We start from the raw sequence: 57,671 nt of genomic DNA on the forward strand, positions 1-57,671 counted from the left end.
TAAAGACAGCGTACCGAGCGTAGCGCGTTATACTCAGTCTCTGACTGTTGGATCGTCTGTTATTGCTCCAGCTAAAGCTACCGCTACCCTTTCAGTGATTGGAGATAGCCGGAAGGGAACCATCCTAGCCAGTACAACAGTAGCTCTAAAAGAGGGCGAAACGGCTTATAGCTTACTAGTCAGTCAATTAGGCACTAAGGTAGTATCATCCGGCAACGCTGGAAGCATCTACGTGAAGTCTATTGACGGGTTGGCTGAATTTGATGAAGGCCCAAGCAGCGGATGGAAGTATAAAACGAACCGGGATGCTGATCCAAGCATAAGTGCAGACAGCTATATTTTGCAGAACGGTGATACTTTATATTGGTACTATACCTCTGGAGAATAAGGAAGAGGATTGATTAGGCGGGTACATGGATTCGGAGTAACTAACGGATCGGGTGCCCGCCCTTTTTATATTTGGAGGAAAGTCGTTTTATGACAATATATACTTTTATTCGACACAATATTCAAAAAATCATCAAACTCTTAGCCCTTCCGACCGATAAAAATAGATAGATCATAAGATAATGCGAAGGCGGAGTGTAGATGAAAAATTTGAAAGTGAAATACAAAATAGGGCTGCTTTTGGTATTCGCTGTAATCATGGTGAATGTTGTAGGGGGCATAGGCATCATCACGATGACCCGAATGGCCGAAAAGACAAATGAGACATATAATGAAAATTTATTGCCTGTTTCTTACGTGGGGCAGATGCGTACGAATAATCGGGCTATTGAATCCTATCTTTTGGAGCGTTTGATTAGCGTTGATGCCAGCAAAAACAAAGAACTTTCTGAGAGTATCCAAGTGAAGGTTCAGGATAACAATGAACTTATGAACAAGGTGAAAGCGATTCAGTATAATGATCCTGCTATTGTAAGTAAAATCAAAGAGTATGAGTCCTTTTTGCCAGATTATCGCGCACAGCGGGACAACATTATAAAGATTGCTGATAGTAATCATAATCAAGAGGCCTATCGAGTATTTTCAGGCGAGTTTAACGATTCCCGTGAAAAAATGATCAACCTACTTAAAGGAATTAGTGATTCGTTGCTTAAAGATGCTGATGAACACAATTCAGATTCCATGGCAACCGCTAAAAGCATGCGGGTAAACAATACCATAATGATTACGTTCGCCTGTGTGATTTGTATCGTGATTAGTATTGCAATCATTCGACTGATAACAAAACCCCTTAAAGAACTGCAAGGAATAATGAAGCGGGCAGAAAATGGAGATTTGACCGTAATAGCAACGTACACTGCCAAGGATGAGATCGGCCAAATTAACAGTTCATTTAACAATATGCTGCAGGGCTTGCGGAAGATGATGCAAGGGATTGCAGAGAGTGCGGAGCTGCTGTCAGCTTCATCGGAAGAGATGAGTGCAAGCGCTGAGCAGACCTCATTGGCTTCACAAATGATCGCTGTATCTTCTGGAGAGATTGCCGCGGGTTTTGATGAACAGACAGAGAGCATTAACAATACAACACGTTCCATAAAAGCAATGACCAATGATATTGCAGCCGTAGAGGGCAGCAGCTATGAAATGTCGGATCTAATGGGCGTAGTTTCCGGTTCATCGGATCGTGGAGTAGAGGCTGTAGACCAAATCATTGTGCAGATGAAGGAAATTGACCTCAGTGTAACTCAGAGTCAGGAGATTGTTTCTAATCTGGGGACATTGTCACAAGAGATTAATACAATTATTACAACGATTAACGGTATTGCTACACAGACGAATCTGCTTGCGCTCAACGCTTCTATAGAAGCAGCACGGGCCGGTGAGCATGGACGGGGATTTGCTGTAGTTGCTGGAGAAATTCGTAATCTGGCGGAAGCAACTAGAAATAGTTCTTTGCGGGTTACAGATATTATTACACATATCCAAAAGCAAACCGAAAGCGCAGTAGAATCCATGGCTTTGGGTACTGAGCTAGTCACCAATGGCGTAGTTCAAAGTCATCTGGTATCTCAAGCTTTTCATGAGATTCAGACTTCCATTAAAGAAGCTACCTTACAGACAGCCGAAATTAGAGAAGCGGTTGCTCATGTAGCCATGGAATCACAAGGTGTGGCAGCAGCTATGGAACAGGTCAACGTTATATCTAGTAAAGGGGCGGAGGGTGTTCAGGACACAAGTGCAGCGAGTCAGGAGCAACTATCCGCAATGGAGGAAATGTCGGCTTCAGCTCAGTATTTAGCGGTGCTGGCAGAAGATCTGCAAAAAATATTGTCCAGCTTCAAACTATAGAGCTTCATAATAATGTTAAAAAAACAGCAGAGCAGCGGTTCTCCAGTAACGGAGATCGCTGCTCTGCTGTTTGTGGTTTTAGCAGATTGGGAGCAAGCGCGAGCCAGCTGATCTCAGTTGGTCAAGGTGGGAGAGATGTAAGTTGGTCTCAGCAGCTCAGGAGCGGATAGATGTAAGCTTGTTTCAGTAGGTTGCGGGCAAACATATGCTATGTGACCTCCAGCGACACTATTGGCAGGCAAGACAGAGGGATGGAAACAATAAAAACTTCGGCGATGATCGGTATACTCGTACCCCATAACCTGTAAACCGTACCCCGTACCCCGTACCCCGTACCCCGTACCCCGTACCCCGTACCCCGTACCCCGTACCCCGTACCCCGTACCCCGTACCCCGTACCCCGTACCCCGTACCCCGTACCCCGTACCCGTACCCCGTACCCCGTACCCCGTACCCCGTACCCCGTACCCCGTACCCCGTACCCCGTACCCCGTACCCCGTACCCCGTACCCCGTACCCCGTACCCCGTACCCCGTACCCCGTACCCTGTAGCCTGTACCCTGTACCCCGTAACCCTAGTGTCCCCGGCTGTTCTCTAGTTTTTTAAACACACTATCTACTTGATATTCCCCAGTTTAATGTCATCTGGGTCCGATAATGTGGGCTTATGCTTACCCCCACAGGCTATCGGACACAGCCGCCGCTATTTGCCCATTTATCACCATTGGAGCGAAGTTTCGGACTCCAGTGCAGCTATTGGTGTGGAAAACGCTGGAAACTGGTTTATTTCGCATCAATAGCGGCTATGAGGTCCGATAGCGTCCGAAATATAGCTAAATCCAGCAATTAAGGTCATCTGGGTCCGATAACGTGGGCTTATACTCATCCCCACTGGTTTGCGGCTTGGAAGCGGAGTATCGGACACAGCCGCCGCTATTTGCCCATTTATCGCCTTTGTAGCGAAGTTTCGGACACCAGCGCAGCTATTGTTGTGGAAAACGCTGGAAACTAGTGTTTTTCGCACCAATAGCGGCTATGGGGTCCGATAGCACCCGAAACAGTGGCAAATCCAGCAATTAAGGTCATCTGGGTCCGATAGAAAAACTCGGGAGCATGAATGTGGTTGGATTAAACAAAAATTAGTGTTTAGTTCAAGACTTGAAAAAAGAGGGGATCCCAACAGCTAGTTCACAGCTGTTGGGATCCCCTCTTGATTTTTAATAAAAACTCAGCGTGTATCCTTCCAGAAATTTAGAGGTTTCAGATCTGAGCTAATGACGTGGAATGTATATCCTTCTTTTTTCAATGACTCTAAAATACGAGGAAGCACTTTAAGTGTAGCCTTTTGATCATGCATCAGAATAACTGGATTGGTCTGCGATTTCTGCAGCTTATGAACCTGATTCATAACCGAATTATAGATCGTCGTACTAGCATCCTTGTATTTCCAATCCTCAGAGTCCACGTTCCAATCCCACAGATGATAACCTTGAGCCAACACTTTATCTCTAAAGGTCTTTGTGAAATAAGGTTTGCTTCCATAAGGAGGACGAATCAGTGTGGTGCTTTGACCTGTAATCTTTTTCAAAATGGCGTTATCGTTATCCATCTCACCCAGTGCAGCGGCAGGTGAAGCATAAAACTTCTCTTTCCGGTGCGTCATTCCATGCAATGCGAGACCATGTCCTTCATTCGCAATCCGTTTCACTTGCGCAGTATGCTGGTTCATATTCGGTCCGATCATGAAAAAAGTTGCCTTCGCATCATATTTTGCCAAAATATCAAGCAATGTAGAAGTAGTGGCCGTTGGTCCATCATCAAAGGTGAGGTATACGGTCTTACCTTGCTTCCCAACAGTTGGCGTAGAAGTTCCAGGAGTTGCGGTTGGCTTCATTTCCTTTTTAAATTTACTCACAAATGTTGCATCATCTAATGTAGCTGAGCCATCTTTTACACGCAATAAATTTTGATCTGCTTTAAAGGAAATTCCGAAACCAAGATAAGAAGTCAATTTCAGTGGAACCATGGTTTTTCCGTTTTTCAAAAATGTATTCATGGATATGGTCTTTCCATCGCTTAGAGTAGCTGTTGCATGATCATTCAGCAGTTTGATTGATCTGTTCTGACCTGTAACTTTTATCCCATCACTCACTCCAGTTAGCGTTAACTTAAGTTCCTGTGACAGATCACGTAGAGGAACGTAATAGGTATCTTTTACCGAAACTGCTTCAATAGTTGTTAACTTATCGTTCACACCTAACCTAAGGGAGCCTGCACCTGCTGCATTCACTGAATCTATCGCTCGTATTGATCCAGAACCTATGAATAATACGATTAATAATAGCCATACTTTCTTTAAAGACATCGTCAAAAATCTCCTATCTATGTATATTTGTCTATTACCTTATCATACATTGATAGAATGAAATTTGAGAGATTGTAACCCCCAGCAGAATAATTTGTTACCTTTTAGTAGTTAACTGTGATTTCAACCACAATCATAAAAAGCACGTAACTCTGGCTAAATACTGACGCATCAACAAAAATGGTTAAAATAACCCCGTTTTGCGCAAAATAGATGTGTCCAAATTAGCAACTTTAGTAAACTATTGAACAAAGTTTGAACGGAATTTTTCAACCCATAAACAGCGCCGTTACAGTGATCTTTATCATACTATTAGAAACTTGTAACAAATTGATCACACATATTTAACTTGTTCGCCATTATTAAGGTCTTTTTTAGGCTAAATGGAAAAATAAGTCTTTTGCTTTCTTCCCCATAAATTCTTACTATATATAAAGGTTAATGTTGAGGGTTAATAAAAGAAGTATTGAAGGAAGGAGCTTAAGCATGAACAAAAAGGGACCGTTATACGCTTTATTTCTCAGCCTAATTTTACTCTTGCCAGGATGCAGTTCAATCGCTGTTCTGAATCCGAAGGGGCCGGCTGCAAGAACTTTATCTGACACGATCATTCTCTCCATTGTTATGATGCTCGGTGTTCTGGCAGTTGTCTACATCTTATATGTCTTCGTTCTTTTGAAATACCGTGCTAAAAAAAGCAACGAAGATTATATTCCTCCTCACGAGGAAGGAAACAAATGGCTGGAGGCTATCTGGATTACCATTCCGATTATTATCGTGGCATTCCTCTCCGTAGTCACCGTCAAAACAACAGTAGATGTAGAAAATGTTGCAGCGGATTATAAAGATCAGAAACCGCTTGTAATCTATGCTTCCTCCTCTAACTGGAAATGGCATTTCAGCTATCCAGAGGAAGGGATCGAAACAGTAAACTACGTTAATATTCCAGTTCACCGCGCTGTAGAGTTCAGATTGTATTCTTTCGGTACAATCTCAAGTCTTTGGATCCCACAATTGGGAGGACAAAAATACGCGATGAGCGACATGATCACAACCTTGCATCTTTCAGCTGATACTGTAGGTTCTTATGTCGGAAGAAATGCGAACTTTAATGGTAAGGGCTTTGCCCACATGGAGTTTGAAACACTTGCGATGACAGATAAGGATTATCAGGAATGGGTGAAAGACGTTAAAGAAACGGCGGGTCCACTGACGGAAGATGAATTTAAAGGTCTTTTGGAAATGGAACATGTCGGACGTAAAACGTATACGAATACTCACTTATCCTTTAGCCCGCCTCCGGGAAGCCATGGTGACCATATGAGTAATGGTGGCACTGAAATGGATACGGATAACGGAAGCATGGAGCATCAGGATAATAAAGAAATTCACCCGACTCCAGCACCATCCAGTGAGACGGAATTCAACACCGAGCCTAATCCAGAACTGGATGAGCCGACACCTAGTTCTCCGTTAGAAGAGAGCACAACACATGACGGACACTAGTCAATGTTAATTGAACAACTTGAAAGGAGCGATTCCTAATGGATTGGGATAAATTTAAGGTCCACGGCGAACCCTTGATATACGGAGCTATGGCAAGTATTGTTCTGGCTACGATCGGGATTATTGTCGGCCTGACCTATTTTAAAAAATGGGGATATTTATGGCGCGAATGGTTGACTACTGTTGACCACAAACGTATTGGGATTATGTATATCCTCGCAGCATTGCTTATGCTTTTCCGCGGCGGCGTTGACGCTATTATGATGAAGCTGCAAACAGCAGCCCCGGACATGAAATTTCTTGACGCACAGCATTATAACGAGGTATTTACAACACACGGCTTGATTATGATCCTTTTTATGGCCATGCCGTTTATTATCGGTCTGATGAATGTTATCGTTCCGCTGCAAATCGGCGCTAGAGACGTTGCCTTCCCGCGTCTGAACGCTGTCAGCTTCTGGCTCTTCTTCTTTGGAGCTATGCTGCTTAACATTTCGTTTGTTATCGGGGGATCGCCAGATGCTGGTTGGTCCGCATATTTCCCGCTAGCAAGTCTAGAGTTCAGTCCAACGGTGGGTAATAACTATTACTCGCTCGCACTACAAATTTCAGGTATTGGTACGCTCATCACAGGCGTTAACTTTATTGTAACGATTCTGAAAATGCGTGCACCAGGCATGAAGTTGATGAAAATGCCGATGTTTACTTGGTCCGTATTGATCACCAACGTAATTATCGTATTCGCATTCCCTGTGCTTACGGTAGCACTTGCGTTGATGATGTTCGACCGGCTGTTCGGCTCTCAATTCTTTACGATGGCCAATGGCGGTATGGATATGTTATGGGCCAACCTTTTCTGGGTATGGGGTCACCCTGAAGTATATATCGTTGTCTTACCGGCATTCGGTATTTATAGTGAAATTATCGCCACCTTCTCTAAAAAGAACCTGTATGGATATACATCCATGGTATTCAGTATGTTGATCATTTCTCTCTTGTCCTTCTTAGTATGGGCTCACCATTTCTATACAATGGGTCAAGGTGCTATGGTTAACAGCTTCTTCTCGATTACAACCATGGCCATTGCCGTACCAACAGGTGTGAAAATATTTAACTGGCTATTCACCTTACGAAAAGGGCGAATAACCTTTACGACACCTATGCTATACACCCTGGCCTTTATTCCGATCTTTACGATTGGTGGGGTAACAGGTGTCATGCTGGCTATGGCCAGTGCCGATTACCAGTACCATAATACGATGTTCCTGGTTGCCCATTTCCACTACGTTCTTATTCCAGGTGCGGTCTTCGCCGTTATCGCAGGGTTCCATTACTGGTTCCCTAAAGTATTCGGTTTCCGTCTGAATGAACGTCTTGGCAAGCATGCCTTCTGGTGGATTATTATTTCCTTTAACGTATCGTTCTTCCCGCTGTTTATTCTCGGACTTAAGGGTATGACCCGTCGACAATACACATATTCTGCGGACACTGGATTTGGCCCGCTGAGTATGGTTTCATTTGTAGGTGCGATCGGTCTCGCGATTGGATTTGTAATCCTGGTTTATAACATTTACTGGAGTACTCGTTACGAACCAAGAGATACTGATGGCGACCCATGGGATGCACGTACTTTGGAGTGGGCAACGAAAAGCCCGATTCCAGCTTACAACTTCGCAGTGGTTCCAAATGTAAAAACACGCGATGCATACTGGTCTGCTAAACAAGATAAAGTACCACTTTTTGAAGATAAGATTACTAAGATTCATATGCCTAGCAACACAGGAAAACCATTTATTCTGGGTGTTATCTTCTTCATCGCAGGGTTCTCTCTGGTCTTCAGTCTTTGGATTCCAGCGATCCTCTCTGGAGTAGGTATCCTCATTGTTCTAGCTGCTATGTCCTTTGATCGGGATCACGGATTCTACATCCCAGCAGAAGAAGTTATTGCTACTGAAAAGAAATTGCGGGGTGAGACAGTATGAAAATAGATGCGTCTAAGCCGCTTGAATACTCAACAGAAGAGAATAGTAATAAAATCTTTGGCTTCTGGGTTTTTCTAGGAGCGGAGATTGCACTGTTCGCTACGTTGTTCACTGTTTACTTTGTAATGGTAGACCGTTTTGCCAGCGGCCCTAGCGGGCCGGAGCTTTTCGAAATTGGTCCGGTGATGATCGAAACATTGCTGCTGCTGACAAGTTCGTTTACGATTGGTCTTGCGGTTCATGCCATGCGGCATGGTTACCAAAAAGCCATGATGGTCTTTTTCGGACTAACCCTTCTAATGGGTCTCGGCTTCCTTGGGATCGAAATCATGGAGTTTGTCACTTATGTTCACGAAGGGGCTACACTTCAAACCAGTGGTTTCCTATCCAGTCTCTTTGTACTGCTGGGAACACACGGAGCTCACGTATCGTTCGGGTTCCTGTGGGGTGCGGCTATTCTAATCCAGTTGAAGCGTCAAGGTATTAATCCGGCTACGGCCAATAAATCCTTTATCTTCTCGCTGTACTGGCATTTCTTGGACGTTGTCTGGATCTTTATTTTCAGCTTCGTCTATCTGAAAGGACTGATGTAGCATGATGAAGCAATTGTTTCCAATTCGCCATGTGATGGGTTTCTTAGCCTCTCTTGTCCTTTCTGTGGCTGCACTTGCTGTAATCTACCTTGATCTATCCAACACTGCGAACATGGCAATCCTGCTTGTTACAGCCCTCATTCAGGCTTCCTTGCAGCTCTTCCTGTTCATGCATATTGGTGAATCAGCAGATACCAAGAAAGAACTTTACATCAATATCGCCTATGCCTTATTCGTTGGTTTAGTTACGATATTCGGTACGCTCTTCATCTTCGTATGGGGCTGGTATGCTTAATTACAGTAACTAATACTCAAAGGGACGTCTTCTATGCCTAAATGGCTTAGGGACGTCTCTTTTTTTTGGTTTACTTAGGAGGTTTGTTGTAGCGTATGCCCGGAAATGAGCATCTTCCCAGGCAATAGCTGCACTGGAGTCCGAAACTTCGCTCAAAAGACGAAAAATGTGCGAATAGGGTCATCTAGGTCGAAAACCACGGGGGTTAAGATGGCTCGGCGCGATCGGACTCAGATGACCTTAAAAGCGGAAATCAGCGGCTTTTGAGTCCGAGAGCCCCGTGAGACAAGGGTGGCTCGGCGCGATCGGACTCAGATGAGCTTAAAAGCAGGAATCAGCGGCTTTTGGAGTTGTAACAGACCCCAAAGCCGCTATTGGTGTGAAAAACGCGCAAAATGAGCGCCTTTCTAGGCAATAGCTGCACAGGAGTCCGAAACTTCGCTCAAAAGACGAAAAATGTGCGAATAGGGTCATCTGGGTCCGAAAGCTAGCGGGGATAAGGAGGCTCGGCGCGATCGGACTCAGATGACCTTAAAAGTGGGAATCAGCGGCTTTTGGAGTTGTAACGGACCCCAAAGTCGCTATTGCCTAGAAAAACGCGCAAAATGAGCGCTTTTCTAGGCAATAGCTGCACATGAGTCCGAAACTTTGCTCAAAAGACGAAAAATGTGCGAATAGCGTCATCTGGGTCCGAAAGCCACGGGAGATAGGGGGGCTTGGCGCTGTCAACCTCAGGTGAACTTAAAAGCAGGAATCAGCGTCATTTGTGTCCGAAAGCCACGGGGATGAGGATGGCTCGGCGCAATCGGACGTAATTTTGATTAATAACAAGGGATAGATAGATCCCCAAAGGATAATCTTGGGGATTTTTTGTTGACATATAAATCAAACTGTATTAATAATAGTAGTACAGTTAATACACATAAAAATGGATTTAATGCAAGATAGTGGAAGGAGGAAGGTTATGTTCGAACTGGACGTTCGTAGTCGGAAGCCGATTTATGAGCAGCTGACCGATAAGGTCAAGGAGATGATTCTGCATGGTATTTTGCAGACGGATGAACAGCTACCTTCTGTAAGGACTTTATCCCAGCAGCTAACCGTGAATCCCAATACGATTCAGAAGGCTTACCGTGAATTGGAACGTGAGGGGTATATCTATTCATTACAGGGGAAAGGAAGTTTTGTAGCCCCGATGAAAAAAGAACAAAATGCGATCAAAAAAGCGGAAGTCCGGAATGAGTTGCTGAGGCTGATGGCGGAGGCGGTATACCTTGGGTTCACCGCAGCTGAGATTAGTTCTTTGTACCAACAAGTGGAGAAGCAAAGAGAAGGAGGGAAGAGTGATGATTGAGATTCGAGGAGTCAGCAAGTTATTTCAAGGCGAGAAGGCAGTCGACGATATCTCTTTAACGGTACATAAAGGAACAATTTATGGGCTGCTCGGCTCTAATGGCGCGGGCAAAACTACGCTGCTCAAAACATTGGCGGGCATCTACTCTCCAGATAAGGGGACCGTGCGGGTGGATGGTGAAGCAGTATTCGAACACCCGACGACTAAGCAACGGGTTATTTTTATGCCGGATGCTCCTTATTTTTTCCCACAATCGACCATGCTGCAAATGGCGGCCTTCTATCGCTCGATTTATCCGAGCTGGAATCAGAAGCGTTTTGAAGATTTGGGAACCGTATTTCAGCTCGATAAAAAGCGCAAACTCAGTCGTTTCTCCAAAGGGATGCAGCGGCAAGCGTCATTCTGGTTGTGTTTAAGCTGTATGCCGGATGTGCTGATTATGGATGAACCGATTGACGGATTAGATCCGGTGATGCGGCGTCAGATCAAAAACCTGCTATTTCAGGAGGTTGCTGAACGCGAGCTGACGGTAATCATATCTTCGCATAACCTTCGTGAGATTGAAGATCTGTGCGATCATGTCGGGATTATGCATGGTGGGAAGATGTTGATTGAGAAGGATCTGGATGATCTTAAGGCGGATACACATAAGATTCAAGTGGCGTTTCGGGATGAACGGCATGAGATTCCGTTAGCTGCCAAGTTACAAGTTCTGCATCAAGAGCGCCGGGGAAGTGTGAACCTATATATTGTAAAAGGGGATCGTGAACGGATCAAAGCGGCTTTTCAGGTGTACGAGCCATACGTATTCGATTTGCTTCCATTGACGTTAGAAGAGATTTTTATTTATGAAATGGGGGATGTCGGATATGACGCGCAGCCATTACTACTTTAATAGCAGTATTTTTCGCCAGAACTTCCGCCAGCATGGCTGGATAGGGATTATATATGCACTCGGCTTATTATTCGCTCTTCCATTGCAGCTCTTCATGAGCAACAATCCGGATGCAAAACCGCAGGAAATTGATCATTTATTTCGCATAGCTGGTAGTGTGCAAGCCTTATTTATCATTACGATCCCAGTTGCCGCAGGACTATTCTTATTCCGATACCTTCAGGCAAAATCACCCGCAGATCTTTGGCATAGCCTGCCTTTACGCAGAGAGCATTTATTTACAGCTCATCTGACGAGTGGACTTACCTTACTGTTGCTGCCTGTTTGGTTAACTGCTGGGGTGGTTGCCGTTATTAAGCCATGGAGTGGGAATTTTTATATTTTTCAAGGCGCAGATATTTGGCAATGGTGTATCACAGTTAGTATTCTGACTTTGTTCCTCTTCTGCTTTAGTGTTTTTGTGGGAATATGTACGGGCCAATCTATTCTTCAGGGAATTATCATTTATATTTTGCTTATTCTTCCTGCTGTACTGATCTCATTAATCCACAGCCATTTAGCCATGTATCTTTATGGTTATGCAAATGCAAATTCTAACTTGCATGATTCCAATTCGCAGATATGGTCTCCTTTTGTTCATATCGTGTATTATTTTACCGGCAAACCCTTCACCAATACAGAATTATGGATTTATGGGGTATTGGCACTTCTATTTATTGGGTTGTCCTACCTGTTATACCGTAAGCGTAATACGGAAAAAGCGGGTCAGGCTATTGCTTTTGGATATTTCAATCCACTGTTTAAAGCAGGGGTAATGTTATGTGCCATGCTTATTGCCGGTAATTATTTTGCGCAAATGAAGCAACAGCAAATGGGCTGGGTGATTAGTGGATATGCCATCGGAGCCATTATTGGTTATGTTGCCGCAGAAATGATTGTTCGGAAAACATGGCAGATTATGACGCGTAAAGTGGTAGCCGAGTTTGCAGTTTATGCAGTAATGTTGGGATTACTTCTGTATATCCCGGTATCAAGTGTTACGGGGTATGAAGCCAGAGTGCCTTCCGGTGATAAGATTAGCGGAGTATATATGGGAGCTAACTACCGGTTGTATACCCCAACGGATGATTTGTACACTACACCCTACATGGGGCAGAATCCTTTTTCCGATGATAAAGATTATATAGAAGCTGTCCGTAAACTTCATCAAACGGTAGTTACGGTACGTCCAGATCATACGTCACGACAATATGTTTATGAATATTTTACTCTGGCTTATCAATTGGAGAACGGCGACAAGCTAGTGAGGGAATACTGGATCCCTAAAAAGGGGTTCGAATCAGAGCTCAAAGCGGTTAAGGATACCGAAGCTTACAAGTATGAAAAGTATAATTTAGCTCTCTTAGACAAAGACCTGGATTTTATGTGGGTTACTAACAGGAATAAAAAAGTAGCCATCTCGGATCCCGGGGAAATTTCAGAGCTAAAGCAGATTATCAAACGCGAAATTTCGAATATGTCCTACGAAGTACAGATAGATAAGGACGGAAAACCTGATGTGGCTAATATCCAAGTAGAGGTAAAGGTAAAAGAGAACAGTAATCAAGTTTCTACAGATTATGGTTATTATTATCCGTGGAAGTCAACTTTTCATGAGTTAGAGAAATGGATGAACGAAAAAGGTTATGCCGATAAAATACGAATAACAGCTGAAGATATCCAATCGGCAGAGATTATAAAAGATGATTATATGGACGAGAAAACACCTAAGAACCCTACTAGTCCTGAACAAAGAGTAGCGCTTGCGCGTGAAAAGAATCGTACGGCTGTTACGAAGGATAAGGTTCTATTAACAGATGTTTTGGCCCATCATTTCAATTATGGTGTTGAGAATGGCAACTACATTGTGAAGTTGATGTACAAAGAGGGTTATAGCGATTTCGTAATGTTAAAAGAATCAGATATGACATCTGAATTGAAAGCATTGCTGAAATAAGCTAAGAATAAGGTAAGTAAAAGATTACAGAAGATAAAAGACTACTGATTGACATAAACTGGATAGTTGGAATATGCTTTTGGAGATAGGTTAAGGATGAAATGGGACTTTCAGGTCAGCCTCAGAGCCAGTATATTCGTTTCCGTTAAAATAACATCGCTGTATTAACTGGTAAGGAGTTCTGTATTTAGGTGAAGCCCGACCATGGACGAAAGAGTCCATGGTCTTTTTTTACATATTTAGAGGTAATACATGGATGTGCGATTGCTGTAATGCCTCTGGAGTCTGCTTCGGCAGATCTTTTACTGTAGAATAATATAAATAGGGAACATTGAGGTGGAAATATAATGTTAAGCAATACAGCGGAAGTATCGTTAAGTAAATTTATGACTAAGCTGCTGCGGCATACCCCAGAGCAATATGGTCTTATTTTGGATCCAGAGGATGGTTCCTGTAGGTTGGATGATTTGCTGTCTGTTATTGTCAGCACTCCTAGATGGTCAGAGGTGACTGTGGGAGATATTCGGCAAGTGGTCGCAGGCTGCGACAAGCAACGATTGGAAATCGTTGATGACCGGATCAAAGCCCGGTACGGGCATAGCCATACAAAAATCACTTATGAGCCGGGGACTCCGCCTGCTGTACTTTTTCACGGAACTCATTCTGGTGTGCTTTCTGTGATTTTGGAGGAGGGACTCCAATCGATGGGACGGCAGTATGTTCATTTGTCTGAAGGGACTCATTTTGCCAGTTTAGCCGGAAGTCGCAGAGGGAAATTGATATTGTTAACCGTTGATACGATTAGAGCGGGTCAAATGGGTGCAACCTTTTATAATGCGGGTAATAAGGTTTGGTTGGCAGGTCATATACCGCCTTCATGTCTTAAAGTGTATACCCCGTAAGTTGAACTAGATCGACGTTTGGTTAGGAGGCATAATAACATGGATGAAATTCCAGATCACTTAGATCACGGATTACAGATTGTATTTATTGGGTTCAACCCTAGTATCCGTTCTGGTGAGGTAGGACATCATTACGCGAATCCGCGGAATAATTTTTGGAGAATATTACATCAGTCTGGACTTACTCCCCGGTTGTATGATGCGTCTGAGGACGGGGACTTGCTAAAGCTGGGCTATGGGTTTACAAATATTGTTGCCCGTCCCACACGGGGAATCGACGATATTACTCGTGAAGAATACCAGGAGGGTCGTGAATTGCTTCGCTCCAAGCTGGAGAAATATCGGCCTCAAGTCGCCTGTTTTGTAGGTAAGGGTGTGTATACAGAGTTTAGTCGCAGAACAAAAGCTAACTGGGGATTTCAAGGGGGCGAGCCTCCAAAGGTAGATGGTGTCCGTGAATTCGTTGCACCCTCTTCTAGTGGATTAGTTAGAATGCCGATGGGAGAGATCATTGGAATTTATCGCAGATTAGCCGAGTTTACGCAAGAGAACGATGGGTGATTGATTTATTTGGAGTTAGGTAGCTAAAGGACACAGGAGTCGCTAAAAGTAACAAATCACTCTAATTTGCGTGCTATCGGACTCCAATGCAGCTATTGGGTAGAAATAGACTGAATATGAGTCCATTTTGGGTAGATAGCGTCTCTGGAGTCCGAAATCACCACTAAATGGCCGCAAATCCACGAATAACGGCGACTGAGTCCGTAAGAGTAAAAGCTGCGGAGTTGGCCATGGATCTACGTAGATTCCGTAGATCCCGCAGATCACCGTAGATCCCGTAGATCCCGTAGATCCCGTAGATCTCGCAAGCTCTGGCAAACTATCGCATCTTAGCTATCTCTCGCTACTCTAGAATACCCTCAAACACAAAAGGAGCAAGATTCCATATCGGAATCTTGCTCCTTTTATAACTTCAAAGGGCAGTCTCAGTATATGAGACATGCCCTTAGTCCCTAAAATACATTAAGTCTCGATCAGCAGCAGAATGATAGAGGATAAGGATAGACAAACACTAATCAGGCATAGCACGGCAACGACCTGCTTCTGGTTCAGGCCCGCCCGAAGCAGGCGGTAATGAGCCTGGGTGGCATCGGCTTGATAAATGGACTTGCCTTGGATGAAACGTTTGACTACGACAAAAATGTTGTCGAAGATCGGTACGCCCAGCGCCAGAATAGGGATGAACAGCGACAGGACGGTGGCTTGCTTGAACGCGCCGTCGAGTGCAATTACCGCAAGGATGAAGCCGAGAAAGGTTGCCCCGGCGTCGCCCATAAAGATTTTGGCGGGCGGCTTATTGTAGCGCAGATAAGCAAGCGTAACGCCAATCAGCGAAATTGCCATAATGGCAGATGAGGATTGACCCTTCGCCAGTGCGACTACGAATAACGTAACCGCCGAAATGGCCGTCAAGGCACCAGCTAGACCGTCCATGCCATCCGAGAAATTAATAACAGTGGTTACGCCGAAGATCCAGATAATCGTCAGCAGAAACGATAGAATGACTGGCAAAATGATATAATCACCTGAAAATGGATTGTAAAATCCGGTAAAGGCGTTGCCAGAAGCATAAACCAGGATCGCTGCGCTAACTTGTACAATTAACTTGGGCAGGGCTGGGAAATCTTTGCCCTTCGTTTTGTACCAATCATCCACCGTGCCTATGGTCAGCAACAGTACTCCACCAACAAATAATGCGACAGTCTCCATGGAGAAATCACGCGCGAACACCAGATAAGTAACAAAAAATCCGAGAAATATTGCGTAGCTGGCCGTTAGCGGAATGGGCTCTCTATGAATTTTACGCTCAACGTCCTGCCGAGGCTTGTCCACAAAATCAAGCCGAAAAGCAAGCTTGCCGAGCGGCGGAATTAGAAAGTAGACGATAAGAAATGACATTAGAAATGATAAAACGTATAAAATGACGCTCACCACCGTTTTCTTTTTAAAATACCACAGATCGATTAAATCTACCTTAAAAAAGTAAAATTTTGTCGTGAGAGGTGTGAAGTTGACTTGCCAGCATCGCTGTAGTACCTTGTTGAGAAAAGCTCTTTGGGGGATATTTATGAAATACGATGTTATTTTATTTGATGCCGACGATACGTTGTTTGATTATGGAATGGCAGAAAGTCACGCGTTGTCTAATGCCTTTCTACACTTTGGGATGCCCACAGGTGCAGCAGATTATGCTGCCAGTTATCAAGAGATTAACCACGCATTGTGGAGGGATTTAGAACAAGGAAGGATTTCATCTGCGGCGCTGCGGGTAGAGCGGTTCAATCGGTTGTTTGCTGCACATGCGCTTGAGCTTGATCCTGAATCATTTAGTGAGGCGTATCTACGTTTCTTAGGCGAAGGAACCTTTCTGATGCAGGGAGCGATCGAGCTATGCGGAGAGCTTGCAGAGTGCCGCCTGGCGATTATCACGAATGGAATCAAGGATGTGCAAACTTCCAGAATCCAAGGCTCGCTGCTGAGTGATACATTTGAGCAGATCATTATCTCAGAGGAGGCAGGATGTCAGAAGCCAGAGACCGGGATTTTTGATTACGCTTTTGCCAAATTGGGGATTGAGGATAAAGAAAAAGTATTGATTGTGGGTGACTCCTTAACCTCTGATATTCAAGGCGGAATTAATTATGGGATTGATACCTGCTGGTTTAACCCGCTCGGTAAGATTAATGAGTCCGGCGTTCAGCCAAAATACGAAATTCGAAACCTCTCGGAGCTACTAGATATTGTAGGGAAAGCTACTAACCTTCAATAAAAAAATAAGGTGTGAGCGCATAAGCGTCTCACACCTTTTATTTAGTAACCTGAAAGAGGTTTATTGCCGAGTATCCAGCGGCTTCAGATACGCCTCGATTTGCTGGCGTTTCGATTCCAGAAATGGCGGCAGCGCAAGCGATTCACCTAAACTTTCCATAGGCTCATCTGTAGCAAAACCTGGTCCGTCTGTAGCTAGCTCGAAAAGGATGCCGTTAGGCTCACGGAAATAGAGGGAACGGAAGTAGAAGCGGTCGACGAAACCGGAATTAGGAAGCTGTGCCTGGCGGATGTGTTCGATCCATTGCTTCAATTCGTCTTCATTATCGACGCGGAAGGCGACGTGATGTACCCCGCCACGTCCCAAATGCTCTTGATCCAGATCATTGCGTTCCTCCAGATGTACCTCAGTGCCTGACCCGCCTTCACCGGTCTCGAATACGATCACATCTGGCTGACAGGCAACTGTTGAAGGGTAGGTTCCTATACGGCGGAAGCCAAGCAACTGCTCCAGCACCACCGCTGTATGTTCTGCACTTTCGACTGTGAGATGTGCGGGACCTAAGCCTACAATGCCATATTGGGCAGGCACTGGGCTTTTAGCCCAAGGAGTACCGCCGGCAACACCGTTATCATTTTCGTCGGATACGAGAATGAAACGTTGACTCTCGTGATCGCGGAAGGATAAAGTCTGGCGTCCACCAAGTACCTGTATCGTCCCATGCTCCACGTTAAGTTCGGTGAAGCGTTGCTCCCAATAGGTAAGTGCGGCATCGCTTGGGACTCGAAGGGAGAGGGCGGAGATGCTGTTATTGCCCTCGCGGTTGCGGCCCGCCATCGGAAGTTCAAAAAAGGTTAATTCGGTTCCGGGATTGCCCTTCTCATCTCCATAGAATAAATGGTACACTGAAATATCATCCTGATTTACTGTTTTTTTAATGAGACGAAGTCCGAGTACCTCTGTATAGAACTTAAAGTTCTCCTGTGCTTTGCCAGTAATAGCTGAGACATGGTGAAGTCCTTTTAACGTTAAGCTCATGGTAGTTACCTCCGTGTAAATGCTTAGGGTTTGTGGATTATTTTTAATATCGATAGAATTATTGGTGAATATTATTAAGTTACTATAATTTTAATAGTAATAACAAACTTTTGCAAGTGGATATTAATGTTTCATGAAATTTAATTCATACATAAGGAGAGAGTATAAGTGCACACAACAACAAGCTTGATGAAACAATTACAGGAGTTGGAGATTGATCCACGGGGGACCATTCTAGTTCATTCCTCGTTAAAAAGTGTTGGCGAAGTAGAAGGAGGTGCGAACACGGTGCTGGATGCACTCAGCGAATATATGAAGGACGGGCTGCTTGTTTTGCCAACGCATACATGGGCTTATATTAATGCGGATAATCCACGCTTCTCTGTTCAAGATTCCCCATCTTGTGTTGGGATATTACCGGAGCTGTTCAGAAAACGTCCGGGCGTTGTTCGCTCTTGGCATCCGACTCATTCTGTAGCGGCTTTGGGTGTTGATGCTGAGGCGTTTACTGCAGGGGATGAACGTTGGGATACGCCATGCGCCCGTGGTTCAGTATGGGGCAAGCTGCTTGATCGTAAGGCGGAAATAGTACTGCTGGGCGTCGATCTGCGGCGGAATACGTTCATTCACGGTATTGAAGAGTGGGTGGATATTCCGGGCAGAATGACGGATAGTCATGAGGAATTATATACTGTGACGCCGGGTGGCGATGAAATCATGGTGCCTTCTCGCAGACATTGTGGTCTCTCTTGGTCGGAGCATTTTTGGAAAGTGGAACGCGAGCTTGAGGAAGGCGGTGCCATGCGTAAGGGGAATTTCGGGGATGCGCTAGTTAGAGTGTGTGGAACAGTAGAAACGACGGATATTTTAAGCCTGATGCTAAAAGAGAATCCTGATCTTTTCTCCGATAATGAACCGCTGCATGGTGAGTCCAAACCAGATCCGCTTCCAAAGACCAGACGTGAACAACCATAGGTGGGAGAGGCTAAACCAATTTTTCAGCCCGCACAATCTGGAAGCCGCTATCAATGTATGGTATATTAATCTCACTAAAACATAGTAAGGAGATTGGAAATGGAAAAAACATTGGTCTTTGGACACAAAAATCCGGATACGGATACTATTTGTTCGGCAATTGCTTATGCAGCACTCAAAAAAGAATTAGGCTGGGATGCTGAGCCAGTTCGTCTGGGAGACGTTAGTGGTGAAACGCAATTTGCGCTTGATCATTTCGGAGTAGAGGCTCCTCGTCTGGTAGAGAACGTAGCTGGAGAAGCTAATCAGGTTATTCTTGTTGACCATAATGAACGCCAACAAAGTGCGAATGACATTGATCGAGTGCGTGTAGTTGAAGTTATCGACCATCACCGGATCGCTAATTTTGAGACTGCACATCCGTTATACTATCGTGCTGAGCCAGTAGGCTGTACTGCTACTATACTTAACAAAATGTATAAAGAAAACGGTGTAGCTATCCCTAAAGACATCGCCGGATTGATGTTGTCTGCAATCATTTCTGATTCCTTGCTGTTTAAATCTCCAACCTGCACCGCTGAAGATGTAGCGGCAGCGCGCGAATTGGCTGAAATTGCTGGTGTAAATGCAGAAAGCTACGGCCTTGATATGCTGAAGGCTGGTGCTGATCTTAGCGACAAGAGTATCGCTCAACTGATCTCCTTGGATGCTAAGGAATTCAAAATGGGTGAATACAAAGTAGAAATCGCCCAAGTGAACGCGGTTGACGTTAATGATGTACTCTCCAAGCAGGCTGAACTGGAAACTGCACTGACTTCCATTATTGCTGAAAAAGAATTGGATCTGTTCCTGTTCGTAGTTACAGATATCCTCAACAACGATTCGGTGGGTCTGGCTCTGGGCCGTGTTGCAGGTGCAGTAGAACAGGCGTACAACGTGAAGCTTGATGACAATAAAGCCCTTCTTAAAGGTGTAGTATCCCGTAAATCACAAATCGTACCGGTACTTACAGAGACGATTGCTAAACTGTAAAGCATTTTGACAGTTGTCTATGAGAGTAGATTGGATAAAAAGAGCTCATGCCCCATCAGTAGTTAAGATGGTGACATGAGTTCTTTTTGTTTTACGGCGTATTCTGCTACAATATTTTGGGAGGGGATCCAACTGATCCTCTTCTAATTGCATGAACTTTGAACCAGCATGAGGAATATGACAAAGGGATAGGGGATATTGGAGATGGAATTGTTTGCAGCATTGGAACGGGACGACTACGAGGAATTATTATTTTGTCAGGATAAGGCATCGGGATTAAAGGCGATCATCGCGATTCATGACACGACACTGGGACCAGCACTGGGTGGAACACGGATGTGGACCTACGCTACGGAAGAGGAAGCTATTGTTGATGCGCTTCGATTAGCAAAAGGGATGACCTATAAAAATGCAGTATCCGGCCTGAATTTGGGTGGTGGGAAAACAGTAATCATTGGAGATCCCAAGAAGGATAAAAATGAAGCCATGTTCCGTGCTTTCGGAAGATACATACAAGGTTTAAATGGACGGTACATAACTGCTGAAGATGTAGGGACTACGGAAGAGGACATGAACATTATTTATCAAGAGACAGATTATGTTACTGGCACCTCACCTACGTACGGTTCTTCGGGCAATCCGTCACCAGCAACGGCTTACGGTGTTTACCAAGGAATGAAGGCAGCCGCTAAAGCCGCCTTTGGCAGTGATTCGCTCGAAGGGAAGACAGTAGCTGTTCAAGGTGTGGGGAACGTGGCCTTTACACTGTGCAAACATCTTCATGAAGAAGGAGCACAGCTTATCGTAACGGACATCCATAAACCAGCCGTTCAACGTGCAGTAGAGGCCTATGGCGCTAAGGCTGTAGATCCAGGCGATATCATCAGTGTAGATTGTGATATTTATGCTCCTTGCGCTCTTGGAGCGACAATTAACGACGAATCCTTACGGGTAATCAAGGCGAAAGTGATTGCAGGAGCTGCTAATAATCAGCTGAAGGATTCCTCGCATGGTGATGCACTTCATGAGATGGGGATTGTATATGCTCCAGATTACGTGATTAATGCAGGTGGCGTCATTAATATTGCGGACGAGCTGAACGGCTATAATAAGGAACGTGCCTTTAAGCAGGTGGCGAAGATTTACGATAATATTACCCGCGTAATGGAAATTTCCCGTTTGAACGGAATACCTACTTATGCCGCTGCGAACCAGCTTGCAGAGGACCGGATAGCGCTATTAAGAAATAGCCGCAGCACCTTCCTGCGTAATGGTCAACATGCACTTACCAGAAGATCGCTGCGGGGATAAGCTGTAAAAAAACTCGGCAAGCTCCATCCGATTACAACTTCGGAGGGACTGCCGAGTTTTTTATGTTCTTTTATTTCTACAAGAAACGTTTATCCTCTTTCGAGGACGGTAACGTCGCTTCTGCTTATTCCTAATTACTGAACCTTTTGGGGTTCTGGGTAAGTGACGCCGAAGGTGTCGACCGTCACCTTTTTCATTACTGGTGGCTCATCTGGACGATCAGAACCGTCACGAGGCAGGCTCACAATTCTTTTTACAGCTTCGATACCTTCGGTTACTTTACCAAAAGCGGCGTAGCTTCCATCTAGACTAGGGTAAGCTGCATCCATAATAAAGAACTGGGAACCGGCAGAGTCAGGAGCCTGTGATCTTGCCATGGATAGAACACCTTCTGTATGCAGAAGGTTATTGGTGAACCCGTTGCCAGAGAATTCTCCGGCGATACTGTAACCCGGGCCTCCCATACCTGTGCCATCAGGGTCGCCGCCTTGAATCATGAAGTCAGGAATTACTCTATGGAATATAGTGTTATCATAAAATCCTTTTTGAATAAGTGAGATGAAATTGTTTACGGTGTTAGGGGCAACCTCAGGGTATAGCTCAGCTTGGATGATATCCCCGTCTTCCATTTCAATGGTTACTAAGGGATGACTTGCCGTAGCTGAAGGAACGCCTTCAGTTGGGGCTGCACCTTCCCCAGGTGCTGATCCGCTGCTTCCATTATTACTGCTTGCATTGTTATTGTTTGGCTTGTTACCGCAACCTGCCGCAATAACCATGACCAGGCATAACATGATCAGAAGAATAGCGGATTTTGTTCGTGTAGACTTCACTAAATAATCTCTCCTTTTTATTGAATAATCTCGTAGGTACTTCCCATAATACCTCCTTTGTCCTATTACATGCAAAGGTCAGTTATGACTTCTGGGATTGGCACATCTTAAAAAGAAGTTTACAATGGTAGGATGTTTCCAAAGAGAACATCGAGAAAGGATGTGCATAGGATGCTCTTTTCGTGGAAGCGGAATTTGATCGTGCTTTGGATAGGGGTTTTCTTTTGTAGTACAGCTTATTCGATCTCGATTCCCTTCCTTTCCATTTTTTTGAGCGACGAACTTGGGGTTTCAAATCATTTGGAGATTTGGTCAGGGGTTAGTTTTGGAATAACCTTTCTTGCCAGCGCTTTAATCTCTCCCTATTGGGGTTCGCTAGCCGACAAGTATGGTCGGAAACCGATGCTTATTCGCTCGGGTTTTAGTCTGGCAGCTTTATACCTTATTAATTATTTTGTACATGATCCTTATGTTTTTTTGATTGTGCGTGTGCTGCAAGGACTGCTTGCCGGTTTTGTTCCAGCAGCTATTGCAATGGTAGCCACCAATACCCCTGAGCATAAGACGGGGTACGCTTTAAGTATTATGTCTACAGCCGGAGCTACAGGTAGTATTATTGGGCCATTAATCGGCGGTGTAGTGAGCTATTATACCAGCAACCGGATTGCTTTTTTATTCTCGGCGGGTATTGTACTTATCTCAGCGCTCATTGCTACTTTTTTTGCAAAAGAGGAGAACTTCGACCGTTCGGCTCCAAGGTCACATGTAAGTGATGATATCAGGGAAGCGAGAAGTAACCGAGCCTTTATTACTTTGCTCTCGCTGGCGGGAATCAGTACCTTCTCCGTTATGATTCTGGAACCGTTAATCCCAATTTATCTACTGGACATGGGGATCTCCAAAAATAGTGCCTCGCTAAGCTCGGGAATAGTGTTCTCTGCTGTGGGGATTGCTACGGTGCTGATGGCTCCGCAGTGGGGCAGAATCGGTAGCCGAAAGGGCTTTGGGATGATCTTATTTATTGGACTGATCGGGGGCGGCATCGGTAATATACTACAGTTTTTTGTTTCGGGCTATGTAGAGTTCGCTATCCTTCGCTTTGCTTACGGCTTGTTCTATGCAGGTGTGCTGCCGTCAGTGAATGCCATGATTGTACAAGTAATTGAGCCGGGATTCCGTGGACGGGCCTTTGGCCTGAATCAGGCGGCATCTCAGCTTGCGACGATGGCTGGACCGATTATCGGCGGCTTATTGGGCGCGGTTATTCCAATTCGCTGGGTGTTTGTAATCAATGGAGTGATGCTGCTGGTAGCAGCGATATTGGTTAAGACCCGCAAGCTGGAAGCGCAAATCGCCGCTGCTCGTCCCGCAGAACAGCCAACAACGATGCAGGGCTAACTGCTAACTCAATGAGCATGTTGTTATTTAGAAACAACATAAAGCCGCCGGGCTCATAGCCCGGCGGCTTTATTCATATTAAGCTGCTATTCTCCCTGCGAACCGTTCAAAACGTCTGTTCCCGGCATAACATCCACTGGCGGGGAGGCAGGGTCAATAATGGAATTTGGATATACATCGTCTGCATCTGGAACATCCTCTAGCGGCTGATCTTCTTCTTCCATCTCCAAGAGTTCCTCATCCTTAGTATAATCCGTATCATCTAGGGTTAATCCTGCGGTTTCAGCGGCTAGATATGCATCGGATTCCACCAACTCATCTCTTTCGATCACATCCTTAGGTGAGTTTAAACCAATATCTGCTGCCAAGTATTTATCGCCAACCAAGACAGGATCTGCGTCATCATCAACAATATCCTCTTCATCCATATCAGCTTGTATATAACGTTCATATTCAAAGTCAGCTTCAGTTTTATTTGGTGAACTATCCATAGCCGTTCACTCCTTTTTTATGATAAAATTTGAACTTCCTATGTTTATCTTTACCCGTTTGACCATGATCGAATCGCTGATCCAATAAATGGGTATGTCTATATTGGATTAGTAAAAAATGGGTGAAAGCAAAAGCCGATGAAAAACGTCCTTTTTCGAGAAAATTTACAAGAATAGGCAGGGATAGTGCGAAGCTTGTCGAAATTAAGAAGCATATATGAACGTTTAAACAACTAATGAATTACTGAGGTGCTACGATGAAGTTGCCAAAGCCCAATATAGCGGCTGCTTTTTTATTAATTCTACTGCTGACCGCTATGGTCCCTTTTGGTACGGCGATAGTGAGTGCTGAATCATCAGACTCTACGCTGCCCAATTGGGAGATTAAATTTGAACGTATAGAAGTAGATCATATTGAAGAAGCTGTGGCAGCTCTTGATGAAGAATGGACTCGTGTTATGCCTCATGGGAAAAGCCCAGAGACTCCAAGTGGGGCAACCTCAGCCTGGCTGCGGTTTACTTTACCACAAATTGGTGATAAATCTGCGTTATTCATAGATAAAGTATATGGAAATAATGTTAAGGCTTATTTAAATAACGAATTAATATATGATTCCGAAAAAGATTTTAATTTCAATGGCAGTAAGGTTTTCATTCCTCTGTCCAAAAGTGTTGGAGGACAACAGCTATATTTATGGACCCATGGTGGCAGCAAAGACTTAGGGATCCACGGCGAAATAAGAGTAGGCCAATACGATGAGCTGTTATCTGTTTATGTAAAGCAGGGCTTAATGGATCTGATCATTGGAACGACGCTTATTTTTATTGCGATTGTACTGCTGATTTGCTCGCTATTCATGAGAAAAGGTTATTTTTCCGGCGGATTTCTATTGGTGCTGATTATTTTATCCATTGGCGTGTTAGTGGTAACGTATTCATCGTTCCTGCCGACAATCCTAGGCGATTATGGAGAGATTGTACTTGTTTTCTTTGATGTAGCATTATATACGCTTCTGCCCTCCTTTACATTTTATTTTGAAAAAATATTTGGTCCAGGAAAAAAGAAAATCGTTACCCGATTCCGCAAGTTTCAAATTGTCTATTCTATATTCTGTTTTTCTCTAATGGTTGTTAATATCCTTTTGTCATATCAGTTGGATGACTTTTATAGATTGATGACTACGAGTGTGCTGGGTATCCTTATGATTGTGCAATTTATATTGTTGATCAGCTTAGCGTTTATTCATGCGAATCGTGGGAATGTAGATGCTGTTGTTTTTACTACAGGGTTCTCAATATTTGCTTTCATGTCTCTTAGCGAACTGGTCATGTTCTATGTATCGGGCCAATCCTATCAATTATATTGGTGGAAATGGGGAGTGGTGATTTTCGTAATTGCCTTAATCGTCATTCTGGGAAGAAGGTTTACTAGAAACCATGAACAGCTTATTGAATATTCCCATCAGCTTGAGAAGTTCAATAATGATTTGCAGCGCTCGGAGAAGATGGAGATTATTAGTGAGCTGGCAGCTTCGGTTGCGCATGAAGTACGGAATCCATTGCAGGTTACCCGAGGGTTTCTGCAGATTCTTGGGGAGCGTTCAGATCAAAAGGAGCGGGAATATCTGCAAATGGCGGTTACAGAACTGGATCGAGCTACGCTCATTATTACAGACTTCCTAACCTTCGCTAAACCAGGACTTGAAACCGTAGAGCAGCTTGATGTGTCCGAAGAGTTGAGGCATGTGACGGGTATTCTTTCTCCGTTAGCGAATCTGCAAGGGGGCGTCATTGAACTTAACCTGCAGCCAGGACTTTACGTTACTGGATCATCTGCCAAGTTCAAGCAAGCGTTTATCAACATTCTCAAAAATAGTATTGAAGCTTTAAAGGACAATGGGCTGATTAAAGTCACAGCCTGGAAGTCTGGAAAACATATAATAATCAGTGTTCATGATAATGGGGAAGGGATGAACCGGAATGAGCTGGCTCGGTTAGGGGAACCTTATTACTCCAATAAGACCAAAGGAACGGGGCTTGGACTGATGGTAACCTTTCGGATTATTGAGGCGATGGAGGGATGCACTGAGTTTCGCAGTGAGAAAGGGGAAGGGACTGAAATTATAGTAAAAATACCAGAACTTAGAAGAATTTAGAAGTAATTTATGATAATTCCGTTTTTTAGAAGGAAAGAGTGAGGGGCTGAGCGAAGTAGTACAGACAGAATATTGTTTCTGATACTTACTTCTGAGGTGCATATATGCGCTTGATGATTAAAGTCCTACATATAGCAATAGCCCTTACTCTCCTTCTGATAGGATATAGTTCAATTGTTGTATCAGCAGCGACCCCATATCCATCCCAAGAAATTACCAGTTGGCAGATGAGATGGGGCGATGGAAGCGAAAACAGCGGCGTAGTGGTTCCTCAGAATAATGACCAGCAGTATTGGATAAATGTGAATGCTACGAAGGAAATCCCACATCTGCCATCAGGCGTATCCACTTCTTGGACTCGTATTTCCATACCTAACTTTAGTTATATCTCCCCTTCAATCTACATTGATACTTTATATGCTCTTCATGTGAAGGTGTATGTGAACGACCGTTTAATCTTCGAGGAAGATCGTAATTATATTAAGGATAACTATTCTTTGTTGTTGCCTTTGAGTCAAAGCGATAGTGGGAAAACATTATACATTTGGACTGAAACGCTGCAGGATAGAATCGGAATTAAAAATGAAGTAGTGATCGGTGAACACAACCTGTTAATCAATGATTATATTAAAAATGGACTCAGCGATGTGATTTTGGGCTGTGCTTTTTTTCTTGTGGCTATCGTTCTATTTATAAGTTCTCTCTACATTAATAGGGACTATTTTTCCAGTGTGGCTTCACTAGCCGTTGTAATAGGTTCAACCGGAATTCTCTCGATAACCTATTCTCCTTTTATTTATACCTTTTACAGCAATTTGGGCGCGATTAGTAATGTGTTTCTTGATTTGGCTTTATTCTCACTTTTACCGGCGCTTACTCTTTTATTTGAAAAAATATTTGGCAGTGGAAAATATGCGATCGTCCGTCGTTTTCGTCAATTTCAAGTCATTTACTCCTCATTTTGTTTGCTATGTCTTTTGATCAATTTTCTATCGAATAATAGCTATATTGAGTTTTATTATTTTGTATCCACCACTATTATCGGGTTCATCCTCATCCTTCAGTTCATCTTGCTTATCGTATGTGTGATTATATTTTCGCTTAAAGGGAATAGGGACGCTATCATTTTTGCCATTGGCTTTGGAACGGCTGCATTTACTGTAGTGTCAGAGTTACTGTGGTATTACATTCATAAGGGGAACTATGATTTATTCTTGTGGAAGTGGGGCATTGTTGCCTTCATAATCTCCTTGATCGTAATTCTGGAGCGAAGACTAGCCTATAGCCATCAACAGGTTGTTAACTATTCTAAAGAATTAGAGCGTTTTAACAACGAATTGCAGCGTTCAGAAAAAATGGAAATTATTAGCGAGCTTGCTGCATCTGTTGCTCATGAAGTGCGGAATCCACTCCAGGTAACTAGGGGTTTCCTTCAGCTGCTTAGCGAGAAATCCGTTGGTGAAGAGGAAATATTTATGTCGATGGCCCTTAGTGAGCTGGATCGTGCTTCCGGGATCATTACGGATTTCTTAACCTTCGCAAAACCGGAATTTGAGACGATTTCCAGTCTGAATTTGTATAATGAATTTAAGCATATTGAGAGTATTATGCAGCCGCTTTGTCATTTAAATGGAGGAAAAATGATTCTTGATGTATCGGGCGAATTATGGGTGAAGGGGAATTCCTCGAAGTTTAAGCAAGCCTTCATCAACATTATCAAAAATAGCATTGAATCTTTCCGTGACGAAGGATTTATCTATATGTCGGTGTATGCGGAAGAGGAGAACGTAATTATTCATATCAAAGACAACGGGGAAGGGATGGACGCGGATGTCCTGCACCGATTGGGAGAGCCTTATTTCACTAAAAAGAATAAAGGCACAGGTCTTGGATTAATGGTCACTTTCCGTATCATCGAAGCTATGCAAGGTAAAGTGAAATTCACAAGCAAAAAAGGAGTGGGAACCGAATCCATCACCATACTGCCATTGGCAGAAGCTCCGGATGATTCTCACTCCTTAGGGGGTTAATCTTGTTGTCTTACCACGAACCGCGTGGTGCTGCGGTTGCCTTCAATACATCGGATGTAGGACTTGGTGGAATTACAAGATAGAATTCGTTGGAGCCTTCTTCAACGGCTTTCAAGGTAACGCTGTCGGGAATGATTACGCCTAGTGCTTCTTGGAGAGCCGCTTTTGGGTCTGAGAGTAGTCTTTTCTTGAAACTTGGATCTTCCCATGCCTTTTGAATGACTTGATTTCTAAGAATTGCTTCTGACATAATAATCACCCTTCCCAAATTGTATATATTTACCTTTAATAATATAACATAGCAAAACTACTAATACTATTCTTTTTATTACAAAATAATAGAATTAATGGACATTTTTTGACAACCAATGATATAATCCTCCGTTTAGCAAGAGCTGCTTGTCCGCTTCGATGGAATCAGAGATCTGTTGTAAGTTACTTACTAGCATGGAATGGAACGCGATAAGATGAGGGACATTAAGGTCGGAAGCTGTAACTTTGTTATGTGTGTCGTGTGCTAATTCCGTATAGGTATGTAGACCATTTGCAGTGAATAGATAAAATTCGACCTCTTGTGAAGTGAGTTTAGCTGCACTGCTGTTTGGCAGATGTTTGCGAGTTAGGGAGAGAAGACAATTATAGTTGCCCGCGGATAAATCTTCTTTCCAGTCCTCATAGTCATCCAGCATTTGCAGTGTAAGCAAAACCGAATGGATAAGTTCTTCAGCTTGCGGCACTAAATCACTCTTTCCAGACATCAGAAGGGCAGCGGTGCTGGATAGCTTGAGCGGACTGGCTTTATAGGAAATTTTGACCCGATCATTAAGGAAATAGTCACTGGTATTTTCGTTGCTAACACTATCTGCCCACTCCATGATATAACGATTAAATAAGATCCAGAAAGCAGATGGCTCCGGAAATAGTATCCGGTAGATATTTAAAAATTCGACATAAAGCAAATTCGCCAAGGGTAATTTTTCGTATGCGGAGGATTCTTGGCTGTCCATCAGGTCATCCTGTATGAAGAAATACAACATAAAAAAGACGTTGCCCATCGACATCTGGCGAGTAACCTCTGCAGAGATTCCGCATCCCTTCTGCAGCCAAAAGGGTAAAAGATAACATATGTAGTTTTTGTGGCTTTCAGCGTTAAATACGTTAAAATGCTCAAGATAGGACATGCCTTGTTGATTTAGAGGTTCTGGAAATTCAGAAATAATCCGTCTGCTTTCTTGGAATACCAAGCGCAGTTCATCTTCGTAGTCATTTAGCCAATCCATAACAACCCTCCTATAAAATTTTTACGAAAATGGTTCTTTTGCCCTGATTATAGCTTTCTCTTTATTCCATTACAACTAAAATTTAGGAGGTATTAGCAGATATGGAATGGTATACTTTCGGCCAGATGCTTATGGCTATTCGAATGGGTCAAAAGGCGGAAACACCGGATGGCCGCATGGTTATGCGTACTTCCACGGGACTTTTTTGGATAAACGGAATCTTGAAGGGAAAAGTGGTAGAAATCAAAGACTATCTGTTCTCTGACCTATGGCGAATCTATGAGGATGAGGAAAGCCAGCAGGAGGGAATTGGCAGGGAACAACACGAGCAACGTGAGCGGGAGATGCTTGAGAATCAATATGAAGAGCTGCGTTGGGCGAACCGAAAGCGTTAGTTCAACGTTCGATTACCCAACAGCAGCTATATAGTGAATATTAATAAGAAGGATTAGGAACTTACGGATGCGGAGAGTTCTGATTTCAATGCTTCATATTGACTACGCAGGCGTTGAAGTTTCGAGATACTTTGCTCCAAGCCGCCGAGCCGGTTGCGTTCCGTCCACAAGAGACGATATTGGTGAAGGAGTACATCAAGGTCATTGATTTGCTTCGTAATCAGCGCAGGATCAAGCGAATCTGGTGCTGATGTCAACTGTAGCTTGATTCTGCCCAGCTGCACAGCATGCTTCACAAAATGGATGCCATTACTCAGTTCTTTCAGCACAAGAGCAGCATCTTCACATTGAAGATCTAACCCCGATAGCCGCGCCTCAATGGAGAGCAGATATTCTTCGAGATGATTGAAGTGTTCCTCAGTAAGCTTCTCTATGATTAGGAAATTGTCCAGATGGGTACGCAGCAGCAGGGACATTTCTGCATCATTTGAACGGTTGATACTGGATTCAAGCTGATAGTAATTGCCGAGATCCAGGAGCAGCTGGCCAATTCCCTCAGAACGATCTGCAAAAATAAATCTATTTAAATACTGTGCAGTATCTGCTTCCAGATTATGATCTACACTCCAGGATAGGGCTGCGCCGTAGGCGAAGCCGGCATAGCTGACCGGCAGATGCTGCCAGTGTCCAAAATCTCCCCAATCCGTAATGAGATAACCAATAGCGCCGTTGTTTTTGCCATGAATAGCTGCACTGCGCAGATTGGCTAACATATTGTCTGTGCGTCCTGTAATGGAGTTCCATGAGCTGGTGCCTGGGCAGACATAAAAAGGAATACCTGCTTCACGGAATTTGAGCGTATCGGACTCGAAGGGATGCTCAGCGCTATAACCCCATTCCATAGCAATAATATCCTTAGGAAGCTGAGGAATCAGTTCGGGATGCTGGATAATAATATCGCCCCAGAATTGCATCGTTTTGCCACGTTTTGTAACCAACTCATAAATCTTTTGTAGGAATGATAAATAGAGTTGACCTTTGCCTTGAGTTTCTGCCAGAGCTTTATTTTTACCAAGACCGAGTTCATAGGTCTCATCGCAGCCTACATTAAACTGATTGGAGCTAAAGTAAGGTAGCAGATCGTCAAACATTTTGTCTAGCAGAGGTAGTACAGCAGGATCTTCGGTATCAAAAGTACCAGGGTGCATAAATAAGCCTTCTGGATAAACGTCCTGCGCATACAAATTCTTCGGAAGCATAAAGCCTTCGGGAATTTCAGCTAAAGCGTTGAATTCTGGACGAGAGAGCCAGCCCTCCATATGCCCAAAGCTGTTCTGATTGGGAACAAGCTCTATATAACGTGCTTTGCAATAGGCATCCAGAAGCAGGATTTCCTCTCCGGTAATTGGGGTTTCAAGCTCCCAGACTTGAGGGAAGGATTCATAAGCGAACGGAGCACCTTCTATATATAGCTGAAGTTCATTCATCTTCAAATCAGCCATAAGGTCAATGATCCGGTACAAGGTTTCTTGCTTCGGGATTTTATTGCGGCTGATATCTATGAGCAGGCCTCTGGCTCCAAAATCAGGTTCATCGCGAATATGCAGCTGAGGTATAGATTTGCCACTTTGTTCTATGATTTGTTTCAGGGTTGCTGCTGCGTAGAAGGCGCCTACAGGAGAGCTATAGGAGACAACGATACCCTTCTGATCGACAACAATCTCATATGCCTGTGCAGACAATAATGGCACATAGTTAAAGTTACAGACAGATACAACGGTTGGACGTAAGCCAATGGATAAAGTCAGCTGCAGATTCAATGCTTGTGCAATCACTTCCTGTAGTTTTCGTGCAGCTGGCATGGCAGATTGTTCTTCCATATTAGGAAGCACGATGCTTCCGCTTGTTGGGAAATGGAAGGAGCCTTGTGACAATGTGATTTCACGCGGATTAGGGAAAAGCAGTAGTGTAGAATGATTAAGCATAGCGTGGACACCTCTTATTCATGTAGAATATGATCATCTTCACAATAACCTTATCACTACTAAACAAGGGGAGGAATGCCTATAATGTCCAAGCACATGGATTATATGATCAGTCCATATCCAATAAGAATTATTGATCCGAAGGTTGAATCCTCCAAGCTGAAGCTCAAGAATATAAGGGTGGGACAGGCAGGTCATCTGCCAGGAAGAACGTTATTCCGTTCAGGTGTAGTTTTTGAGCACTGGGCCATTGTTTACATAGTGTCAGGTAGTGGCTCCTACATGGAGATTGGGGGAAAAGAGCAGCAGGTGCGTGAAGGCAGCTTATACTTTTTTCGCCCAGGTTACAGTTATAACTTTGGTCCACCACCGGGAGGCAGCTGGGATGAGTATTATATTAACTTTAATGGCACGCGTGTATCCGAATGGCTGGAATCGGGCCTCATAGCCGGGGGAAATGTTTTTCAAGCCCAATCTATAGTAGGTCTTACTACCTTATTTGAAGAAGTGCTGGAACGGATGGAGAGCGGAGAACCTGTGGATGCGGATCGGGCAGCATTATTGCTCGAAAGAATGCTGCTGGAGTGTTCTTTTATAATAGAAGAAAAAAGTTGGAATTCTCAGGCTGATTATATGCGTCAGATTCGGGAAGACCTGAACTTATGCATTTATGGTGAAATGGACCTAGAACAAATAGCGGCAAAACATCATGTTTCGATGTCTACACTTCGTCGTCTTGTTCGACGCAGCAGTGGATACCCGCTTCATGAATATATTCACCGTCTAAAAATGGCAGAAGCCAAAAAGTTGCTTTTTAACACCTCATTACAAATTAAGGAAATTTCTAGTATGCTTCATTATAATGATCCGTTCTATTTTTCTCGTTTATTTAAAAAATATATGGGGATCGCACCCCAGCTTTGCCGGAATAACATTTAAATCGACATCCTCCTACTAGAGTCCCAACAGTAATTGTTATAATTTGTATAATTGTTGTCGTTTTATAAGATATGTTGAAAAATATGGATTAATATTACATAAATGTGTTAGTTCTTATTAACTATAGTGGATAAAATTCCAAATTTTAGTGATAAAACCTACTGAAAAAATAATAAATTTTTTGTAACTATTTTTCAAATGGAAGCGCAAACATGGGAAATGTCAACTTGTTATTGTGATTTTTCTCATGTATGATGCTTTTATCGAGCACAGTACAATCTCGCATTTTCCAAAAAACTGGAGAATAGGGTGGTGGGATGAAAATCAAACCAACTGCAGAAGACAAACTGATTGCGTATTACAGGTATTTTTCATTGTCCCTCACATCACTCATGTATCTTCTAGATAAGACGGGACCTTCCATAATTTATAAATCACTTATTATTGCTATACTTGTTGTGTTTGCACAAACGTTCTCATTTTGTTATCGAAGGCTACGCAGCAGGCCAAAGACTCTCGTCCTGGCTGTTAGTATAGAGATGGTGGGAATTATCGCATTGACCTTGTTTACGGGTGGGTACGAAAGCTCTTTTAGGCTCTATGTGCTTAATCCTGTATTGATTGCTGCAGGCTCATTGTCCATTTATTTTGGATGGTCGTTGCTCTTAAGCTATATCAGTATTTTTGCGGTGCTCTGTTATTTTTTTATCAATTCTGCGAACAGAAATTTTTTAGAAATTGTATTTATAAATGGGAATCTGTTTCTAACACTGGTACTTACGGTTATAATAATGCAGATCGTTAATCGGATGAAGCGGCAACGTGAAGAATCGAATGCTCGCACGAAAGAGACGATGGAGCATATCAAATCCCTGTACCATATCGTGGAAACCTCAAGCCAACATGATTTCATGAATATCGGTCAAGTGATCACCGATTATGTTGTTAAGCTAACGAAGCTAGATAAGGCTTTGTTTTGGTTCGCCAAGAAAAGCGGAGAACCAGCTCCGCAGAGCAGGCAGACCGGCTGGCAGCAGGAAGAGGAACAGTTCCTATTCTCAGAACTGGGAAAACATGAGCATGAATGGAGATTGCAGCGAGAGCCTATTTTTAGAAATCTGCCGGGATTAGGCGATTTCCTGCTGATGCCTGTACGGATGAGCACCCGTTTTGTAGGGATGATTGGACTCAAGCTGGAGTCTACAGAGGGGCTGGAAGGCCGCAGATGGTATATTCAACAATTGATATTCTTATCTGAGCTAAGTGCGAATATTCTTGAAAGACATGAGCTTGGTGTGATCGAGAACCGGTTGATCATCACGAACGAACAGAACCGGATTGCGGATGAAATGCACGACAGTGTGTCGCAGAGCCTTTTTGGTATTGTGTATGCGACGCATTCGCTGAAGGAATCGTGGAAGAGAATGTCTGATCATGAGCTAGAAGAACAAATTGAGCTTATTCATGACTCTGCAACAAAGGTTGCCAAAGAACTGCGGATCACGATCTACAGTCTTAGCTCCAAGAAGAGTGGCGGTCCTACTTGGTTGGGCATGGTAAGATCACATTTGAAGAGCTTATCCAGATTAAATGATGTTGATATTGATTTAAAAATAACGGGCGATGATTTCAGTCTCCCTTATCCTTACCACAAGGCGCTTTTTCGGATTATCTCCGAAGCCACGGGTAATGCCATCAGGCATGGTGCTGCCAGTCGAGTGGATGTAGAACTGTCTCTGAAGCCGACTTGGATTCGATTATTGATTTGTGATAATGGTGTTGGTTTTGATACTGATTTGTTATGGATTGAATCTGAAGATAGTGTAAGCGGACTTGGCATGAAGAATATGCAATATTTGACCCAGTCGCTCGGTGGCGACTTTCAGTTGTCCAGTAATGAGAGCACAGGAACAAGAATTATGATTTCGATTCCTGTCGGTGTAGCTGAATTAAAGAATGCATAAACTTTAGGCGGGAGGTCGTTTCTGTGAAAATCGTCATTGTTGATGATCATCCTTTAGTTAGAAGAGGACTGGCATCTGTCATTTCGATGCAACCGAATGTGCAGTTTGCGGGTGAGGCGACGAATGGCCAAGAAGCGCTTCTTGTGATTGAGGAGACGCAGCCTGATCTCGTATTGATTGATCTTAAGCTAGCAGATGAATCGGGATTGGATGTCATCAAGACAGCGCGTGCTCGTGGTATCGTTAGTAAGTTCATTCTGTTGACGTCATCTGCAAGCAGAGAGGATTTCCTGAAGGCTGAAGAAGTACTGGTAGATGGATATGTACTGAAAGAGGCGTTGCCCGAGGAGTTACTGTTTGCTATCCAATTGGTGCACAAGGGAAGAAAGTATTATGATCCTGGTCTGATGGAAGATAAAATGCGCATGAGTGGAAGCAGCCCAACGGATGAATTAACACCCAAAGAAAAGGAAGTCCTGATCGAGCTGGGACAGGGCGCCTGCAACAGAGAAATTGCTTCACGTCTTTTCATTAGTGAATTTACGGTGAAGAAGCATGTCAGTCAGATTTTAGCTAAATTACAGGTGGCTGATCGTACTCAGGCAGCGCTTTATGCAAATGCTGTCGGATTAACCAAATATGAAATGTCTTACGAGTGAAAATTGAAATAATTCGTAAGCATAGTACATGAACACGGACAGGTTGTCCGTGTTTTTTTGTGCGTTAAAACCTAAATTTGCCCTCGATATGGCACTAAAGTATACCTAATCCCCCTCTTAAGAGGTATAACGTCTTACTCCAAAGTGAAGAGGAAAGTGATGGTATGAGCCATGTGGCGAATGGTGTGGATTGATAGAATTAAAGCAACAACTGAAACTTTCATGAATGCTTTCAGAATGTAATTTTAGCGGAAGGAGGGTTACTGTGGAAAAGACGATTCTGGATTACATTAACCTGATTAAAAAAAGGTTTTGGCTCATCATGGTGTTCGTTTTGATCTCCTGTGCTACGACTTACTATGTTAGCAAAAACTTCGTTGAACCCGTCTATTCCGCTTCCGGACAGCTGCTTGTCAACAACATTGCCAAAGCTCCCGAGAGCAACAATCTTAACGATTTGAGCTTTAGCCTGAATTTAATTGAGAGTTACAAGGAAATTATGAAATCACCGACCATCATGAAAAGCGTAATAGAAAATCACCCGGAGTTTGGTCTCACGGCCGATGAACTAAGCCAGAAGCTTGAGATTAAAACTTCAGAGAAGAGTCAGGTGATCAACCTCAATGTTCAGGATGAAAGCTACACTAAAGCTGCCGGGATCGTAAATGCGGTATCGCAGACATTCATTCGTGAATTGCCATCGCTGATGAGGGTAGACAATGTTACCTTGCTGACACCGGCCGATCCGACTGATGTTCCAGGGCCCTCGAACGGCGGGTTTGCGATGAATCTCATCATCAGCTTTGTTGTATCACTTATGGCTGCCCTAGGAATTATTTTGCTGATGGAAACACTTAACGGCACATTAAGGTCTGAAAAGGAAGCGGAATATGACCTTGGTCTTCCGGTAATTGCTTCGATCGCAACCATTCGTAAACGTGATTTAGGTAAGGCGGCAGGCAACACCAGAGTGAAGGAGGGTGCTTATGTTGCGGCTAAATAAGAGTCTGGTTACAGACGTTAATCCATCCTCGCATATCTCCGAATCGTTCCGATCACTGCGCACATATATACGTCAGCTTGGACTAGCACAGGGCGGCGGAGGAAAAGTGCTGCTCTTTACGTCAGCAGAAGCTGGAGCAGGCAAGACGACAATATTGTCGAATCTCGCGGTCTCTTTCGTCCAGGATGGCAAGAAGGTAGCGGTGGTTGACTGCAATCTGAGACATCCCGGTCTTCATACCGTGTTTGAAGTAGAGGGGAGTGACGGGCTTGCGGCTTATTTAAGTGGGCAAGAGGAAGCAGATAACATCGCTGTCCTCGGAAACTTAGCCAATCTTTCAGTCATCCCGGCGGGAAAAACTCATGTTAGTCCGCCGGATTTGCTAGGCAACCCCAAAATGACCGCTTTGCTTGAGGAACTAAAAGAAAACTACGATCTGATCCTGCTGGATTCTCCTTCGGCAGTCGATTTCAGTGATGCTCGTATATTGGCACCTCAAGCGGACGGCGTGATTCTGGTGGCCAGATATGGAAAGTCCAAACGGGAATCGATTCGCAAAGCGAAGACGCTGCTTGAACAGACCGGCTCTAATCTAATCGGAATTGCCATGAACCAGGCGAAGTAAATGTTTATGCTTTCGAAGTGTTTTTTGCACGAAGTGAAATCATTGAAGCTAATGCTCACAAAACTTAAGTTTATGCTTTCGAAGTGAGTTTTGTACGAAGTGAAATCTTTGAAGCTAATGCTCACAAAACTTTTAGGAGGTAAAGTGCGATGAAAAAGGTGAAAAAAGTAATCATACCCGCGGCAGGACTAGGTACGCGCTTTCTTCCTGCAACGAAAGCCATGCCTAAAGAAATGCTTCCGATTATCAATAAACCAACCATTCAATACATTGTTGAGGAAGCTATTGCTTCCGGTATTGAAGATATCATCATTGTTACTGGTAAAGGTAAAAGAGCCATTGAAGATCATTTTGACAATGCGTTTGAGCTGGAGTCTAGGCTTCTGGAAGATGGAAAGCTGGATCTGCTTAAAGAGGTTCAGCGTTCAGCCAAGGTAGAAATTCACTATATCCGCCAGAAGGAACCAAAGGGTCTGGGGCATGCGGTATGGTGTGCAAGACGGTTTATCGGAGACGAGCCATTCGGTGTCATGTTAGGCGATGATATCGTCACAGGAGCCGTACCTTGCCTTAAGCAGCTGATTGATCAATATGAAGAAACACAAAACTCGGTTATCGGAGTTCAAGAAATTCCTGATGAATTCACGAATCGCTACGGTATTATTGAACCGGATTTGCAGGACGGTAAATTGTATCGGGTTAACAATTTTGTAGAGAAGCCGCCACTAGGTACGGCACCTTCCAATCTGGCGATCATGGGTCGTTATGTGTTTACTCCGAAGATCTTTAAGTATCTCGATTTGATGGAAGAAGGCGCCGGCGGAGAGATCCAGTTGACAGATGCCATTCAGAAGCTGAATCAGAGTGAACGGGTATATGCCTATAATTTTGACGGAACAAGATATGATGTCGGCGAGCGGCTTGGATATATTTTGACAACACTTGAATTTGCACTGCAAAGCGAAGATTTGCGCTATCCGGTGATGGATGCAATGTCGGAATGGCTGAATAAAATGGGACAAACCAGCTTGAGTAGTTAAGTTGAGTTCGCAAAATTTTAGATGAGGAGGATGAGCATGCAAAAACTGCCGGAAGACTACGAGGCGGTCCTGCCGAAAATTTACATGCTGCATACCGATGAGAGAAGGAAAGAAGCAGAGTCCTATTTGATAATGAAACGGATGATCGATATCTTTTTTTCCGCTCTTGGTCTTCTCGTGTTAATGCCATTATTTGTTGTCGTGGCGATTCTGATCAAGCTGGAGGATCCGAAAGGAAAGGTGTTCTTTCGGCAAAACCGGGTTGGGAAGAATGAAAAGCAATTCCCGATGTATAAGTTCAGATCCATGGTTAGTAACGCTGAGGAGTTAAAAGAAAACCTGATGGCCTATAACGAAGTGAGCGGTGCCATGTTCAAGATTAAGAACGATCCGCGGATCACACAGATAGGGAGATTCCTGCGCAAGACGAGCATCGATGAGCTACCTCAGCTGTGGAATGTGCTGATAGGTCAAATGAGTTTGGTTGGTCCTCGTCCTCCGCTGCCAGAAGAGGTGGCTCAGTATACGGAATATGACAAACAGCGTTTGACGGTTACACCAGGCTGTACCGGATATTGGCAAGTGAATGCCCGAAACAGTGTCGGCTTCGACGAAATGGTACAGCTGGACTTAACCTACATCCATATTCGGAGCACCATGCTGGATCTAAAAATCATTGCTAAAACCGGACTGATGTTACTCGGTTCAAAAGATGCTTATTAATAATGTGGAAATTAGGTGAATGCCGATGCGTGAATACGGAGACGTTCCTAAGCTTTCCATTATCATCTGTACCTACAACAGAGCACCTTTATTGATCAAGACGCTTCAGTCACTTTTAAAGCTGGATCACTTAGAGCAGGCGGAGATCATTGTTGTGGATAACTGTTCCAAGGATGATACTGAAGCTTGCGTCAAAAAGTTTATAGGAAAGCATGGAGCTGATGTGGATATCCGCTACATGATGGAGCCGATGCAGGGGCTTTCAGCGGCTAGAAATACAGGAATTCTGGCTTCCAAATCGCCGCTGATTGCCTTTCTCGATGATGATGCGATACCTTGCCAGCGTTGGATAACAACGATTGTCAGTACTTTCGAGAGTAAACCGGAGGTCATGGCTATGGGAGGCAAAATCGCTCCGATATTTGAAAGTAAACGTCCGGACTGGTTGATTAAACCCTTTGAGCTTCCGTACACGATTGTTGATTTAGGTAGCCGGATTAAGGAATATCCCAAGCAACTTCATCCTTGTGGGGCCAATATGGCGATGCGGAAGCTCGTATTCGACATCAGTCTTTTTCCCCTGGATCTCGGAAGAAAGGGTGATTCTCTGCTCTCCGGTGAAGAGACCTGGTTATTCGGACAGATTCAAAAAGAAGGGCATTCCATCCTCTACCATCCGGAAATGGCGGTTGACCATTTCGTGCCGGCGGCCCGCTTGACGGAAGACTGGATTATGAGGCGCTATTATAGCCAAGGTATCTCTAACGCTATGAAAAGCGAAGGACTAAAAGGCAAGCTGCTTCTAGTGGGAAAGACAGCCGCTAAGCTCGTGTATATCCTGGCTGATTCTATCCTCTCAAGAAGCAAAGGAAGAAGGCTTTTGAACAAATGCAGGCTGGAGAGTATTCGTGGAACGCTTCATATGATTCTCAATCGGGAGAGGCATTCCGCAGCGGGGTGAGGGATTAACATGACAAATTTTGAGTGGGGCTCCAAATTAAATGTTTTGCCATACGGGATGCTCTATCTCATGTCGGCCCTGTTCTTTGGAACGGCGGTCATCTACCAGCCGATGATTGCGATAGCTGCCGTGCTTCTGATTATTTTGCTGGGAATCTCGATTTCACGGCCTGTACTGATCAGTTATTTCGTTCTAATCACAACGGCAATATCGATTAACTTTTTATATGATGGCAGCATGTTCGGAATGGAGATACTGTCCCTTTATAAATTAGTTATCGTGATGCTGCTTGTTCCTTGTATTCTGGTCAATGGCTTGCGGTTTCGTCTGAGTCACCCCTTGTGGGCAATGGTGGCGCTGCTGGTGATTACCTTTGGATCTTCGATCTGGCTGCCGGAAATGACCTCATCCATTGCAGTTAAAGCTTTTATCGGTCTATCCATTCCATTCGTATTTTTATTAATTAACTGGAAAAAGAATGTAGCCGAGCTGCAAATCAAAATTATCTGTATGCTTCCTCTTGTTAGTGTAGTGGTTGGTTTGTTGCTGCAGCTTGCGCATGTTCATAATTTTCTCAACATCGAGTATACAGGCGCTGTACGGATTCAGGGGGCTAATATTCCTGCGCATCTAGCGATGCTGGCCTTTATGGGAGTAGCGATTCCATTTATTGAGGTGAAGCGGAATCCGCAGCAAGCACGCTTTTTCTATATCATGCTAGTTCTGAATTTCTTTATCTTGATTGGAACAGGAACAAGAGGGCCTATCTTGGCACTTGGACTTACCGTTCTCTACTACTTCTATGATATTCTTCGCCAATATTTGAAGGGCAGAACCTATCTGCTAATTCCGTTGATGGGTGCATTTTTCCTGATTATGGTCGCTGTTTTCTGGCAGCTTGATAATTTTGAGAAACGTTCCTTTGAGAGACAGACAGATACGGCTGTTGATTTATCAGGAAGGTCGGAGGCATGGGAGTATTTCTTAAATAAGGCTGCGGACTCTCCTTGGTCTGGTAGAGGGCTTGGAGCAGTGACGGTAGCAAATGATGGAACGTTGTATAAGGGTTTTGTAGTTCCGCACAACGAGTATATCCGCTTTTACTTCGATGGGGGATATATTGGCGCTATTCTGTTGATGTTCTCTTTATTGGCTGTATTTATTCTGGTGTACAGAGCATTGGCTCCGCCGATCAAACCTTATTATCTATTATTTATTGCAGCGTTTTTAATCTACTCATTCTCCGATAACACGCTGTCGACGGTCCAATTTATTATTCCGTTCTGTTGGTACCTGAACTGCCTGTATCGATCTTCACAGCCAACCGATTCCCCACAAAAAGAAGTGATACGATGAGTCAAGTGAATATGTTCGATGTCAATTTTGATAACTATGATTTCATGGATTTGCTTGATTACATTGATAAAACCATTCAGGAGAGGAATCAGTCTTATATTCTCACTTGTAATGTAGATCATGTGATCAAGCTTCGTAAGGATAAAGAATTTCAAACGGTATATTCGAAGGCAGGCGCAGTTGTTGCTGACGGAATGCCACTGATCTGGGCATCTAAAATGCTAGGTAAGCCGCTTAAGCAGAAGGTATCCGGCGCGGATCTATTTAATCGATTGGGCAACGCCTTTGAGCAAAGGAAGTACCGGCTGTTCTTCTTAGGCTCAGCTGAAGGCGTGGCGGAACGGGCAGCAATGAATTTGAAAACAGCGCATCCCGGAATAAATGTGGTTGGCTGTTATTCTCCATCCTATGGATTCGAGCACAATGAGGAGGAGAACGAACGCATTATAGAAATGCTGACAGAGTGCCAGCCAGATATCGTGTTTGTTGGTGTAGGAGCGCCTAAGCAGGAAAAGTGGATTTATCGCCACTATACCTCTTATCAAGCTCCGATATCGATCGGAGTGGGAGCGACCTTTGATTTTCTGTCAGGCTCAGTGAAACGAGCACCTAGCTTCATGCAAAAAACAGGGTTCGAATGGTTCTGGCGGCTTAGCCAGGAGCCCGGCCGGCTCTGGAAAAGATATCTTGTGGACGATGCACAATTTCTACTTTTATTACTTAAGGAACTGCGTAAGCGGGATAAGGTGAAGGAAGGAGGCTTGGAATGAGTGTATTTACGCCCCCATCACTTAGGTTCATCAAGACAGCTGGATTAATAGGGGGGACTGCTGCTGTAGGTGTCTCTCTTCCGCTGATCATTGGCTTCTCCAGTGCGATGCTGAGTTCATCGAACAGTCTGCAGGGAGCCATTCTCTCAGCCATCCTATTCCCGGCTTTCTTGTTAGCCATACTTAGACCGAAAATGCTGGTTGCTTATACCTTGCTAATCTGGGCCGTAGCTCCAGAGCTGCGCCGCATTGCTGACTGGTCAGAAGGAGTTTATCACTCTGTATCCTTGCTGAGCTTAGCTCCCTTGTTAACCGGTGTGACCTTGATCATTCCGCTGCTGAAGGAGATTCATAATATTCAAAAAGCCTCCACGCGGATCATGTTAATGTTCGCAGTTGCGCTGGGTTATGGTGCTTTAATCGGTTTGGCTAAGAATGGCATGGGCTCAGTTTATGACTTAGCGAATTATATTGTGCCACTGCTGTTATTGCCGTACTTTGCCGTCACGAAGTTCAAGCCGAAGGATATCGATCGATTGCTTACTGCTTTTGCCAATATTGCAGTCCTAGTTGCCATTTACGGGATTGTTCAGTATTTGACAGTGCCACCTTGGGATGTGTTCTGGATGAAACATGCGGACATGATGTCCATCGGAAATCCATATCCATTGGAAATCCGAGTGTTCTCTACGTTGAATTCGCCCGGACCGGCAGCAACATTCTTAGCGTTTGCTTTAGTTCCGATGATACTGGAGAAAAAATGGCGGGGAACATTGCGCTGGATCGGCGTTCTGCTAGTTGTAATCTGCCTGCTGACTACTTTAGTACGTGCGGCATGGCTGATACTTCTGGTGATGCTGCTCATGTACGTTGGAACCTCTCCTTCTAAGGGAAAGTGGAAAACCTTGATCCAATTAGTTTTTGTGGCTGCTGCGTTGTTCTGGGTTGTGCCGAAATTGCCTGGCGCCGAAGGACTGGTTGCTCGGGTAGAGACACTATCTTCTGTTCAGGAAGATCACTCTTATAATGAACGGCTAAGCTTATGGCAAAACATGCTGCCGATGGTCGCTGCCAATCCAGTAGGTCAGGGAATTGGTAGTGTAGGCCAAGGGACTAAGCTTGGTAATGACGGCGAGCTTGGAGAGTACGGAATTATGGATAACGGAGTTATCGCTTTACTGCTTACCTTTGGTGTTCTGGGTGCTGTTTTCTTCTTCGGAGCTTTAGGCGCAGTTGTCAAACAGATATTCGCTAGAGTAATCAGCAGGGACCAATTGCAGCCCTACGCCCGACTTGCGTTAGCTACTTGGACCGGTGCGATTGTCAGTCTAGTTTCAGATAATGGGTTTCCCGGACTCAAGGGATACTTAATCTGGATGCTGATCGGTCTTGGCCTCAGCGCAAGGGAGATTACTCAAAGTAGAAGGAAGGGAACACCGTATGCAGCAGTTGAATGCAAAATCTCTCCCCGCTAGAACAATCTGGTCATCTTTTAGACTGTTCGCCAAGAGCAAGGACAACAGCTCGGCAGCCGTAAAAACTATGTTTGTCAGTGTCATGATCCTATTGATTAACATGTTAACTGGTGTACTGACCGCCCGTTATCTTGGACCGACAGGTCGTGGGGAACAGACGGCGATGATTAACTGGTCACAGTTTCTGGCGTTTAGCATGAGCTTTGGCATTCCTTCAGCTCTCATCTATAACGCTAAGAAAAACCCGGAGGATGCCGGAGTGCTTTATCGTATGGCGTTGCTGCTTGGTACCATTTTTGGGGTCATAGCGATGATTATAGGTATCGTGGTCTTGCCTTATTGGCTGAAGTCATTCAGTCCGGAGGTCGTGACCTTTGCTCAGTGGTCTATGATTCTGTGTCCGATTATAGCGATCTCTCAAATTAACAATGCAGCTTTTCAATTCAGAGGAGAATACAAGAGATTTAACTGGATTCGCTATCTAGTGCCATTGCTTACACTGACGATGATCGGGATATTGATCGCGCTGGATCAGATGAATCCTTTTACAACTGCAGTTGCCTATCTCCTTCCGGGGGCGCCGCTGTTTATCGGAATGACGATTTCCTTGCTTCGCACCTATAAGGTGAAGATGAGAGGGGCCTATCAGAATTTAAAAAGATTGTTCACTTACGGGCTGGGTTCCTACGGCAATGACTTGCTTGGCAATTTCTCTACCTATATCGATCAGATTGTAATTGCCGGTTTGTTAAGACCTGCTGATTTGGGGCTGTATGTAGTGGCTGTGAGTCTATCGCGGATGGTTAATTTTTTCTCAAGTTCGATTACGATCGTCTTGTTTCCTAAGGCTTCTGAGCTGTCAAAAGAACAGGCAGTTGAGTTAACATTCAAAGCCTTTCGAATAAGTACGACCTTCACCATGCTTGGCGGAGTAGTTCTGATGCTCTTAGCCCCTTTAGTAATTCCGTTGATGTACGGCAAAGACTTCAATGCGGCATTAACCGTGTTTCGTTTGTTGCTCCTTGAAGTGACTATTAGCGGGGGGACGATCATTCTGGCGCAGGCCTTTATGGCGCTAGGCAAGCCGAAAATTGTTTCGATGCTTCAAGGTTTTGGCTTACTCTTGGTTATCCCAATGTTGTTCCTGCTCATCCCTAAATTTGGCTTACTCGGAGCAGGGATAGCGATGTTGTCATCAGCAATCCTGCGATTTTTCTTCATTGTTCTCAATATAAAGTACACCTTAAAAGTTAAACTTCCGCGGCTGCTTATTACCCGCGAGGACATTCAGTGGATGAAGACGACGATGAATTCTTACATTCGCAAGAAACCTATGGATATGAATGGATAATGCGAAAGATAAAGGAGGAAACCTTCATGGATTCAGTAAAAAGCGTGGTAGGCGGCCAAGGCAATTATCCAATATCGGCTGTCATCATCGCTCAGGATGACGAAGTTCGAATATCTAAGGCCATACAATCCTGCAGGTTATTCGCCGACGAGGTGGTTGTGATTGACGGAGGCAGCAAAGACGGTACAGTACAGCTTTCTGAAAGCTTGAATTGTCGAGTATACGTCAACCCTTGGCCCGGATATGCGAAACAGAGGGAGTTCGGAGTAGAACGCGCGGTTCATGATTGGGTCTTCCTTATTGATACTGACGAAGTGGTCAGCGACGAGTTGGCCGCAAGTATTCTTGAACTGAAACCGGGGCTTATGGATCAATCGGTTGCCTATTCTATCTACCGGATCGGTGATTTTATGGGCAGATGGCTGGATCGTGGCGAATATCTAGTGCGCCTATACAACCGCAAAGCATATGGAATTCGAAATAGCTTGGTGCACGAGATGCCCGAGGTCTCAGAAGAGCGAACCATACGTTTGACAGGAACCCTCTGGCATTATGGTTACCGCAGTATTAACGATCATGTGGCACGTTTCAATAAGTATACTGACTTGGAAGCTGAAAGTGCGTATGCCAAGGGCAAACGATTTCGGGTCAGTCATCTGCTGTTAAGACCACCAGCTCGTTTCCTGCAAAAGTATTTCTTACATGGGTTGTTCAAGAAGGGAATGTCAGGCTTCGGTGTATCCGTATTCTGGGTCATGTATGAATTCATGGTCGGCTTCAAGCATTACGAATTAATTAGATCGGGAAAGCTGACTCAGCACAATGCGAAGACGAGTCAGACCGAGAAGGAGAATAAAGGAGAGAGAAGCTATGCCGTACAGTGACGGATTGAACATTATGACGACAGGCCTTAGCTGGCCGTCGCTACAGCCGGGTGGGCTTAACACGTATTTCAAATCCGTTTGCGAGCAACTCTCCTCACGTAATCGGGTGCATGCGCTGATTTGCAGTCAAGAGACGCCTGCTACCCCTGAGGAATTGATTATTCACAATGCCGGAGATCCAAAAGATGGGATCTGGAAACGTAAGGATGCTTTCCAGCGTAAGGCGGCCGATCTGATGGGAGAGGGCAGTGGCCGTATAGATATTTTATACACTCACTTTGCTCCTTATGGTATTGGTCCAGCCTTGGAAGCAAAGAAACGTGGGATTCCTGTAGTGATGACTTTTCATGGCCCATGGAATGAAGAAATGAAAATCGAAGGTCAAGGCATTAAGCACCGGGTCAAAACAACCATCGCCAAATCCATTGAACATAGAGCCTATAAGCTAGCGGATAAGTTCATCGTGCTTAGTGAGACGTTCCGCGATATTCTCCATAAGCTGCACGGAGTGCCACTACACAAAATTATTGTGATTCCAGGCGCAGCTAATGTGGAACGTTTTATCCCCGCTACGAATCGATTGGCGATTCGCCGGACCTTGAATTTACCTGAGGGAGCAACAACCGTGCTGACTGTCCGGCGTTTGGTCAATCGGATGGGACTACTCCAGCTGCTTGAAGCCTGGAAGCAAGTTGCGGAGCGATTCCCAAATGCAATTCTGCTGATTGGTGGTAAAGGGCCGTTGCGGGGGGAACTGGAAGAAAAGATCGCCGACTATGGCTTAAGCAACAAGGTAAGGCTGCTAGGCTACATTCCTGATCATGAACTAGCCTCTTATTATCAGGCAGCGGACATGTTCGTGGTTCCCTCACAGGCATTGGAGGGCTTTGGATTGATTACCGTTGAAGCCTTATCTTCAGGATTGCCAGTGATGGCTACACCGATTGGCGGCAATAAGGAGATTTTGCAAGGCTTCCGGCCGGAATTGCTATTTAAGAGTTCAAGTAGCGACCACATGGCCGAAGGCATGATCCATATGCTTAGCAATCGAAAGCTGCTTCCGAGCCGTGATGAATGTAGAGAGCATGTACTAGAGAGATATACTTGGGAGCATGTTACGGATCAAGTAGAATCCGTGTTCCTACAAGCCTTAGGAGAGGAGGTGACCACGTAATGCTTAGAGTGGCCTATATAGATCACACTGCTAAATGGAGTGGTGGAGAAGTTGCCCTGTTTAACATCCTTACCCATATTGGAGAACAGATCGATCCACTGGTAATTCTGGCTGAGGATGGTGCGCTGGCTGAACGGCTACGTGAAAAAGGGATGGATGTCCGTATTATTCCGCTGGATGAGAGCATCAGAAGTCGTGGTAGAAATGCAGTCAACTTGGGAGCACCTGCTGCAGCCTTCAAGCTGTTGGCTTATGGCCGCAAGCTTGCGCCGCTCTTAAAAGCGGAGAAGGTAGATTGCGTGCACACCAATTCCCTGAAATCTGCATTATACGGAGCCATCGCTGCAAAAATAGCAGGCGTTCCATTGATCTGGCATATCCGGGATCATATTGGAGCCCCTTATTTAAAGCCTATCGTTGCCAAAGGAATTCGTTTGCTGTCGCGACTGCTCCCAAATGGAGTCATCGCGAATTCACATTCTACGCTGAATGCTTTGGAGCTGCCGCGTTCCAAAAAAACGCTGGTCGTATACTCCGCTTTCGCTAAAGCGATTGGTAATGGGATCGGCATGCGGGACCAGAAGGATTTTAACGTACTGCTAGTTGGTCGATTGGCGCATTGGAAAGGTCAGCATATTGTGCTGGAAGCCGCAAAAAGCTTTAAGAACGAACCTCGTGTGAAGTTCTGGCTGGCCGGAGACGCTCTGTTTGGAGAAGAGGCTTATAAGCAGGAATTGTTGCAAAAGATAAAAAACGACGAGCTTACTAATGTAAGCATGCTAGGGCATGTGGATGATATTCAAGGCCTTATGAATACTGCTGATTTACTGATTCACACTTCGGTAACTCCTGAGCCTTTTGGCCAAGTTATCGTTGAAGGAATGGCAGCGGGATTACCGGTGATCGCCTCCAATGAGGGCGGGCCGGTAGAAATTGTAGTTCAAGGTGAGACAGGATTACTGATAGAGCCTGGTGACGCGGCTATACTGGCAGACTCCATTAAATGGATGCTGGATCACCCAGAGGAAAGACGGCGGATGGCGGACAATGGGATGAAACGAGTGAAAGAGCATTTTGTTATCGAGAATACGGTCAAGGACATCGTTGACTACTATAAAGGTTTGTTGGCGGGCACCTGACAGATGATATGACGCGGTAATTCTGAAGATGATGCTCCATAAAACTTTGAGGATGATTCACATGAAAATTGCGATAGCGCACGATTACTTAATCCAAATGGGCGGCGCGGAAAGAGTGGTGGAAGTCTTTCATCACATGTATCCCGAGGCTCCAATCTACACAACGGTTTTTAACGGAAGCCGCCTTACTGACAATCTCAAAGATGCGGATATCCGTGCCTCCTGGCTGCAAAAGATTCCGGGAGTAAAGACCAATTTTAAAGGGGTGCTGCCACTTTATCCAATGGCCATCCGTGATTTGGACTTTCGCGGTTTCGATATCGTCCTGAGTTCCAGCAGTGCTTTTATGAAAAGTATTCAGGTTCCTAAACATACGTTTCATCTTTGTTACTGCCATACGCCTATGCGCTTCGCATGGGACTATGACACCTATATGGAACGTCAGTCGAATTCCGGGCTGTTCAAGAAAATGCTTAAGGTATACATGCAGCAGCTTAAAACGTGGGACCAACGGACTTCTAAAAATGTGAATCAGTTCGTAGCCAATTCTTCAGTAGTGAAGACGAGGATTCAGAATTATTATCACCGGGATGCAGATGTCATATTTCCACCGATTAATACAGCCCGGTTTACAAGCTCTTCTACCATTGGCGACTATTATTTAATTGTCTCCCGGCTTGTTTCCTACAAGCGGATTGATCTGGCGGTAGAGGCTTTCAATCGTAACGGTCTTAAGCTTTATATCGTAGGGGATGGACCGGATCGCAAGCGCCTCGAAGGCATGGCTAAGGATAATGTATCGTTTCTGGGCCGGCTAGAAGATGAGCAAGTGACTGGAATGATGGCACAGTGTCGAGCATTTATTTTTCCAGGAGAAGAGGACTTTGGAATTACACCGCTGGAAGCGAACGCTGCAGGAAGACCGGTAATTGCTTATCAAGCAGGTGGCGCACTAGATACTATTATTCCTTATGTAAATGGTGTGTTCTTTCAGCATCAAGAAGTGGAGGATCTACTTAAGGCTATTTATGAGGTAGAGTCCTACGCTTGGGATATCGATCAAATTATGGAGCATGCACGTAAATTCGATGAGCAGGCGTTTATGGTTAAGTTCAAGCAGTATGTTGAGCAGGCGTACGTCAATTTTCTAAAAGGAGGATGATTATATGAAGCTGACAGTAATCGGTACTGGGTATGTGGGTCTTGTATCTGGCGTGTGCTTTGCACTGGGCGGACATCATGTCATCTGTGTGGATAAGGACGAGGAAAAGATTAAGAAGCTGAAACAGAAGGAATCGCCCATCTATGAGCCGGGAATCGAGGAACTGATTGAACTGAATCTTCGTGAGGAACGGTTATCTTTTTCTGCGGATCTTCAGGATTCGGTGCGCCGTTCAGATATTATCATCCTTGCTGTAGGTACGCCATCACTGCCTAATGGTGAAGCAGACTTAACCTATATTGAGGGTGCAGCCGCTGAAATCGCTAAAGCGATGGAAGGGCACAAAATTATAATGACTAAATCTACAGTTCCAGTAGGGACAAATGAGAAAATCTCCAAAATGATCTCTAGCCATACCCATCATCCTTTTGATATCGTGTCTGCACCTGAGTTTTTACGTGAAGGCTCAGCGATTCGCGATACCCTCCATCCCGACAGAATTGTCATTGGTCTTGATAATCCAGAGCTGGAACCAACTATGCGCGAGCTTCATAAGGGTTTCACAGAAAATGTATTTGTAACAGATATACGCAGTGCTGAAATGATCAAATATGCTTCGAATGCATTTTTGGCCACGAAGATTTCCTTTATTAATGAGATCGCCAATATTTGTGAAAAAGTGGGAGCTGATGTAACCGAGGTAGCACAAGGAATGGGTATGGACCAAAGAATCGGGTCATCCTTCCTGCAGGCTGGCATCGGTTATGGAGGCTCCTGTTTCCCGAAAGACACTAATGCGCTCATTCAAATTGCGGGCAACGTCGATTACGAATTCAAATTATTGAAATCTGTAGTCGAAGTGAATAAGGGACAACGCTTTATGATCATCTCCAAGCTGCATGAATCACTTGGCAGCCTGCGCGGTTCGACGATTGGGATATGGGGGCTTGCCTTTAAGCCTAATACTGATGATGTCCGCGAAGCTCCAGCCAGAGAGATTGTTGAGGCACTGGTGGCTGAGGGGGCAACAGTCAAACTATATGATCCAATCGCAGCTACAAATTTCAGGCAGCAATACGATCATCCGCAGCTTCGCTGGTGCCATCTGCCAGAGGAAGCGGCTGAGGGCAGCGATGCCGTCTGCCTCTTGACCGATTGGAGCCTGCTCAAGGAGATTGATCTGCATCAGCTGGCGAAAAGCATGCGTAATGGGGTATTGATCGATGGACGCAACGTGTATTCCAAGGAGCAAATCGAGGGTACCGGCCTCGTTTATCATTCTGTCGGCCGCCCGCAGATGGGCGGATTGAGCGGTTATTCTGCTAGTGTGGCTGGAGCGGTTTAATCTAAGTTATATTGATTGAACTTGTGATTTTTCTATTTAGGGATGAGCCGTGACTCCAGAGAATGTTTGGACTTCCAGCCGCTGTTGTCTGCAGATTTCCTGATTTTAACCGCTGATAGCGGTAGAAATCCGCAGACAAAGGCGGATGCTATTGCTCCTCCAGTTCCAAAATTCTCTTCCGCCACTTCGTTCCCTTATTTTAAGGTTCTAAGCAATTTATAAAGTTAGGTACTCTGATTATATACCGCAGTAGCAGTAGCATTTGTAGTTGTCATTGTCTCTGTCTCTGTGGTGGCAACTAGTCTTGCTCTTGTAGTTGCAGTTGTTCTTGCAGTTGCAGCTGCCTCCCCCGGAGCAGAAGCAAATCTTTAGAAAAACGTGCTCGCTTCCGGCTGGTACAGCCCGGTGCGCATGGATCATTGTTAAAAAGTAGTTGGTTAGGTTAAGAACGGAAAGGGAATTTGGAACTGTAGAAACGGAGTGTTCGCCCGAAAGATTTCCGTAGGAAAGCTAGCTTCGAAAGCATATGCTATCCTCGGATTTCTACCGCGAGAAGCGGTCCAATCAGGAAATCTGAGGATAACAGCGATCGGAAGTCCAAAATCCCTTGGAGTGGATTCTACCTAACAAAGACATAGCTTTTAATACATTCCATTCAAGGAGGGTTCATTCTATGAAAATGGTACTTCTATCAGGCGGTTCAGGTAAACGGTTATGGCCGTTGTCTAACGACTCACGTTCAAAGCAATTTCTAAAGGTACTTGAAAGCCCTCAAGGTGAACCAGAATCCATGGTACAACGTGTCTGGAGACAGCTGGAGGAAGCAGGGATGGCAGAATCATCTTATCTAGCCACCGGCCGCGGCCAAGTAGAAATGATACAAAGCCAACTGGGAAGTCATGTGCCGATTATCGTTGAACCGGAGCGTCGGGATACTTTTCCGGCTATCGCCTTAACAGCTACCTATCTTTATTCAGTGGCAGGTGTTTCTCCAGCGGAGACGGTAGCAATATTGCCTGTTGACCCTTATGTAGAAGCATCCTTTTTCGATACCATAGCTATGCTTGAGGGGACCATGCTGGAAAGTGGAGCAAATCTGGCACTAATGGGTGTTGTTCCTGAACATGCCTCAGAGAAATACGGATATATTATTCCTACCACTGAAGAGGCGGGGGGGAATGGTTTTATGAAGGTGAGTCACTTTCAAGAGAAACCAGACCGCATACAAGCAGAACAGCTCATCGAGCAAAATGCATTGTGGAATTGCGGAGTGTTTGCCTTCCGTTTAGGGTACTTGTTAGATATTTTGCAGCGTAAAGGGTTGCCTTTAGGATATGAAGAATTGCAGAAGCAGTATAAGCTATTGTCTTCCATCAGCTTTGATTATGAAGTGGTGGAGAAAGAAGAACATATTGTGGTGCAGCCGTATGATGGATTCTGGAAGGATCTTGGAACGTGGAATACGCTGACAGAGGAAATGAGCAGCAAGCATGTAGGAAAAGGTTTTGTGACGGCGGATTCTGAGGGGACTTGCTTGATTAATGAGCTGGACATTCCGATTACGGTAATTGGTGCGAAGGATCTGATCATTGCGGCTAGCCCGGATGGAATTCTAGTTACCCATAAAGCTGAGAGCCCACGGATTAAAGAAGTGCTGAAGACCTTTGAACAGAGACCGATGTACGAGGAACGCCGCTGGGGCCATTACAAAGTTATTGATTATGTGAAATATGATGAAGGCAATGAAGTGCTGACCAAACGGATTTTTATATCCGAGGGGAATAATATCAGCTATCAATTACATCGCAAGCGTAGTGAAATTTGGACAATCGTCAGCGGCGAAGCAAGTATTGTGCTGAATGAGAAAAAACATAATGTGAAGGCTGGGGACGTGGTACGTATACCGGAAGGAACGAAACACGCGATCCTTGCTTTGACGGATGTTGAGTTTATAGAGGTACAGACGGGGTCTGAATTAGTAGAAGAAGATAACATTCGTATTACTTTAGACTGGAATGATATAGAACTACAACAATTCATTTCATAGGTCTAACCTATCTATTTAACCAATTCAAAATTTCTTGAAACAGGTAAATTGACTCAATTATCAAAAAAAGTCATAAAAACACTAAATATATCATTAATTGTCGTCGATACTTACGGTAAGAGAGATTATTTCTCTTAAATTGAAAAGGCAAACCTATCGAAAGGTAGGGACGCAAAGCTATAGGGCCTTCGAAAGAGTGGCAGCCTGGCTACCGAAAGGGAGAATATTTTGAAAGCTTACCGTACGTATCGATTGTTTGGTGCATTTCTGTCACTCGTCCTGTTTCTGACTGCACTTCCGCTTGCTGTTGGGATTTCGCCGTCTATTGTCATAGCTGCTTCAAATTCTGGAACGCCAGTTACCCCAGGTGCCTCACCTGAAGCCGTAAAGCTGCTTAACTATTTTTACTCGATCTCAGGAAAAGGCATTATTGCTGGTCAACATGACTATTTAGAAAGTCCAGATGAAATTAACAATATGCTGAAGGGAACCAGCGGACAATATGCGGCTCTTCACGGTTATGAAATGGGTGCGATCAGTGGTCAGTCCGAAGCAACGATGGCTTGGCAACGTCAAAATGTGGTGAACAGCGCCATCAACTGGAATAAAGCGGGCGGGATCGTAGCTATGACTTTTCATGCTAACCTGCCGGGCACCTCTTATGACTGGGATAATGTGAAAAAAACACTCAGCCAGAGTGAGTTCGATAGTTACGTTACACCGGGTACCAAGCAATATAATAATCTGATCGCTGAGCTTGATAAGGTGGCAGTCTCTTTAAAAAGCTTGCGCGATGCCAATGTTCCGGTGCTTTGGAGACCCTATCATGAAATGAACGGGAACTGGTTCTGGTGGGGGAAGAAAAATAACTTTTCTAAACTATGGAATATAATGTATGACCGTTTTGTTAACGTTCATAAATTAAATAATTTGTTATGGGTATGGAGTCCGAATGCTCCCAATGTTTGGTCAGATCCTTATGCGCTAACTTATCCAGGTGCTGATAAAGTAGATATTCTGGCAGCAGATATATACGAAAATGATTACCAGCAAAAATACTATGACAGCTTGTTGAGTCTAGCCGCAGGCAAACCGATTGCGATCGGGGAGAATGGTGAAATGCCTAATCTGGAGAAGCTTCAGCAATCGCAAAGTAAATGGACGTATATGATGAGCTGGGGAAAAATGCTTTACGAAAATAACAGTGCAGACACAATCAAAACATTTATGAATAGCAACTACACCCTGACCAGAGATAAATTAAATACTGGTCTGGCACCGACACCTAGCGCCGCACCAGCGCCGGCACCTTCCGAAGAAGAGGGGGAGGCAGCAATTCCTCTCGCGAAGGGGCTTGCAGGAGAGTATTACAACAACATGTTGTTGTCGGGAGCAGCAGCTCTTAATAGAACTGATGCAATAATCGATTTCAATTGGCGGCAAGGCTCGCCGGATGCCTCCCTCGGGATTGATCGTTTCTCCATACGTTGGAGCGGTAAAATTAAGCCGTTATATAATGAGCAATATACATTTTACACTACCTCAGATGATGGTATCCGTGTCTGGGTGAATGGGGAATCCGTGATTGATAGTTGGACTAAGCAAAGTGGTACTGAGCGTAAGGGCACTATAACGCTGAAGGCTGGTCGGCTATACGATATCAAGGTGGAGTATTACGAGAATGAAGGCGATGCGAGAGTCCGCTTGATGTGGGAAAGTGCTAGTCAAGCTAAAGAGACAGTTCCAGCAAGTGCACTTTTTCTTCCGGATGTCTCCTGATTGATGAAAATTAAAGGTCGATCCTTAGTGGCTCTGCATTATTGCAGAGCTACTAAGCTATAGTCCTCATTAGGTCAGAAGACGATTGTCCGATAACAGGTATGTTTATTTAGCACCTGTAGAGGCAGTACAGCTACCGAAAGGAGGATTTATTTGCGTAAATATTATAAGAAAAACAGATTGTTGTTTACTATGTTACCGGTGTTTATTATTTTTTCCTTGCTGCCTTGGGGAGAGGTTAAGAGTCTTCCGAAGGCTATGAGTGTTTCTTCCTCTTTACCTCCGGTTATACCCAGTAATCCATCGGCTTCTGAAGAGGCTAAGCAACTGCTGAGTAATTTGGTGAATCTACGTGGCAAAGGGATTTTGTCCGGCCAGCATGATTATCTAGAAAGCCCAGATGAACTGGTTCATAAGCTGAAGAATACTTCGGGACAAAATGCCGTTCTACATGGTTATGAATTAGGGGCGATTAATAATCAATCCGAAGGGACGATCGCAGAACAGCGGCAAGCAGTGATAGACAGTGCAATTGAATGGCATCACGAGGGTGGCATTGTAGCCATGACATTCCATCAGAGTTTGCCGGGAACATCTCCAGAATGGTCCAATGTAAACAGAAGTCTCAGTCAAGAGAAATTTAATGCTTATGTTACACCTGGGACAGCTCAGTATAAGAGGCTAATCTCAGATCTAGACGAGGTTGCTGGATATTTGGGACAATTGCGTGATGCCGGAGTTCCAGTCTTATGGCGACCTTACCATGAAATGAATGGCGGTTGGTTTTGGTGGGGGAAAAAGGACAATTTTTCAGAGCTTTGGAGTATTGTCTATGATCGTTTTGTAAACACACACAAGCTAAATAATCTACTGTGGGTATGGAATCCGAATGCGCCGAATGAATGGTCAGATCCTTATGCTGCATATTATCCCGGTGGGGATAAACTCGATGTTCTGGCTGCGGATATCTACAATAACGATTATAAGCAGTCCTACTATGAGGATCTGCTCGCATTGGCCGAGGGTAAACCTATCGGAATCGGGGAGAGCGGACAGCTGCCGAACCCGGATGTATTAACTGAGAAACAAAATAAATGGGTCTATATGATGACCTGGGGAAAATTACTGACAGAAAATAATACGCTACAGTCAATTAAAAGCTTTATGAAAGACTCGTTTATAGTATCGAGAGAGGACTATGTTCTCACAACAGGAGGTCCTTCGATAGCACCCGTAACTCCGGTAACCCTAACGGGTTTAACTGGAGAATACTATAACAATACTGATTTAGAGGGAGAAGCGGTACTTATCCGCGATGACCGTAAGATTGATTTTAATTGGCATGGTGCGTCACCTGCCTCAGGGATAAATGAAGATCACTTTTCTGTACGCTGGAAAGGGAAGCTCAAACCCAAATTCAGTGAGAAATATACAATTTCAGCATCCTCTGATGATGGAGTCCGTGTCTGGATTGACGGAAAGCTGATCATCGACAATTGGAAAAATCAAAGTGCAACCCTTCATAAAGGAAGTATCCCGCTCACAGCTGGAACGCTTTATGATATCCAAATTGAATATTATGAGAATGAAGGAGATGCCAATCTTCGTTTGCTATGGGAGAGTTCCAGCCAGAAGCAGCAGGTAATTCCACAAGGGGCATTGTTCCTTCCTTAATCTAATGAAATGATAGGGTAAGACATTCCGGAAGAAAGAGAGGACCTATGGATGGGAATAACGAGGAGAATATCTAATAGAAAAAATAAGATATCTGCAAACAAACCATTACTGTTATTACTAAAATTCGCCGCATTAACCGTCTTGTTTCTGTTGTCTGTCTCTGTCTTCGGAACGAATAGGACAAACGATTATAAGGTAGGTGCCAATATACCGAGACTATCTGCAGGAACTGATGCTGCAGCAGAAATACCGGATGGTACTGTGATCTGGAATCTGGGACAACATGATGGCTCAGCAGCTGAATTCGCTGCGAGTGGCACTTCTGGCAGCAAGAAGGACTTTAATGTTACTTCTTCGGTGCTCAAATCATCGGCTCTGCAGAGCTTGCCTGCAGGCTTGAATGGAAAGACCCAGCCGGAATTAACGATCACATATCAGCTAAATAAGATCCCGGAGAATGGGGTCTTATTTAGCGTAGGTATTCTGGATGCGTATAAATCCGTGCCGCAAATGAGTGTGTTCTCCAATCATCAATTGTCGGGGATCATTCAAATTGCGGGCGTTGCTGGCACAGAAAGTGAATATAGCTTTCAAAAGACCTATGAATTATATATTCCCAAGGAGCAATTGAAGATAGGAACGAACGAATTGAAGCTGCAAACGGTTCGCTGTTTATATTGCAGTGACAAAGAAGACGAATATTCCTGGTGGACTTGGGATAATCTCCGTTTAGAGTCTCTTAACGCTCCAATTTCTGAGCCTATCCATGGCAGCTACACATTGACCGGAACAGTAGTGAATAATAAGCAATTTTATTTCGATGAAGGTGCAGTTACGCACTTGCCTTATGTTATCAAATGGCTAGGTATGGCTTATAGCGGCAATGTGATGCGAACCAGCTGTGCCAGCGATGTTGGGCGGTCCTGCTCGGATATGATGGAATATTACAAGGTGTTGCAGGATTACAACATGCAGGCGGTTGCTCTGTATTTGCATACTGGTGATATTAAGCTTAAGGCAGACGGATCGTTGCCCGCTGATGCAGAGAAAAAGCTGACGGATTATTTTGAGCAATATAGCCCCTATTTTCAATATTATGAGGTAGATAATGAGCCAGGATTATTCAATCGTTCTAAGGCAGTTAACTTGGCGATTGCGGACTGGCTAAATAAAAAGGGCAAGCAAATCGCGCCCCATTTACAAACTGTTGCTCCGGGCTGGGCGTATTGGCCGAGTTACAGTGAGGATTCCTGCGGTAATCAGAAGGGAACTGGGAAGGAATGTGGAAATCCGGATGGCTGGGAACGTGATCCAGAGCAACGTATGGAGCTGGAGAAGGTTACGGATTTGACCAATGGACATTCCTACGGGGACTCTTATATTTTTAGTAATGGAGGAAGCTTTACTGAGAATTTGAAGACCTTCACTGGCGCAGAAAATGGACTCGGCAAAAAAATGCTGACCACTGAATTTGGTACCTCGGACAGTCATGTGGATGCCTATCAATACGGGGCAACGGAGCGGACAGCGGCTGTATTCGACCGGATCATGCGTGCACATATTGGTTATGCGGATATGTTTGTGCAGCATGCTGCTTTTTTTAAGGATTTCAGTTTATTCAAATACGGGTTTAATTTAGAAGAGCATGATCCGGCGACCAC

48 protein-coding genes and 1 riboswitch (2 of these 49 running past the window's edge) are annotated in these 57,671 nt (G+C 44.4%); of the genes, 40 read left to right on the top strand and 8 right to left on the bottom strand.

Going from position 1 to position 57,671, the window contains the following annotated elements; translation table 11 throughout:
* Together PODO_RS29845 and PODO_RS04390 are read left to right on the top strand one after the other, a co-directional pair.
* Nucleotides 1–388, top strand: partial view of a DUF4430 domain-containing protein gene (locus tag PODO_RS29845; protein ID WP_051491156.1) — the end only. It extends 2,177 nt beyond the left edge of the window; only the last 388 of its 2,565 coding nucleotides appear in the window; its start codon lies beyond the left edge, outside the window; the stop codon is at nucleotides 386–388.
* Between the two features lie 200 nt (nucleotides 389–588).
* Complete coding sequence (locus tag PODO_RS04390) at nucleotides 589–2,295, top strand: methyl-accepting chemotaxis protein (protein ID WP_036680818.1); 1,707 nt, start codon at nucleotides 589–591, stop codon at nucleotides 2,293–2,295.
* Between the two features lie 1,228 nt (nucleotides 2,296–3,523).
* On the opposite strand, the gene PODO_RS04395 is transcribed toward PODO_RS04390, so the two are convergent.
* The gene (locus PODO_RS04395; protein WP_038568873.1) at nucleotides 3,524–4,660 is read right to left on the bottom strand and encodes a polysaccharide deacetylase family protein; all 1,137 of its coding nucleotides are present in this window, start codon (nucleotides 4,658–4,660) and stop codon (nucleotides 3,524–3,526) included.
* 486 nt (nucleotides 4,661–5,146) lie between these two features.
* Here PODO_RS04395 and qoxA point away from each other — a divergent pair, with 486 nt between their 5' ends.
* The 9 genes from qoxA to PODO_RS04440 all read left to right on the top strand — a co-directional run bounded on the left by qoxA (nucleotide 5,147) and on the right by PODO_RS04440 (nucleotide 14,744).
* Complete coding sequence (gene qoxA, locus PODO_RS04400; RefSeq protein WP_036680822.1) at nucleotides 5,147–6,166, top strand: cytochrome aa3 quinol oxidase subunit II; 1,020 nt, start codon at nucleotides 5,147–5,149, stop codon at nucleotides 6,164–6,166.
* Nucleotides 6,167–6,204: 38 nt separating this feature from the next.
* Nucleotides 6,205–8,148 carry a cytochrome aa3 quinol oxidase subunit I gene (qoxB, locus tag PODO_RS04405; protein ID WP_036680823.1) on the top strand — a complete coding sequence of 648 codons (1,944 nt, stop codon included), beginning with the start codon at nucleotides 6,205–6,207 and terminating at the stop codon, nucleotides 8,146–8,148.
* The gene (gene qoxC / locus PODO_RS04410; protein WP_036680826.1) at nucleotides 8,145–8,741 is read left to right on the top strand and encodes a cytochrome aa3 quinol oxidase subunit III; all 597 of its coding nucleotides are present in this window, start codon (nucleotides 8,145–8,147) and stop codon (nucleotides 8,739–8,741) included. Before qoxB ends, qoxC begins: the two co-directional genes overlap by 4 nt.
* A 4-nt stretch (nucleotides 8,742–8,745) precedes the next feature.
* Entirely contained in the window at nucleotides 8,746–9,036 is a 291-nt protein-coding gene (gene qoxD / locus PODO_RS04415; RefSeq protein WP_036680878.1) for a cytochrome aa3 quinol oxidase subunit IV, read from the top strand.
* A gap of 964 nt (nucleotides 9,037–10,000) precedes the next feature.
* Nucleotides 10,001–10,390 (top strand): GntR family transcriptional regulator, encoded by a 390-nt coding sequence (locus PODO_RS04420; protein ID WP_036680827.1) that lies wholly within the window; start codon nucleotides 10,001–10,003, stop codon nucleotides 10,388–10,390.
* Nucleotides 10,383–11,285 carry an ABC transporter ATP-binding protein gene (locus PODO_RS04425; RefSeq protein ID WP_036680830.1) on the top strand — a complete coding sequence of 301 codons (903 nt, stop codon included), beginning with the start codon at nucleotides 10,383–10,385 and terminating at the stop codon, nucleotides 11,283–11,285. Before PODO_RS04420 ends, PODO_RS04425 begins: the two co-directional genes overlap by 8 nt.
* Nucleotides 11,251–13,281 (top strand): Ger(x)C family spore germination protein, encoded by a 2,031-nt coding sequence (locus PODO_RS04430; protein ID WP_155288086.1) that lies wholly within the window; start codon nucleotides 11,251–11,253, stop codon nucleotides 13,279–13,281. Before PODO_RS04425 ends, PODO_RS04430 begins: the two co-directional genes overlap by 35 nt.
* A 347-nt stretch (nucleotides 13,282–13,628) precedes the next feature.
* Nucleotides 13,629–14,183, top strand: coding sequence for an RNA 2'-phosphotransferase (locus tag PODO_RS04435; RefSeq protein ID WP_038568875.1), 555 nt, complete (start codon nucleotides 13,629–13,631; stop codon nucleotides 14,181–14,183).
* A gap of 39 nt (nucleotides 14,184–14,222) precedes the next feature.
* On the top strand, nucleotides 14,223–14,744 hold the full coding sequence (locus tag PODO_RS04440) for a mismatch-specific DNA-glycosylase (protein WP_036680837.1): 522 nt from the start codon (nucleotides 14,223–14,225) through the stop codon (nucleotides 14,742–14,744).
* A 462-nt stretch (nucleotides 14,745–15,206) separates the two neighbouring features.
* Here PODO_RS04440 and PODO_RS04445 read toward each other — a convergent pair whose 3' ends face one another.
* On the bottom strand, nucleotides 15,207–16,142 hold the full coding sequence (locus PODO_RS04445) for an MraY family glycosyltransferase (protein WP_038568881.1): 936 nt from the start codon (nucleotides 16,140–16,142) through the stop codon (nucleotides 15,207–15,209).
* A gap of 169 nt (nucleotides 16,143–16,311) precedes the next feature.
* Between PODO_RS04445 and PODO_RS04450 the strand changes: the two genes are divergently transcribed.
* On the top strand, nucleotides 16,312–17,013 hold the full coding sequence (locus tag PODO_RS04450; protein ID WP_036680840.1) for a YjjG family noncanonical pyrimidine nucleotidase: 702 nt from the start codon (nucleotides 16,312–16,314) through the stop codon (nucleotides 17,011–17,013).
* A gap of 60 nt (nucleotides 17,014–17,073) precedes the next feature.
* Here PODO_RS04450 and PODO_RS04455 read toward each other — a convergent pair whose 3' ends face one another.
* Nucleotides 17,074–18,051, bottom strand: a complete 978-nt coding sequence (locus PODO_RS04455; protein WP_038568883.1) for a ring-cleaving dioxygenase — start codon at nucleotides 18,049–18,051, stop codon at nucleotides 17,074–17,076.
* Between the two features lie 168 nt (nucleotides 18,052–18,219).
* On the opposite strand from PODO_RS04455, the gene PODO_RS04460 reads away from it, so the two are divergent.
* From PODO_RS04460 to PODO_RS04470, 3 genes are all read left to right on the top strand, one after another.
* Nucleotides 18,220–19,026, top strand: a complete 807-nt coding sequence (locus PODO_RS04460) for an AAC(3) family N-acetyltransferase (protein WP_052096796.1) — start codon at nucleotides 18,220–18,222, stop codon at nucleotides 19,024–19,026.
* A 99-nt stretch (nucleotides 19,027–19,125) separates the two neighbouring features.
* On the top strand, nucleotides 19,126–20,058 hold the full coding sequence (locus tag PODO_RS04465; RefSeq protein WP_036680844.1) for a manganese-dependent inorganic pyrophosphatase: 933 nt from the start codon (nucleotides 19,126–19,128) through the stop codon (nucleotides 20,056–20,058).
* A gap of 204 nt (nucleotides 20,059–20,262) precedes the next feature.
* Nucleotides 20,263–21,369: a Glu/Leu/Phe/Val family dehydrogenase gene (locus tag PODO_RS04470; protein WP_038568887.1), complete on the top strand. Its 1,107-nt coding sequence runs from the start codon at nucleotides 20,263–20,265 to the stop codon at nucleotides 21,367–21,369.
* Between the two features lie 134 nt (nucleotides 21,370–21,503).
* On the opposite strand, the gene PODO_RS04475 is transcribed toward PODO_RS04470, so the two are convergent.
* Nucleotides 21,504–22,163: a peptidylprolyl isomerase gene (locus tag PODO_RS04475; protein WP_051491160.1), complete on the bottom strand. Its 660-nt coding sequence runs from the start codon at nucleotides 22,161–22,163 to the stop codon at nucleotides 21,504–21,506.
* 210 nt (nucleotides 22,164–22,373) lie between these two features.
* Between PODO_RS04475 and PODO_RS04480 the strand changes: the two genes are divergently transcribed.
* Nucleotides 22,374–23,600 (top strand): MFS transporter, encoded by a 1,227-nt coding sequence (locus PODO_RS04480; protein WP_036680852.1) that lies wholly within the window; start codon nucleotides 22,374–22,376, stop codon nucleotides 23,598–23,600.
* A gap of 86 nt (nucleotides 23,601–23,686) precedes the next feature.
* On the opposite strand, the gene PODO_RS29850 is transcribed toward PODO_RS04480, so the two are convergent.
* A complete protein-coding gene (locus PODO_RS29850; protein ID WP_051490926.1) occupies nucleotides 23,687–24,091 on the bottom strand; it encodes a hypothetical protein in 405 nt (134 codons plus the stop codon).
* A 257-nt stretch (nucleotides 24,092–24,348) separates the two neighbouring features.
* Between PODO_RS29850 and PODO_RS04490 the strand changes: the two genes are divergently transcribed.
* Both PODO_RS04490 and PODO_RS04495 read left to right on the top strand, forming a co-directional pair.
* The gene (locus PODO_RS04490; RefSeq protein ID WP_038568889.1) at nucleotides 24,349–26,247 is read left to right on the top strand and encodes a sensor histidine kinase; all 1,899 of its coding nucleotides are present in this window, start codon (nucleotides 24,349–24,351) and stop codon (nucleotides 26,245–26,247) included.
* Between the two features lie 113 nt (nucleotides 26,248–26,360).
* Nucleotides 26,361–28,277 (top strand): sensor histidine kinase, encoded by a 1,917-nt coding sequence (locus PODO_RS04495; RefSeq protein WP_244886494.1) that lies wholly within the window; start codon nucleotides 26,361–26,363, stop codon nucleotides 28,275–28,277.
* Nucleotides 28,278–28,287: 10 nt separating this feature from the next.
* On the opposite strand, the gene PODO_RS04500 is transcribed toward PODO_RS04495, so the two are convergent.
* Both PODO_RS04500 and PODO_RS04505 read right to left on the bottom strand, forming a co-directional pair.
* The gene (locus tag PODO_RS04500; protein WP_170914256.1) at nucleotides 28,288–28,527 is read right to left on the bottom strand and encodes an NHLP leader peptide family RiPP precursor; all 240 of its coding nucleotides are present in this window, start codon (nucleotides 28,525–28,527) and stop codon (nucleotides 28,288–28,290) included.
* 94 nt (nucleotides 28,528–28,621) lie between these two features.
* Nucleotides 28,622–29,557, bottom strand: coding sequence for a hypothetical protein (locus PODO_RS04505; RefSeq protein WP_038568892.1), 936 nt, complete (start codon nucleotides 29,555–29,557; stop codon nucleotides 28,622–28,624).
* Between the two features lie 101 nt (nucleotides 29,558–29,658).
* Between PODO_RS04505 and PODO_RS04510 the strand changes: the two genes are divergently transcribed.
* Complete coding sequence (locus PODO_RS04510) at nucleotides 29,659–29,952, top strand: hypothetical protein (RefSeq protein WP_036676631.1); 294 nt, start codon at nucleotides 29,659–29,661, stop codon at nucleotides 29,950–29,952.
* Nucleotides 29,953–30,005: 53 nt separating this feature from the next.
* On the opposite strand, the gene PODO_RS04515 is transcribed toward PODO_RS04510, so the two are convergent.
* Nucleotides 30,006–31,937, bottom strand: a complete 1,932-nt coding sequence (locus PODO_RS04515) for a beta-N-acetylhexosaminidase (RefSeq protein ID WP_036676630.1) — start codon at nucleotides 31,935–31,937, stop codon at nucleotides 30,006–30,008.
* A gap of 84 nt (nucleotides 31,938–32,021) precedes the next feature.
* Between PODO_RS04515 and PODO_RS04520 the strand changes: the two genes are divergently transcribed.
* The 21 genes from PODO_RS04520 to PODO_RS04620 form a co-directional block, all read left to right on the top strand.
* Nucleotides 32,022–32,876 (top strand): helix-turn-helix transcriptional regulator, encoded by an 855-nt coding sequence (locus tag PODO_RS04520; RefSeq protein ID WP_038568894.1) that lies wholly within the window; start codon nucleotides 32,022–32,024, stop codon nucleotides 32,874–32,876.
* Nucleotides 32,877–33,193: 317 nt separating this feature from the next.
* Nucleotides 33,194–34,840 carry a sensor histidine kinase gene (locus tag PODO_RS04525; RefSeq protein WP_036676625.1) on the top strand — a complete coding sequence of 549 codons (1,647 nt, stop codon included), beginning with the start codon at nucleotides 33,194–33,196 and terminating at the stop codon, nucleotides 34,838–34,840.
* 23 nt (nucleotides 34,841–34,863) lie between these two features.
* Nucleotides 34,864–35,499: a response regulator gene (locus tag PODO_RS04530; RefSeq protein ID WP_036676623.1), complete on the top strand. Its 636-nt coding sequence runs from the start codon at nucleotides 34,864–34,866 to the stop codon at nucleotides 35,497–35,499.
* A 265-nt stretch (nucleotides 35,500–35,764) separates the two neighbouring features.
* On the top strand, nucleotides 35,765–36,502 hold the full coding sequence (locus PODO_RS04535) for a YveK family protein (RefSeq protein WP_036676620.1): 738 nt from the start codon (nucleotides 35,765–35,767) through the stop codon (nucleotides 36,500–36,502).
* Nucleotides 36,486–37,127, top strand: coding sequence for a CpsD/CapB family tyrosine-protein kinase (locus PODO_RS04540; RefSeq protein WP_036676617.1), 642 nt, complete (start codon nucleotides 36,486–36,488; stop codon nucleotides 37,125–37,127). The genes PODO_RS04535 and PODO_RS04540 overlap by 17 nt, the downstream gene beginning before the upstream one ends.
* Before the next feature lie 149 nt (nucleotides 37,128–37,276).
* Nucleotides 37,277–38,167 (top strand): UTP--glucose-1-phosphate uridylyltransferase GalU, encoded by an 891-nt coding sequence (gene galU, locus PODO_RS04545; RefSeq protein WP_036676615.1) that lies wholly within the window; start codon nucleotides 37,277–37,279, stop codon nucleotides 38,165–38,167.
* A 30-nt stretch (nucleotides 38,168–38,197) separates the two neighbouring features.
* Complete coding sequence (locus tag PODO_RS04550; RefSeq protein ID WP_036676612.1) at nucleotides 38,198–38,890, top strand: sugar transferase; 693 nt, start codon at nucleotides 38,198–38,200, stop codon at nucleotides 38,888–38,890.
* Between the two features lie 25 nt (nucleotides 38,891–38,915).
* Complete coding sequence (locus PODO_RS04555; protein WP_036676610.1) at nucleotides 38,916–39,851, top strand: glycosyltransferase; 936 nt, start codon at nucleotides 38,916–38,918, stop codon at nucleotides 39,849–39,851.
* A 9-nt stretch (nucleotides 39,852–39,860) separates the two neighbouring features.
* The gene (locus PODO_RS04560; RefSeq protein WP_038568896.1) at nucleotides 39,861–41,207 is read left to right on the top strand and encodes an O-antigen ligase family protein; all 1,347 of its coding nucleotides are present in this window, start codon (nucleotides 39,861–39,863) and stop codon (nucleotides 41,205–41,207) included.
* Entirely contained in the window at nucleotides 41,204–41,977 is a 774-nt protein-coding gene (locus PODO_RS04565; RefSeq protein ID WP_036676606.1) for a WecB/TagA/CpsF family glycosyltransferase, read from the top strand. Before PODO_RS04560 ends, PODO_RS04565 begins: the two co-directional genes overlap by 4 nt.
* Nucleotides 41,974–43,452, top strand: a complete 1,479-nt coding sequence (locus PODO_RS04570) for an O-antigen ligase family protein (protein WP_038568898.1) — start codon at nucleotides 41,974–41,976, stop codon at nucleotides 43,450–43,452. Before PODO_RS04565 ends, PODO_RS04570 begins: the two co-directional genes overlap by 4 nt.
* Nucleotides 43,418–44,803, top strand: coding sequence for an oligosaccharide flippase family protein (locus PODO_RS04575; RefSeq protein ID WP_036676601.1), 1,386 nt, complete (start codon nucleotides 43,418–43,420; stop codon nucleotides 44,801–44,803). The genes PODO_RS04570 and PODO_RS04575 overlap by 35 nt, the downstream gene beginning before the upstream one ends.
* A gap of 26 nt (nucleotides 44,804–44,829) precedes the next feature.
* Nucleotides 44,830–45,687 carry a glycosyltransferase family 2 protein gene (locus PODO_RS04580; protein ID WP_038568901.1) on the top strand — a complete coding sequence of 286 codons (858 nt, stop codon included), beginning with the start codon at nucleotides 44,830–44,832 and terminating at the stop codon, nucleotides 45,685–45,687.
* Entirely contained in the window at nucleotides 45,674–46,861 is a 1,188-nt protein-coding gene (locus PODO_RS04585; protein ID WP_036676596.1) for a glycosyltransferase family 4 protein, read from the top strand. Before PODO_RS04580 ends, PODO_RS04585 begins: the two co-directional genes overlap by 14 nt.
* Entirely contained in the window at nucleotides 46,861–48,000 is a 1,140-nt protein-coding gene (locus PODO_RS04590; RefSeq protein WP_036676593.1) for a glycosyltransferase family 4 protein, read from the top strand. The genes PODO_RS04585 and PODO_RS04590 overlap by 1 nt, the downstream gene beginning before the upstream one ends.
* 61 nt (nucleotides 48,001–48,061) lie before the next feature.
* On the top strand, nucleotides 48,062–49,162 hold the full coding sequence (locus PODO_RS04595; RefSeq protein WP_036676592.1) for a glycosyltransferase: 1,101 nt from the start codon (nucleotides 48,062–48,064) through the stop codon (nucleotides 49,160–49,162).
* A 4-nt stretch (nucleotides 49,163–49,166) separates the two neighbouring features.
* A complete protein-coding gene (locus PODO_RS04600) occupies nucleotides 49,167–50,507 on the top strand; it encodes a UDP-glucose dehydrogenase family protein (protein WP_036676589.1) in 1,341 nt (446 codons plus the stop codon).
* Nucleotides 50,508–51,180: 673 nt separating this feature from the next.
* Nucleotides 51,181–52,554, top strand: a complete 1,374-nt coding sequence (locus PODO_RS04605; RefSeq protein WP_036676586.1) for a sugar phosphate nucleotidyltransferase — start codon at nucleotides 51,181–51,183, stop codon at nucleotides 52,552–52,554.
* Between the two features lie 136 nt (nucleotides 52,555–52,690).
* A riboswitch (cyclic di-GMP riboswitch) is annotated at nucleotides 52,691–52,770 on the top strand.
* Nucleotides 52,771–52,782: 12 nt separating this feature from the next.
* Nucleotides 52,783–54,333, top strand: coding sequence for a glycosyl hydrolase (locus tag PODO_RS04610; protein ID WP_051490925.1), 1,551 nt, complete (start codon nucleotides 52,783–52,785; stop codon nucleotides 54,331–54,333).
* Between the two features lie 153 nt (nucleotides 54,334–54,486).
* Nucleotides 54,487–56,007 (top strand): glycosyl hydrolase, encoded by a 1,521-nt coding sequence (locus PODO_RS04615; RefSeq protein WP_036676584.1) that lies wholly within the window; start codon nucleotides 54,487–54,489, stop codon nucleotides 56,005–56,007.
* A 51-nt stretch (nucleotides 56,008–56,058) separates the two neighbouring features.
* Nucleotides 56,059–57,671, top strand: partial view of a discoidin domain-containing protein gene (locus PODO_RS04620; RefSeq protein WP_080742406.1) — the 5' portion only. It continues 1,093 nt past the right edge of the window; only the first 1,613 of its 2,706 coding nucleotides appear in the window; the start codon lies at nucleotides 56,059–56,061; its stop codon lies beyond the right edge, outside the window.

This window comes from Paenibacillus odorifer, from assembly GCF_000758725.1.
Taxonomy (GTDB): Bacteria; Bacillota; Bacilli; order Paenibacillales; family Paenibacillaceae; genus Paenibacillus_AQ; species Paenibacillus_AQ odorifer.

Bases quoted from the DNA above. Each gene is read 5' to 3' on its own strand.
- PODO_RS04390 (WP_036680818.1), top strand. From the start codon at position 589: ATGAAAAATTTGAAAGTGAAATACAAAATAGGGCTGCTTTTGGTATTC.
- PODO_RS04395 (WP_038568873.1), bottom strand. From the start codon at position 4,660: ATGTCTTTAAAGAAAGTATGGCTATTATTAATCGTATTATTCATAGGT.
- qoxA (WP_036680822.1), top strand. From the start codon at position 5,147: ATGAACAAAAAGGGACCGTTATACGCTTTATTTCTCAGCCTAATTTTA.
- qoxB (WP_036680823.1), top strand. From the start codon at position 6,205: ATGGATTGGGATAAATTTAAGGTCCACGGCGAACCCTTGATATACGGA.
- qoxC (WP_036680826.1), top strand. From the start codon at position 8,145: ATGAAAATAGATGCGTCTAAGCCGCTTGAATACTCAACAGAAGAGAAT.
- qoxD (WP_036680878.1), top strand. From the start codon at position 8,746: ATGAAGCAATTGTTTCCAATTCGCCATGTGATGGGTTTCTTAGCCTCT.
- PODO_RS04420 (WP_036680827.1), top strand. From the start codon at position 10,001: ATGTTCGAACTGGACGTTCGTAGTCGGAAGCCGATTTATGAGCAGCTG.
- PODO_RS04425 (WP_036680830.1), top strand. From the start codon at position 10,383: ATGATTGAGATTCGAGGAGTCAGCAAGTTATTTCAAGGCGAGAAGGCA.
- PODO_RS04430 (WP_155288086.1), top strand. From the start codon at position 11,251: ATGTCGGATATGACGCGCAGCCATTACTACTTTAATAGCAGTATTTTT.
- PODO_RS04435 (WP_038568875.1), top strand. From the start codon at position 13,629: ATGTTAAGCAATACAGCGGAAGTATCGTTAAGTAAATTTATGACTAAG.
- PODO_RS04440 (WP_036680837.1), top strand. From the start codon at position 14,223: ATGGATGAAATTCCAGATCACTTAGATCACGGATTACAGATTGTATTT.
- PODO_RS04445 (WP_038568881.1), bottom strand. From the start codon at position 16,142: ATGTCATTTCTTATCGTCTACTTTCTAATTCCGCCGCTCGGCAAGCTT.
- PODO_RS04450 (WP_036680840.1), top strand. From the start codon at position 16,312: ATGAAATACGATGTTATTTTATTTGATGCCGACGATACGTTGTTTGAT.
- PODO_RS04455 (WP_038568883.1), bottom strand. From the start codon at position 18,051: ATGAGCTTAACGTTAAAAGGACTTCACCATGTCTCAGCTATTACTGGC.
- PODO_RS04465 (WP_036680844.1), top strand. From the start codon at position 19,126: ATGGAAAAAACATTGGTCTTTGGACACAAAAATCCGGATACGGATACT.
- PODO_RS04470 (WP_038568887.1), top strand. From the start codon at position 20,263: ATGGAATTGTTTGCAGCATTGGAACGGGACGACTACGAGGAATTATTA.
- PODO_RS04475 (WP_051491160.1), bottom strand. From the start codon at position 22,163: ATGTTATGCCTGGTCATGGTTATTGCGGCAGGTTGCGGTAACAAGCCA.
- PODO_RS04480 (WP_036680852.1), top strand. From the start codon at position 22,374: ATGCTCTTTTCGTGGAAGCGGAATTTGATCGTGCTTTGGATAGGGGTT.
- PODO_RS29850 (WP_051490926.1), bottom strand. From the start codon at position 24,091: ATGGATAGTTCACCAAATAAAACTGAAGCTGACTTTGAATATGAACGT.
- PODO_RS04490 (WP_038568889.1), top strand. From the start codon at position 24,349: ATGAAGTTGCCAAAGCCCAATATAGCGGCTGCTTTTTTATTAATTCTA.
- PODO_RS04495 (WP_244886494.1), top strand. From the start codon at position 26,361: ATGATTAAAGTCCTACATATAGCAATAGCCCTTACTCTCCTTCTGATA.
- PODO_RS04500 (WP_170914256.1), bottom strand. From the start codon at position 28,527: ATGTCAGAAGCAATTCTTAGAAATCAAGTCATTCAAAAGGCATGGGAA.
- PODO_RS04505 (WP_038568892.1), bottom strand. From the start codon at position 29,557: ATGGATTGGCTAAATGACTACGAAGATGAACTGCGCTTGGTATTCCAA.
- PODO_RS04510 (WP_036676631.1), top strand. From the start codon at position 29,659: ATGGAATGGTATACTTTCGGCCAGATGCTTATGGCTATTCGAATGGGT.
- PODO_RS04515 (WP_036676630.1), bottom strand. From the start codon at position 31,937: ATGCTTAATCATTCTACACTACTGCTTTTCCCTAATCCGCGTGAAATC.
- PODO_RS04520 (WP_038568894.1), top strand. From the start codon at position 32,022: ATGTCCAAGCACATGGATTATATGATCAGTCCATATCCAATAAGAATT.
- PODO_RS04525 (WP_036676625.1), top strand. From the start codon at position 33,194: ATGAAAATCAAACCAACTGCAGAAGACAAACTGATTGCGTATTACAGG.
- PODO_RS04540 (WP_036676617.1), top strand. From the start codon at position 36,486: ATGTTGCGGCTAAATAAGAGTCTGGTTACAGACGTTAATCCATCCTCG.
- galU (WP_036676615.1), top strand. From the start codon at position 37,277: ATGAAAAAGGTGAAAAAAGTAATCATACCCGCGGCAGGACTAGGTACG.
- PODO_RS04550 (WP_036676612.1), top strand. From the start codon at position 38,198: ATGAGCATGCAAAAACTGCCGGAAGACTACGAGGCGGTCCTGCCGAAA.
- PODO_RS04555 (WP_036676610.1), top strand. From the start codon at position 38,916: ATGCGTGAATACGGAGACGTTCCTAAGCTTTCCATTATCATCTGTACC.
- PODO_RS04560 (WP_038568896.1), top strand. From the start codon at position 39,861: ATGACAAATTTTGAGTGGGGCTCCAAATTAAATGTTTTGCCATACGGG.
- PODO_RS04565 (WP_036676606.1), top strand. From the start codon at position 41,204: ATGAGTCAAGTGAATATGTTCGATGTCAATTTTGATAACTATGATTTC.
- PODO_RS04570 (WP_038568898.1), top strand. From the start codon at position 41,974: ATGAGTGTATTTACGCCCCCATCACTTAGGTTCATCAAGACAGCTGGA.
- PODO_RS04575 (WP_036676601.1), top strand. From the start codon at position 43,418: ATGCAGCAGTTGAATGCAAAATCTCTCCCCGCTAGAACAATCTGGTCA.
- PODO_RS04580 (WP_038568901.1), top strand. From the start codon at position 44,830: ATGGATTCAGTAAAAAGCGTGGTAGGCGGCCAAGGCAATTATCCAATA.
- PODO_RS04585 (WP_036676596.1), top strand. From the start codon at position 45,674: ATGCCGTACAGTGACGGATTGAACATTATGACGACAGGCCTTAGCTGG.
- PODO_RS04590 (WP_036676593.1), top strand. From the start codon at position 46,861: ATGCTTAGAGTGGCCTATATAGATCACACTGCTAAATGGAGTGGTGGA.
- PODO_RS04595 (WP_036676592.1), top strand. From the start codon at position 48,062: ATGAAAATTGCGATAGCGCACGATTACTTAATCCAAATGGGCGGCGCG.
- PODO_RS04600 (WP_036676589.1), top strand. From the start codon at position 49,167: ATGAAGCTGACAGTAATCGGTACTGGGTATGTGGGTCTTGTATCTGGC.
- PODO_RS04605 (WP_036676586.1), top strand. From the start codon at position 51,181: ATGAAAATGGTACTTCTATCAGGCGGTTCAGGTAAACGGTTATGGCCG.